The sequence below is a fragment of the Vibrio antiquarius genome (genome assembly GCF_000024825.1).
In the GTDB taxonomy this organism is placed as follows: Bacteria; Pseudomonadota; Gammaproteobacteria; order Enterobacterales; family Vibrionaceae; genus Vibrio; species Vibrio diabolicus.
The window spans coordinates 229,026-286,696 of record NC_013456.1 but is presented as its reverse complement, the minus strand read 5'-3'; the positions used below and the strand labels follow the sequence as shown (position 1 = coordinate 286,696).

Genomic DNA, 57,671 nt, shown 5'->3' with positions numbered 1-57,671 from the left:
TTCTGTTTTCGAACCATCATCAAAGTCGATAGAACCATCGCTACGTACCGTTACGTTTTCTAGCAGTGCATCACGGCGAATTGCGTTGTAGATGTCTGGCTCCGCTTCTTTCGATAGCTTGATGGTTTTCGCGTAACAACCACCTTCGAAGTTGAAGACGCCGTCATCATCCCAACCGTGCTCATCATCACCAATTAACGCACGTTTAGGATCAGTCGATAGTGTGGTTTTACCCGTACCAGAGAGACCAAAGAATACCGCTACGTCGCCGTCTTTGCCCATGTTAGCGCTACAGTGCATTGATGCGATGTCTTTTAGAGGAAGGAAGTAGTTCATCATTGCGAACATGCCTTTCTTCATCTCACCGCCGTACCAAGTACCACCGATAAGTTGCATGCGCTCGGTTAGGTTAAATACGGTGAAGTTTTCTGAGTTCAGACCTTGCTCTTCCCATTTTGGGTTAGTGCATTTTGCGCCATTCATTACCACGAAGTCTGGTTCAAATGTTGCCAATTCTTCTTCCGTTGGGCGGATAAACATGTTTTTAACGAAGTGCGCTTGCCATGCGACCTCCGTGATAACACGAATGCTCAAACGCGTATCTGGGTTTGCACCACAGTAACCGTCAACAACAAACAAGCGTTTGTTAGAAAGCTGGTTTGTGACCAGTTCTTTCAGCTCGTCCCACACTTCTGGAGTGATTGGTTTGTTGTCATTTTTTACTTGATCAGACGTCCACCACATATGCTCTTCTGTCGTAGCGTCTTTGACGATGTATTTATCTTTTGGTGAGCGACCAGTAAAGATGCCAGTGTCAACGGCAACCGCACCTAGTTCAGTAACCACGCCACGCTCATAACCTGTTAGGTCTTCACGCGTTTCTTCCTCAAACAACATTTCGTAGCTAGGGTTACGAATAACCTCTTTAACGTTATGCAGTCCGTGCTTGGTTAGATCAAGTGTTGCAGCCTTAGTATGTTCCATAACGGTCATAGGTGCTCCTTATAAGGATTTTTGTAGGGATTTTGTAAGAATGTTTTAATTTTAATCTGCTCACCATGCTAGCAACGGGGCGGGGAGAAAACAGGGAGATAGCTCAAAATTTATCCATGATTTCAATAAGGTTTTAGGTAACCCGTCACATATTGGTGGGAATAGTTTATCGTGCACGCAATCCTTTGCGCTAGGGCAAAATCATTATTAATTGTTTAAAATTAAGCAGTTGTTTTATTACGCTTGAAGCGAGGTATTACGAGGGATTGATCACAAAAATGCCAGCATTAAGCTGGCATTTTGTAGGGTAAATTACGTGCTTGATAAGCTATGTAAATTAATGCAGGGTTTTCTTGTCCGCAGAAGCTTGTGCATACAGCTCGGTGACTTCTGCTTCGTCGAACGTATAGGTCGTGCCACAGTAATCACAATGTAAAGAAACGGATCCTACTTCAGCCAAAATGTCATAAATTTCAGCTTTCTCAACGGTGATGATAGCGGCACCACTACGATCACGAGAACAGCCACAATGGAATTCGACAGGTTGCGGTTCGTAAAGGCGCACTTTGTCTTGGTTATATAGGCGGTATAGTAGTTCGTTAGCTTCTAGACCAAATAGCTCTTCATCTTTTACCGTGTCAGTCAGTTGCTCTAGATGCTCGAAATCATCTGGTGAACCAGTGCCATCAGGGATTACTTGAATCAACATACCTGCTGCGTGGGCTTTACCTTCATGCTCGCCCGTGCGGATCCATAGGCGCGTTTTTAGCTGCTCTGAGTTTGCGAAGTAGCCTTCTAGTACGTCGGCTAGAGTATCACCTTCTAATCCAACGACACCTTGGTAACGCTCACCGTTTTTCGGTTCGATAGTGATAACGAGGTAACCTTTGCCCATGAGATCGTGGAGGTTTGCATCATCGGCAATATCGCCTTCCCAGCGAGCCACGCCACGAACGCGTTGCTTGTGGTCACCGTTGATAACGGCAAGAGATACAGGGCCGTCGCCTTGTAGCTGAATGGTGATTGATCCTTCGAACTTAAGAGTGGCAGTTAAAAGAGTGGTTGAAACGAGTAGCTCACCCAGCAGTTTCTCTATTGCTGCCGGATATTCCTTGCTGGAGATAACACGTTGGTACGCTTCATCCAATTGTACCAACTCGCCACGTACTGAAAGATCTTCGAATAGGTAGCGGTTTAAAACATTATTTGCCATGGAGTGCTTTCCTCGTTGGTAATTCCGGCTTTTATTGGTGTTTGAACTTAATGATGTCTCTGCGCTGCTTTTTATCTGGGCGGCGTTCTGGACTTGGGTTGTGGGCATTAAGCTTACGTTGAGTCGCGTGTTCCTCACGTTTCGCTATACTTTCATTAGTTTCGCGATACAAGGTCTGTGCGATGGGAGCGCCTCGGCGTTGATCAGAAATTTTTTCGATGATCACCGTTTTTTCTTCGTTGCCTTGACGAAGTCTTACTTCGGCGCCCACTTCAACGATTTTACTCGGTTTGCTTCGTTGGCCATTATAGTGGACTTTACCACCATCGACCATGTTACGAGCGATAGAGCGGGTTTTATAAAATCTTGCGGCCCATAGCCATTTATCTAGCCTAACGGCTTCATTTAGGGAACTCATAGAACACTACGCTATCTAATCACTGCCCGAATATGGCAATGAGTGATGGATTATTCACCTACAGATGGAGTCAAGGCGTATTTTTTTCAAGGGAGTTGGCAAAAACTGCATAAGAAAAAGGTATGAAAGACAACTTGTGATATAGTTCACTGCTCTTTGTTGAGTAATAATTTTATTGCAAATTTAGCAATTTAAAGTCGATAGCTATTGTTATAGCTTAAATGACGAACGTTAGAATAAAGGAATCCATTCAGTGAAACGTTTAGAGCTAAGTGCAGGATTATCAAGCAGACCGCTACTGGCTCAGATCAAGTCCAATAATTATACAATTCAAGCCAAACTTAGCTTGTTGCTCACCTGTCTGTTTATTGCGATAACCGGATGGATACTTGGCAAAATTGTATGGTTAGCCATACCTCAATCGTCGGAAGTGCCGCAATGGCGTCCATCGACGAGCAGCGTTGTTGCGAGCAATAAAGGCGACGCGATAGATTTTAATGCCCTTCAGAATGCCAACCTATTCGGTAAATTCACTGAACAAAAGCCTGCAGTTGTAGAACAACCTGTTGTTAAAGACGCTCCGAAGACGCGCCTTAACCTTACACTGGTTGGCGCGGTTGCAAGCAGTGATGCGAATACCAGCCTTGCTGTCATTGCCAACCGTGGCAAGCAAGCAACGTATGGTTTAGGTGAAGAAATTGAAGGTACGCGTGCGACACTAAAAGCCGTATTAGTGGATCGCGTCATCATTGATAACCAAGGTCGAGACGAGACCTTAATGATGCAGGGTATAGAATATAAGAAGCTATCTGAATCGCCGCAGATAGCCAGAGCCCAATCTCAACGAGCAGAAGCAGCGTCTGACGTTGGAGAAAAATTAGAGCAAATCCGAGAGGAAATTGCGAAAGATCCACAAAGCGTTTTCAAATACATCACCATTTCACCCGTCAAAAGAGACGGAGGCATTGTTGGTTACCGAGTGTCACCTGGTCGTGATGCCGCGCTGTTTAATGATGTGGGTCTAGAACCTGGTGATATTGCGGTGCAGCTTAACGGGATCGATTTAAGCGACCCGTCTTCTTCAGTACAACTGATGCAAGTGATGAGCGATCCGCAAGAATTAAATTTAACTGTTGAGCGCGACGGCCAACAGTACGATATCTATATCCAATTGTAAGACTTAGGCAACCGGCGTAAGTTCAGGGAGACATACGTGAAACATTGGTTCAGCAAAAGTGCTTGGCTACTAGCAGGAAGTTTACTCTGCGTCCCAGGTGCAATAGCAAACGAATTTAGTGCCAGCTTTAAAGGCACTGATATTCAAGAATTCATCAACATAGTGGGTCGTAATCTCGAAAAGACCATCATTGTTGACCCTTCAGTGCGCGGTAAAATCGATGTCCGCAGCTATGACGTGCTTAACGAAGAGCAATACTATAGCTTTTTCCTTAACGTACTCGAAGTATACGGCTACGCCGTCGTAGAAATGGACAACGGTGTACTTAAGGTTATCAAAGCGAAAGACTCAAAAACGTCAGCAATCCCTGTATTAGGTGATGGCAGCGCGCAAGGCGACAGCGTTATCACTCGAGTTGTTGCGGTGCGTAATGTTTCGGTTCGTGAGTTGTCTCCTCTACTTCGTCAACTGATTGATAATGCTGGTGCTGGTAACGTAGTTCACTACGATCCAGCGAACATCATCTTAATCACAGGTCGTGCGGCGGTCGTAAATCGCTTAGCAGAAATCATTAAGCGTGTTGACCAAGCGGGTGATAAAGAAATTGAGCTGGTGGAACTGCGCAATGCTTCTGCTGCCGAAATGGTGCGTATTGTTGAAGCACTGAATAAAAGCACCAATCAGAAGAGCACGCCTGAGTTCCTTGAGCCTAAAATTGTTGCCGATGAACGCACCAACGCGATTTTGATTTCTGGCGATCCTAAAGTACGTGCGCGTCTGAAGCGATTGATTCGTCAACTTGACGTTGAAATGGCGACCAAAGGTAACAACCGTGTGGTTTACCTGAAGAACGCGAAAGCTGAAGATTTGGTGGATGTACTAAAAGGTGTCTCCGATAACCTACAAGCTGAAAAGCAAGTCGGCCAGAAAGCGTCAGGTGCCCAGCGTGGTGAAGTGGTGATTGCTGCGCACGCAGCGACCAATGCCTTAGTATTAACGGCTCCACCAGATATCATGAATGCGCTACAAGATGTTATTGCTCAGCTTGATATTCGTCGTGCTCAAGTCTTGATTGAGGCGCTGATCGTTGAAATGTCAGAAGGTGACGGCATTAACTTAGGTGTTCAGTGGGGCTCACTGGAAACCGGTGCGGTGATTCAGTACGGTAACTCTGGTGCACCGATTGGTCAGGTAATGGTTGGTCTAGAAGAAGCAAAAGATCAAACTCGAACTGAATACTACACAAATGCGAATGGCGAACGAACGCCATATGATGTTACTGAATCTGGTGACTATTCTACTCTTGCATCGGCACTGAGCGGTGTTAACGGTGCTGCGATGAGCATCGTGATGGGTGACTGGACTGCTTTGGTCAGCGCGGTAGCGACCGACTCCAACTCAAACATTCTATCTTCTCCAAGTATCACGGTAATGGATAATGGTGAAGCATCATTTATTGTTGGTGAAGAAGTGCCTGTTATCACAGGCTCTACGGCTGGCTCAAACAACGACAATCCATTCCAAACGGTTGATCGTAAAGAAGTTGGTATCAAGCTTAAGGTTGTGCCACAAATTAACGAAGGTGACTCTGTTCAGTTAAATATCGAGCAAGAAGTGTCCAATGTGTTGGGGGCTAACGGTGCGGTTGACGTTCGCTTTGCTAAGCGTCAGCTAAACACCTCAGTCATGATCCAAGATGGTCAGATGCTGGTTCTTGGTGGCTTGGTTGATGAACGTGCACTCGAAAGTGAGTCAAAAGTACCGCTACTGGGTGACATCCCAGTGCTTGGTCATTTGTTCAAATCAACCAGCACGCAAACAGAAAAGCGTAACTTGATGGTGTTCATCAAGCCGACGATTATTCGTGATGGTATGACCGCAGACGGCATTACACAGCGCAAATACAACTTTATTCGCGCAGAGCAGCTCTACAAAGCGGATCAAGGATTGAAGTTGATGGCTGACGAGAAGATCCCAGTCATGCCGGCCTTTGGTCAGGAGCGTCAGCACCCAACCGAGATCCAAGCGTTTATTGATCAGATGGAAAATAACTAATGGTTGATATGTTAGACACAGCGCCAAGTATGCGTCGTCTGCCATTCAGTTTTGCCAATCGCTTTAAACTGGTGCTGGAGACAGAGCATCCTGAGCGTCCGCCCATTCTTTACTATGTCGAGCCGCTCAACCCAGCGGCTCTGGTCGAAGTCCGTCGTGTGCTGAAGAAAAGCTTCGTACCGCAGCCTATCGATAAAGAAGCCTTTGATAAAAAGCTGACCGAAGCATATCAACGTGACTCGTCTGAAGCGCGTCAATTGATGGAAGACATCGGTGCCGATAGCGACGACTTTTTCTCATTGGCTGAAGAGCTGCCGCATGATGAAGACTTGCTAGAGTCAGAAGACGATGCACCAATCATTAAGTTGATCAATGCGATGTTGGGTGAAGCAATTAAAGAAGGGGCGTCGGATATTCATATCGAAACTTTCGAGAAAACCCTTTCGATTCGTTTCCGTGTCGATGGCGTATTGCGTGAAGTGCTCACTCCAAGTCGTAAGCTTGCACCACTGTTAGTGTCGCGAGTGAAGGTCATGGCGAAGCTGGATATTGCAGAAAAGCGTGTACCTCAAGATGGTCGTATCTCGTTGCGTATTGGTGGTCGTGCGGTTGATGTGCGTGTTTCTACAATGCCGTCGTCACATGGTGAGCGAGTAGTTATGCGTCTGTTGGATAAAAACGCGACGCGTCTCGATTTGCATAGCTTAGGTATGACGCCGTCCGTACACGACAATTTCCGTCATCTTATTCAGCGTCCTCACGGTATCATCTTGGTCACCGGCCCGACGGGTTCTGGTAAGTCGACGACTTTGTACGCTGGCTTGCAAGAGATCAACAGTAACGAACGCAATATCTTAACGGTTGAAGACCCGATCGAATTTGATATTGATGGCATCGGTCAGACTCAGGTGAACCCGAAGGTCGACATGACTTTTGCGCGTGGCTTGCGTGCTATTCTGCGTCAGGACCCTGACGTGGTGATGGTCGGTGAGATCCGTGACTTAGAAACCGCACAAATTGCAGTGCAAGCGTCCTTAACGGGTCACTTAGTAATGTCGACCCTTCACACCAACACCGCTGTTGGTGCGATCACGCGTCTACGCGATATGGGCATTGAACCATTCCTTATTTCTTCATCGTTATTGGGTGTGTTAGCACAGCGCTTGGTTCGTACGCTTTGCCCAAGTTGTAAAGAACCGTATGAAGCCGATGCTGAACAGAAGAAACTGTTTGGTATGGAAGCACATGAACCACTAGAGCTACACCGTGCTAAAGGCTGTGAAGCGTGTAACCAAAAAGGCTACCGAGGTCGAACAGGTATCCACGAGCTCATTATGGTCGATGAGCAAGTGCAAGAATTGATTCACCGAGAGTCTGGTGAGCAAGAAATTGAGAGAGCTGTTCGCGCTCATACGCCAAGTATTCGCAGTGATGGTCTAAGCAAAGTACGTCGTGGTATTACGTCACTTGAAGAAGTGATGCGAGTGACGAAGGAAACCTAATGGCGGCATTTGAGTACAAAGCGCTAGATGCAAAAGGCAAGCATAAAAAAGGCACGATAGAAGGGGACAACGCCCGACAAGTGCGCCAGCGACTCAAAGAGCAAGGGATGATCCCGATTGAAGTGGTCGAGACGAAAGCTAAATCGGCTAAGTCTTCAGGTTCAGTCAGCTTTAAGCGCGGCATCTCAACATCTGAGCTGGCACTAATCACACGTCAATTGTCCACGTTAGTCCAATCAGGTATGCCTTTGGAAGAATGTTTGCGTGCTGTCTCTGAGCAGGCTGAAAAGCCGAGAATTCGTTCTATGCTGGCTGCGGTTCGCTCGAAAGTAACCGAGGGTTATCCGCTCGCCGACAGTTTTGCTGATTACCCACACGTGTTTGATGAACTCTATCGCTCCATGGTTGCGGCGGGTGAAAAGTCAGGCCATCTTGATACGGTATTAGAGCGTTTGGCGGACTACGTCGAAAACCGTCAGAAGATGCGTTCCAAACTGCTTCAAGCCATGATCTACCCGGTGGTTTTGGTGGTGTTTGCGGTTGTTATTGTTTCTTTCTTATTAGCGACAGTGGTACCCAAAATTATTGAGCCAATCATTCAGATGGGACAAGAGTTACCTCAGTCAACGCAGTTCTTACTGGCAGCCAGTGAGTTTGTGCAAGATTGGGGGCTTATCATCTTCGTCGTGCTGGTGGTGTTTTTCTATGTGCTCAAACTGGCGTTGCAAAAACCAGACTTTCGCTTAGCTTGGGATAGAAAAATCTTGAGCCTACCGCTATTAGGCAAAATCTCTCGAGGTTTGAATACCGCACGATTCGCACGAACACTTTCGATTTGTACTTCCAGTGCGATTCCAATTCTAGAAGGCATGCGCGTTGCGGTGGATGTTATGTCTAATCGCTATGTGAAGCAGCAAGTATTGCTTGCTGCGGATAACGTTCGAGAAGGTGCCAGCCTGCGTAAGGCGTTGGATCAAACTCGTCTGTTTCCACCAATGATGCTACACATGATCGCCAGTGGTGAGCAAAGTGGTGAATTGGAGAGCATGTTGACGCGTGCTGCCGATAACCAAGATCAAAACTTTGAATCTACAGTCAATATTGCGCTAGGTGTATTCACTCCGGCATTAATTGCCTTAATGGCTGGATTAGTGTTGTTTATTGTGATGGCGACCTTGATGCCAATGCTAGAAATGAATAACTTGATGAGCGGATAAATTCGAATTAAGACGTGTCTACTTACGGCATGGCTTGAATCTAACTTTCGGAGAAAAAAATGAAATTTAAGCGTAGTAAACAACACGGTTTCACACTTTTAGAAGTGATGGTTGTTGTCGTTATCCTTGGTATTTTGGCAAGTTTCGTTGTTCCAAACCTATTGGGTAACAAAGAGAAGGCTGACCAACAAAAAGCGATTACGGACATCGTAGCGCTGGAAAATGCCCTAGATATGTACAAGTTGGATAACAGCGTTTACCCAACGACAGACCAAGGCCTGGAAGCATTAGTTAGCAAGCCTTCTAACCCAGAGCCTCGCAACTACCGTGATGGCGGTTACATCAAACGTCTTCCTAATGACCCTTGGGGTAACCAGTACCAGTACCTAAGCCCAGGCGATAACGGTACGATTGATATCTTCACTCTAGGCGCAGATGGCCAAGAGGGTGGAGAAGGTCCAGCTGCAGATATTGGCAACTGGAATATGCAAGATTTCCAATAAATAGAGTCTAAGCCAGCACTAATGAAGCAAATGCGAAAACACAATGGTTTTACATTGATAGAAATTCTATTGGTGCTGGTTTTGCTATCCCTCACGGCAGTGGCCGTGATCTCGACATTACCGACCAGCCAAAAAGATCTTTCCAAACAGTATGCTCAAAGCTTTTTTCAGCGTTTACAGCTGCTTAACGAAGAGGCAGTACTAAGCGGTAAAGACTTTGGCGTTCGAGTGGATGACGCTAAATCAACGTACGCTCTACTGAGTTTGACCGCGGAAGGTTGGCAGCCTCTGGAGTTAAAGCAGATTCCGAGCAAAACCAAGTTGGAAGATGACATTACGCTACTGCTCGAGCTAGGTGGCGGTGCTTGGGATAATGATGATCGCTTATTCAAACCGGGCTCTCTTTTTGATGAAGACATGTTTGCTGAAGAAGACGACGACGAAAAGAAAGTTAAGCCACCGCAAGTGTTTATCTTTTCCAGTGCAGAGGTTACGCCATTTACTCTGTCTTTTTTTCCGCAAAATGGTGACGCCTTTAATGACGGGTGGCGAGTCATCGGAAAAGAAAGTGGACAAATCTTGTTACTAGCGCCGGGCGAAGAAGTGAAAGAGGATGAGAATGCGCAATTCTAAGCAAGCTCGCCCACATTGGAGTCATCGCCGGACGAGAGGCATGACACTGCTGGAAGTATTGGTCGCACTGGCTATTTTCGCCACCGCTGCCATCAGCGTCATTCGCTCGGTGAGCCAGCATATTAATACGATCAGTTATTTAGAAGAAAAAATGTTTGCAGCCATGGTTGTGGATAATCAGATGGCCAACGTGATGTTGAGTACCAGTGAACTTAAAGTAAAGAACGGCACAGAAGAGCTGGCTGGGCGCACTTGGTACTGGAAAATCACGCCTGTTGCCACCACGCAGCCATTGCTGAAAGCATTTGATGTGAGTGTCGCGGTAGAGAAAAACGCGAGCCCAGTCGTGACGGTGCGAAGTTATGTGGCGCAATAAGAATCCACGCGCAAGTAAGCGCCAACTGGCAAAAGGTTTTACACTTATTGAAGTGTTGGTCTCGATTGCCATCTTTGCCAGTTTAAGTGTCGCCGCGTATCAAGTGGTATCGCAAGTGCAGCGCAGCAATGCGCTATCACAAGAGCGAACTCAGCGCTTAAATGAAATTCAGCGCGCCATGGTGATGATGGATAATGACTTTCGTCAAATGGCGATGCGCCAAACGCGGACAAATGGTGAAGAGCCCGCGAGCCAACTGATTTTTTGGTCAGATTACTTGCTCGACTCCGACACTAAAGGGCTAATGTTTGCTCGTTTAGGATGGCACAACCCTCAACAGCAGTTTCCCCGAGGGGAGGTCACTAAGGTTGGCTATCGTTTAAAAGAAGAAACATTACAACGAGTATGGTGGCGCTACCCTGACACGCCAGTGGGTCAACAAGGCATCGTTACCCCATTGCTGACGCAGGTCGAATCGTTTGATATGCGTTTTTACGATGGTAAACAATGGAAAAAAGAGTGGGATGATGAAAAATCGCTACCGAAAGCGGTTTCTGTGATCCTTACTCTAAAAGATTATGGAGAGATTGCCCGCACCTATCTGACTCCTGATGGCACATTGAGTCAGAAAGAAGGAAGTTCAGGAGGCAGCAATAATGGTTAATCGTCAGCGCGGTGTCGCTTTGATTATTGTGCTGATGTTACTGGCGATTATGGCGACAGTTGCCGCCAGTATGTCGGAGCGTTTGTTTTTGCAGTTTCAGCGGGGCGCCAATCAAGTTAACTACCAGCAAGCGTATTGGTATAGCCTTGGGGTAGAGGCGTTGGCAAAAGTCGGTATCGAGCAAAGCTACAAAGACACCGATACGATCAATATGAGTCAGCCGTGGGCAATAAAAGAGCAAGTCTATCCGCTAGATTATGGTCAAGCGGCAGGACGAATTAGAGACAAACAAGCGTGCTTTAACCTCAATGTATTGAGCCGTGTGCAACCGACAGGACAGCAAATCGCAAGACCGTATTTAGTCAATGTGCTGCAGCGTTTATTGGAAGAATCGGATGTTGAATCGTATCAGGCAGAAATCATTGCAGACTCTACCTGGGAATACATTGATGCTGATGACACCGTTCGCTCCACAACCGGGGTCGAAGACAGCACATATGAAGCGATGAAACCCGCGTATTTAGCGTCAAATGGCTGGATGGCAGATGCCACCGAGTTACGAGCGGTTTATCAGGTGAGTGGTGAGATTTTCCAAAAATTGGAACCGCTAATCTGCGCATTGCCTAGTGATGATTGGCGTTTAAACGTAAATACGATTGAAGTCGAGCAAGCTCCGATTTTGGTGGCAATGTTCTCACCAAACTTAAGCAGTAGTGATGCGATTCAGCTAATTGAAAAACGCCCATTTGATGGGTGGGATAGCATTGATGAATTTTTAGCAGAGTCAGAAATGGCTGGCTTGAGCGAAGATGTAAAGAAAAACGCCAAAGGCTATTTGGGTGTGGATAGCGCCTTTTTTGAATTGGATGCACAAGTGTTGGTGGATGAATCACGTGTACGTATCCGAAGCCTTTTGCAAAGTACAAATAGAGAGACGGTGACCGTAGTTCGCCGTCGTTTTGGAGGGATCAGTGAGCGAGTTTCTGACCGTTCGGCTGAGTAGCGAACAACAAAGTACCATTCCTTGGGTGGTGTGGTCGACAGATCAACAGGAAGTGATTGCCAGCGGTGAAATCGCCGGATGGGAACACTTAGATGAGTTGATCTCTTATGCAGGTCAGCGCCAAGTTGTGGCGCTATTGGCGAGTAATGATGTGGTCTTGACGCAAGTGGATATACCGCCAGGCGCAACACGTCAGTTCGACGCGATGTTACCGTACCTCGTGGAAGATGAAGTCGCGCAGGACGTTGATGGCCTTCACTTTACCGTGTTAGGTAAACAAGCGGATAAAGCGCAAGTGTGCGCTGTTGAACGCGCTTGGATTCAGACCGTATTGCAGCGTTTTTCAAGCCAAGGCATCACCATCAAACGCATCTTGCCAGATGTGCTTGCGTTACCTGTTCAGGGAGAGCATAGCAGTGCCGCGATGCTTGGTGATCAATGGTTGATTCGTCACTCAGCGACAGAGGGTGCGGTTGTCGATGCTTCTTGGTTAGACCTTTACCTCTCTTCTTATCTACAAAATCATGAAGGTTGGAAGCTCGATTGCTATAGCTCAGTCCCTGAATCTGCGTTACCTGAAGTATGGGAGCCGCAGCCAGAAGAAATGACCATGGGGTTACTGGCGAAGGGGGTTACAGAAAGCAAAGTCAATTTGCTGACCGGGATCTTCAAGCCTAAATCTTCTTGGGGTAAATACTGGAAGCTCTGGCAAAAAGCCACCATTGCTGCGGGCGTGCTTATCGTCGTCATGGTTGCGCAGCAGTTGCTCGTGGTCCACAAGTACGAAGCACAAGCTCAAGCGTATCGTGAGGAGAGTGAGCGTATTTTCCGCCAGGTGTTCCCGAATAAACGACGAATTCCTACAGTTAGTTATCTCAAACGACAAATGGATGATGAAGAGCGCCGCTTATCTGGTGGTGGCGGTCAGCAGGCGATGTTGTCTTGGTTGGCGGCACTGCCCGCGACACTTGGTCAGGTCAGCGATTTGGAAATCACCAGCTTTAAATATGATGGTCAACGTGGCGAAGTGCGAATTCAAGCTCGCAGTTCAGACTTCCAACCTTTTGAGCAGGCTCGTGTGAAATTGGCAGAGAAGTTTAATGTTGAGCAAGGACAGCTGAACCGTAGCGATAACGTTGTGGTTGGCAGCTTTGTTTTGAAGCGTTTGTGAGGTGATGATGAAAAACTTAATTTCTCAAGCTCAGGCTTGGTGGAGCAGCATCTCTCAGCGTGAGCAGCGTTTGGTCATGGGGTGTGGCGCTATTGCCGTTATCGGCATTATTTATTGGGGGTTGCTACAGCCAATGAGCCAACGTGCGGAGCTAGCTCAATCACGTATTCAAAGTGAAAAACAGTTGCTGGCTTGGGTACAAGATAAAGCGGATGGCATTACTGCACTGCGCAAAAGCAGCGGTGTGAGCTACTCTAGCCAACCGTTGAATCAACTGGTTTCTTCTTCAGCCCGTCGTTATAAAGTTGAGTTGATTCGAGTACAACCTCGCAATGAGAGTGTTCAGGTGTGGATCAAACCACTCGCGTTTAATCAGCTGGTGGATTGGTTACGTTACTTGAAAGAGCAACAGGGTATTGAAGTCGAATTTTTAGATATCGACCGAACGGATCAAGCGGGCATGATTGATGTGAACCGCCTTCAGTTTAAGCGAGGTTAAGGTGAAGCGAGCAGTACTTTACGTTGTTATCTTTATCGTCTTTTTTTCAGTCAGTCTTTTAATGGGATTACCCGTTTCTTGGGTGTTACAGCAAGCACCAACCGTGAGAGGACTAGACATTCAGGGTGCCAATGGCTCTGTATGGCAAGGTCAAGCTTCTAGTGTTCGTTGGCAGCGCCAGAACCTTGGAGAAGTTAATTGGGATTTCCAATGGTCGAGTCTACTAACTGGTAAAGCTGAGTTTGCCGTACGCTTTGGTCGTGGTAGTGAAATGGACGTTCGTGGTCGCGGTTTTGTTGGCTATAGCTTGAGTGATGGCCCTTATGCCAAAAACTTAGTTGCCTCGATCCCGGCAGTAAAAGTTGTAGAGCAAGCTCGTCTCCCTGTGCCTGTCGGCGTTGATGGGCAACTTGAGTTAAATATTCGTCATGCGACTTATGCCGCGCCTTGGTGTAAGAATGGTGAAGGCACTTTGGTATGGAATGCCAGTGGTATTCAAAGCCCTGTTGGTAGCCTTGAACTCGGCCCTGTGATTGCCGATCTAAACTGTCAGGACAGTGTGTTGACAGCGACTGGTGAGCAAAGCAGTAAACAAGTCTCAGCGGCGTTCTCAGCAGAGCTTATGCCTAATCAGCGATACTCAACCAAAGCCTGGTTTAAACCAGGAGCTGAGTTCCCATCCAGCATGAGTGAGCAACTGAAATGGTTGGGCAAGCCGAATCCCCAAGGTCAATACGAGTTTAATTACCAAGGTCGCTTCTAACCTATCGTGACAAAAACCAAAATTCTCAAAGAGCTGCGATTGTGCAGCTCTTTTTGCTTTTGGATCATAGTAGGCGAAACCCTCTATTCGCTGTACAAAGATCGTGGTGATAATAGGATGTAATTATAAGGTTATGATTCTAAGGGGTTTATTTTCTTGTGTTCAGCGCTTTAAGCGATTGGAACATAGTAGGCCAAATGCTCCTAACGCTGTACAAACAGGTCAAAAAGAAAAGGCCACGAACATATTCGTGGCCTTTCTATTGCTAGAATTTTGTGTTCTAAATTTTACCGATAGGGGCTTAATCTTTGCGTTGTAAAATCTCATTCCAAGGTAAATCCGCATCACCAAGCACAATAAAGTTTGGGTTCTCTAGCGTTTCCCGCTCGTTATATGACAGCGGCTCCAATTGCGTGCTGAGAATGCGACCGCCCGCTTCTTCAACAATGCATTGTGTCGCAGCGGTGTCCCACTCACCTGTTGGGCCTAGTCTGAGATAGCAATCTACCGCGCCTTCTGCAACAAGACACGCTTTTAATGCCGCAGAGCCGAGCGGAATTAAATCGTAATTCCAAGCACTGCTCATGCGGCTAGTGATGCGATTGATATCTTGACGGCGGCTAATAGCAATCGCGATGCTTTGCCCTGGCTGCTCGTGTTTGTGCGTATGGATTTTTACGCTGTCCGACATGTCGGGAATTTTCCAAGCACCTTTGCCACTATAAGCGTAATAAGTCACGCCAGAGACAGGGCCATAAACGACCCCCATGGTTGGTTTGTTGTTGTCGACCAGTGCAATAATAGTCGCAAAGTCGCCGCTGCGAGCGATGAATTCTTGAGTACCGTCAAGAGGGTCGACTAACCAATACCGTTCCCACTGAGCTCGTTGCTCGAGGCTGATGTCTGCGTCTTCTTCTGACAATACGGGAATGTCGGGTGTGAGTTCACTCAAGCGTTCTGTGATGAGCTTGTGAGCCGCGATATCTGCGCTCGTTACCGGAGTCTCGTCACTTTTTGTGTAGGCCTCGTACTGTTTTTTTTCATATATTTCGAGGATCATTTGCCCGGCACTACGGGCAATTTCGATGACTTGAGGAAGCAGGTGAGATAGATCTTTTGTCATTGGCATAAGTGATAGTCCTTACTCACAGTATTATTCGGTTCTCATGACCGTTATTGGTTATGTTTGTGAGTGGTGTTTGGTAAGTGTTTCAGTGCCAACATTAGCGCGGTGATGCTTCGTGCTTCACAGAAATCCATGTGAGTTAATAACTCTTCGGCTTGCGCAAGTGGCCAACGCACAATTTCCAGTGGCTCAGGCTCATCGCCTTCTTGCTTCTCTGGATAAAGCGCCTGTCCTAAAAATAGAGTCATTTTGCTCGAAAAGTAAGACGGCGCGAGGATAACTTGTTTCAACGGAGTCAGCTGATTGCAGCCAAAGCCGATTTCTTCTTTTAACTCTCGATCCGCAGCTTGGTGTGGGGTTTCACCTGGATCAATCAACCCCTTCGGGAAGCCCAACTCGTAGCGTTCAGTCCCAGCGGCGTATTCACGTACCAGTAATAAATCGCCTTGCTCAGTCACAGGAACCACCATCACCGCATCGCGTCCACTTGGCTTCATGCGTTCGTAAGTACGGTGTTCACCATTGGAAAAACGAAGGTCGAGCGCTTCCACGGCAAACAGTTTGGATTTTGCGACCGTTTGGCATGAGAGTATCTCTGGTGGGGTCCGTTTCGACATGGCGCTGGCTCCTTGGTGTCGTTGGCGTTTACGAGATGCGTAAGATTCTTAATATATGAGAACTCCGCCCGAGTTTCTAGCGGATTTTGCGGGCAGAACTAAGCATCTCAAGGTTACCTCAGTATCGATACAAAAATGGGAGACCGAAGCCTCCCATTTTCTGACCGTATTTACTCTTAGTAGTAAGAGTGATCACCACGGTCATGTTCTGTAGCATCACGAACTGCGGTGAGTTCACCAATGAACTGGTTTAGCAGTTCTTTCTCGATGCCTTCTTTTAGTGTTACGTCAACCATAGAACAGCCATTACAGCCGCCACCAAATGCAACAATAGCAATGCCGTCTTCAGTGATCTCAACCAAGTTTACGTGACCACCGTGGCCAGCAAGCTGTGGGTTGACTTGAGTTTGGATAACGTATTCAACGCGCTCAACCAGTGGCGCGTCGTCCGCAACTTTACGCATTTTAGCGTTCGGAGCTTTTAGCGTTAGCTGAGAGCCCATTTTATCGGTAACAAAATCGATTTCAGCGTCTTCAAGGAATGGCAGGCTTAGCTCATCCACGTAAGCTGAAAAACCGCTGTAAGGGATTTCAGTGTCGGTCGCTTCTACTGCTTCTGGTGGGCAGTAAGACACGCCACACTCAGCGTTTTGTGTACCTGGGTTCACAACGAAAATACGAATGTTAGTCCCTTCAGGCTGTTGACCTAAAAGGTTAGCGAAATGCGTTTGCGCAGTTTCTGTAATAGTAATATTTGACACGACGAATACCCGAGTAAATTTGTAGGTTACTGCTGCTATTCTACTCTTGTTGACGTATGGGTCTAGTCTTTTTGATGCTAAGGCATGGCGAAGCGATCTAGAGAGAACGAGGAGCAGGTGTTCTGCAGATGCAGTAAATATCGATGCTTTCTACGCCAACTTCAAGTAGTAAATGACATAATTGTCGGACGGTACTGCCTGTGGTGACTACATCATCGACGATGGCAACATGGGAAGAGTGAGGGCGCTTATTGAGAATAAACGCGCCTTTTAAGTTTTGTTCACGGCTTGCTTTGGTATTACCACGCTGTGATTGAGCGAGCTTTACTCGACGAAAGACCTTCGCATCAAAATTGGTCTGCAATTGCTTGGCGAGGTGTCGGGCTAAAACATCACTTTGATTAAAGCCCCGGCGCAGGTAACGCTGCCAGTGCAATGGCACACTGGTAATGATTGGAGCTGGCGTGGTGATGCGCTGTGCCAGTTGCTCGGTTAATGCTTTTACATGCCAAGACTCTCCGTGATCTTTAAAGCGTTGTACTTCCCGTGAAAGGGGAAAGTCGTAATCGCCTAACGTGTATAGCCTTTGCCATGGCGGTGGCTCTGAAAGACATTCACCACAAATACTATCCGTACTCATTTCTTCTTTCTGTAATGATAAACCGCAGCGTTGACATCGTTTTACCGGAGTTAGGTATTTTAAACAGTGCTCGCACCAGCGCAGAGTATTTGTGTGGCTTGGTGTGTGAATAGGGAACCGACACAGACCGCATTGACTGCTCAACACGCGATGCATGATGTTTTGCCAGTGATGAGATAACATAGCGCTTATTCATGGTGATATTTTACTCAGCCTAACGCTTGGCTGATGGCGTAGGGAATAAAATAAGTGGGAGAGATTGAGAGCATGAGCACGAAATTACATTGGCAGTCGTTTGGTGAAGGACCTGATCTGGTGTTGTTACATGGTTGGGGTATGAATGGCGCGGTTTGGCAGCAAACCGTCGAATCACTTCAAACCGATTTCCGTGTTCATGTTGTTGACCTTCCGGGCTATGGACACAGTGCCGAGCATCATGGTGAAGATTTAGACCATATTGCTAACTTGGTCGCGCAAAGTGCGCCAAAGAAAGCGATTTGGCTTGGCTGGTCCCTCGGAGGCTTAGTGGCGACGCATGTCGCATTAAACATGCCCGAGCGTGTGACTAAGTTGATCACCGTAGCCAGTTCACCAAAATTTGCCGCAGAGAAGCCTTGGCGCGGTATTCAACCGAATGTACTGAGCGCGTTCACCTCTCAGTTGTTAGAAGATTTTTCACTGACCATTGAGCGCTTTATGGCGTTGCAAGCGATGGGCAGTCCATCTGCACGCAAAGATGTGAAACAACTCAAGCAAGCGGTACTGTCGCGCCCTCAGCCAAACCCTGAGTCGCTGTTGGTTGGGCTAAACATCCTTGCTGATGTGGATCTGCGCGATGCATTGACGTCTCTTTCTGTACCAATGCTGCGTCTTTATGGTCGTTTGGATGGATTGGTGCCGATTAAAGTGGCGAATGATTTAAGTGAACAGTTACCTCATACTCAGCAGTTTGTTTTCAATCAGTCCTCTCATGCGCCCTTTATGACCGAACATGACGAGTTTTGTGCCCAAATTCGAGAGTTTGCTCACGATTAGTCAAATACAAGCGGAAAAAGCTCAAGCTGTTTAAAAAGTGGTCGATATAAAGGTTGGTGAGGTTTTATTAGCCAATAAAGCTAAGCCATATTGACGAGTTGGGCGACTCTGAGGAGGGTTCGCAATGATTGTGTCACCGACCAACGTAAGTGTGCCACTGATCGCCCCATCCGTGAATGTGCAGACGGAACAAGCAGCTCGCGACAATAAAGTCCGAGAGCCTGTGACGCCAACGGTCGCATTGGCCAAAACCAATGCAGAGCGAAAAGTAAAAGGCGATGACAAGCGCCGACGTCAGTCTTCTTGGGATCCTTCAGAGCATCCTGATTATGACATGGAAACAGAAGTCGACACGCGTTATCAAGAAGAGCCGGAAGATACACTAGAACGGCTTTTTAGTTTGCTTGCGCTCAAGTCGTACAGTGAAGACCAAGGTAAGGGCTACGCAATTCGTTTTCGCTTACCAAAGCGCATTTTGGATGCTGCGATCAATGAAGGATTAATGGAAAAGCGCAGGAAGGTGATCAAGTTTCATTATGGTCATGCAGTCGCTCCCCATACCCCGTCAGAAGTGATAGCAGTATTATGACGACTCAATATCCTACTCAAACAAAAACGCTCCAAGCAGATTGAACTGATTGGAGCGTTTTCTTTTTAGCTATGAAAGCTCGTTAGCGGTGAGCCTAGGCGAGATTACTTTTTCGCTTTAGCAAACGCTGCCGCAAAAGCACCGCCCATTGCACTGTTCGATGAAGACTCATCGCGGCGAGGCTGACGACGTTGTGCTTGGTCATTACGACGCGGTGCGGCTGAAGAGCGTTGGCTTCGGTTATCTTGACCCGGTTCGTCTTTCATACGCATCGATAGACCAATACGCTTACGCTGTACGTCCACTTCCATCACTTTTACTTTGACGATGTCACCTGCTTTCACGACTTCACGTGGATCAGAAACATAGCGGTCAGTCAGCGCAGAAATGTGGACCAGACCATCTTGGTGAACACCGATATCGACGAAGGCACCAAAGTTGGCTACGTTCGAGACCACGCCTTCTAGGATCATGCCCGGTTCTAGATCAGAAACTGAGTTTACGCCTTCTGCAAACGTAGCGGTCTTGAATTCAGGACGTGGGTCACGACCCGGTTTATCCAGCTCTTTGATGATATCGGTAACCGTTGGGACACCAAAGTGTTCATCGGTATAGTCCACAGCGTGTAAGCCTTTGAGGAATGCTGAGTCACCAATCAGTGCCTTGATGTCTTTGCTGTTTTTCTCAGCAATTGCTTTGACTACTGGGTATGCTTCCGGGTGGACTGCTGAAGCATCAAGTGGGTTCTTGCCGTCCATAATACGTAGGAAGCCCGCACACTGTTCGAACGCTTTAGGACCCAAGCGAGGTACTTTCTTCAACGTCGTACGTGCTTCGAAGCGGCCATTTTCGTCGCGGAAGTCGACAATGTTCTGCGCGATGGTGCTTGATAAGCCTGCTACGCGCGTTAATAGTGCGGCAGAAGCCGTGTTCACATCAACGCCAACCGCGTTTACACAGTCTTCCACAATCGCATCTAGGCGTTTTGCCAACATAGATTGGCTTACATCGTGCTGGTATTGACCCACACCGATCGATTTCGGATCGATTTTCACGAGCTCAGCCAATGGATCTTGCAAACGACGCGCAATCGACACTGCACCACGCAGTGATACGTCCATATTCGGGAACTCTTTCGCTGCGAGTTCAGAGGCCGAGTACACCGATGCGCCTGCTTCGCTGACGATGATTTTCTGAACTTTTAGGTTGCCGCGTTTGATTACGTCTGCGACAAAGCTATCGGTTTCACGAGAAGCCGTGCCGTTACCAATCGCAATTAAATCCACGTTGTACTTACGCACTAACTGGTCAACGATTTGCGCTGATTTGTCGTATTGTTTTTGCGGAGGGTGAGGGTAGATGGTTTCCGTAGCCAGAACTTTACCCGTTGAATCGACAACCGCGATTTTTGAACCGGTACGCAGGCCAGGATCGAGACCAAGTGTTGCGCGAGGACCTGCCGGCGCCGCCATTAACAAATCTTTTAGGTTAGTCGCAAATACTTCAATCGCTTCAATTTCAGCACGCTCTTTCATTGCGCCCATCAATTCGGTTTCCATGTGCATCGATACCTTGATGCGCCATGCCCAGCTGATCACTTGTTTGCGCCATGCATCTGCTGGTGCGCTACTTAACGTTACACCATAATGGTCGGCAATGATGGTTTCACAGTAAGATTGGCGAGCACCTTCTTCCTGCTCTGGGTCAGCGTTCATGGCTAAAGTCAGGAAGCCTTCATTGCGGCCGCGCAACATCGCAAGTGCACGGTGAGAAGGGACTTTGCTCAGCGGTTCGTTGTGATTGAAGTAATCTTTGAACTTCTCACCTTCTTGCTCTTTTCCTTCAACGACTCGTGAGACAAGTTCCGCATTACGATTTAAGTGGTTACGGATTTTTTCCAGTAAGTTTGCGTCTTCAGCAATGCGTTCCATGATGATCGCACGGGCACCGTCTAAGGCGGCTTTGGTATCTGTGATGCCTTTGTCGGCATCAAGATATTTACTTGCTTCGCTTTCTGGCTCGGTTTGCGGATTATTCCACAGCATGTCAGCTAGCGGTTCTAAGCCGGCTTCAATGGCGATTTGGCCTTTAGTGCGGCGTTTAGGTTTGTAAGGTAAGTAAAGGTCTTCAAGACGAGTCTTGCTATCGGCTTGAATAATTTCTTGCTCAAGCTCAGGCGTCAGTTTGCCTTGCTCTTGGATCGATTTGAGAATGGTTTGACGGCGGTCATCCATTTCACGAAGGTAAGACAGACGGCTGTCCAGAGTACGCAGTTGGGTATCATCAAGGCCACCCGTCACCTCTTTGCGGTAACGTGCAATAAAAGGGACGGTGTTACCGTCATCAATTAGGGTGACAGCGGCGTTGACTTGCTCAGGGCGAACATTCAGTTCTTGAGCAATCATACGACAGATAGCTTGGCTCATCCGTGTTTTCTCTTTCAATTCGGTTTGGGTTGTATAGAACATTGGGGTCGTTCGAAGAATTTGCAATGTTTTAAATTAACGAGACAAAAATTTACCGGGCGCTGGTGGACATCAGTCAGATTTGTGTCAAAACTGTAATTAAATTGAGAACTTATATCCGCAACTATCGACTAACCTATATCCACGGTTATTGATATAACTAAATGTACCTCGGCTTATACGGATAATCATGATGAAAAAAATGTCTTTGGCGTTAGCGCTTACGAGTGCCTTACTTGTCGCCCCGCTTAGTTGGGCGCAATCCATATCAGCAACCACACAAGACCCTGTATATCAGCTTGATGACAAGTTGGTGCTTGGACGAGTGGAGAGCGTTTACTACAGTGATATTCCAGAGCTAAAAGCGGTACCATTTATTGGCAAGATTGATACTGGTGCTGACACCACGTCTATGCATGCAGAGAACATCCATGTCAGTAGCTCTCATCCTGACTACCAGAACTTGAAAGACAACGAGTTGTTGTGGGCGATTGTCGATGATTTAGGTGGGACGAAGGCGAAGTGGGATGCCGATACTTTTAAACCATATCAAGTGAAGGTGAGCTTTACGGTTCCTCATCCTTACACAGGAAAAGAAATACAGATTACCGATGATCTGGAGCGAGTGAGCGCTATTCGTAGTCGAACAAGCAAAAAGCCTATTTTACGCCCGACGATAAAAATGCCGATGACGATTGCAGGCCACACCGTTGATACAGAAGTGAACCTGACCAAGCGCACGCAATTCTCTTCTCCTATCTTGATTGGTAAAACCTATCTCGATAACAATGCGTGGGTATTCGCTGGCTACGACTATCTTCAAGAGCAACCAAGCGCAAAAATGATCGGAAAAAAAGAGACGGTTGAAGTCGAAGGCGTGCCATACAAGATCAGCATCTCAACCACCAGCCGCTACACCAACGTTCACGCACTGGATATCAAGGTTGATAAAAAGAACAATGAAGTTTCTTTCACGCTAGAAGGTGAAAACGGCAAGCGCCACCCAATGACGTTACCTTTGGTACGCATGCTGAAAACCACCAAGAGCGAGCGTCCGTTGGTCTACTTACCAGTGAAAATCGACGAAAACGAAACTCAACGTTGGTTAGTCTATTTGCGTGACCGCAGTAAGTTCAGTTCACAAATTCGCTTGGGTCAGGATGTCGCGAGCCAACACTTTGTGATTGATACCGACAGAGAAAACCTATTGGGCGGTGTTGAAAAAACGTTCAAGAGCGCACTCAAGTCAAAGCCCCTCGTGATTTCACCGGAAGAACAAGTCACCATTGATGGTTATACCGTTCTTGCTTACCCCACGTTTACGGTGAAAACGCCATTATTGCGTGTAAATGGCTTTGAAGTAACAGAAAAAGGTAAGGATGAATCCGTCACGTTTTATTTAATGAACGATGAGGGTAAAGAAGAAAAAATTACCAAGCCTGTGGTGAAAAAACTCAAAGTGGGTAGCACTGTGCGTCCCGTTGTTGATGGCGATTTCCTTTTCGGTAGCAAAGAGACATCAATGGAATTTGCACTCGATGTGCTAGATGAAGACGAGACGCAACCATTTTTCGTTTTTGGTCATGACATCGCCAAAGGCGGTGTGCTGCTGAATACTCGCGCCGACCATTTACTAGAGGCAAGACCGCTTTTCAAAGCCGGTCATATCGAAGTGGCTGAAGTGGAAGGGATGTCTTTCCCTGTTAAATTGGACACTGGTGCTGACGTGAGCTCGATTAATGCCAAGGACATCAAGCGCTTTCAAAAAGACGGTAAAGATATGGTGAGCTTTACTTATGAAAACGATCTAGGCATGACCAAGGCGTTTACCCGTGAGGTGGTGGATGTCATGCGTATAACGGCCAAAAAAGGAGAAAAGGCCAACGAACGGCCGGTAGTAGAAATGCACGTTAAACTTGGCGAGTTAGAGAAGAAGATCCGAGTCAATTTGCAAGACCGAGGTCGCTTCCATTACAGCATGATTTTAGGTAAAAACTTCCTAAAACATGGCGCGGTTGTTTCGAGTGATACGAATTACATCGTGACGCAAAAACCAGATTACGAAAAGTAGCACTCTGGCCGCCTTATTATCTTGATACCCAAAGCCCGAACGAAGCCAGTGCTTTGGGTATATCATCTCCTTAATGCTGCTCAAGAGCGGCATTTTTTAGTTGAGATAGGAGTTAACTTGAAAACTAAGCTGATTACCCGTGAAGGTTATAACAAACTCAAACAAGAGCATGATTACCTTTGGAATGAAAAGCGTCCTGAAATCACCAAAATCGTCACTTGGGCGGCGAGCCTGGGCGATCGCTCAGAAAATGCGGATTACACCTTCAACAAACGTCTGCTTCGTCAGATCGATCGTCGTGTTCGATTTCTTCGCAAGTTTCTGCCTGAAGTCACGATCGTTGACTATTCTCCGCAGCAAGAAGGCAAAGTCTTTTTTGGTGCTTGGGTTGAAATAGAAAATGAGGCTGGAGAGGTGAAGAAGTTCCGCATTGTTGGGCCTGAAGAGATTTATGGAGATGCGAAAGACTACATCTCTATCGATTCACCTATGGCGCGAGCGATGTTGAAAAAACAAGTGGATGAAGAATTCACGGTGCGAACCCCAGAAGGTGAAAAAGAGTGGTTCATTAACTCGATTGAATACAACAAACCAGCCTTGGAAGACTGAGGCTTTATCACCGGTTCAAGTCTCTTGAAGTTCACTGGAAGTGACTTGAGTCTCAACGTCAGCTTATTGAATACAAAGGCATGTTGCCTTTCTCGGAGAAGTAAAATGAACAAAGCAGTCATGTGTAGCGCTGCACTAACAATAGGATTCTCACTCTCAGTGTTTGCTCAAGATGAAGTGAAAGGCTGTGACGCCAAAGAGTTAGCGGTAGAACAGCAGCTTGAGTATGCGAAAGCACAAGGTAATGAACATCGAATTAAAGGCTTAGAACAGGCACTTACCGCTATCCAGAATGAATGTTCGGAAGGTGAACTGCGTCAAGAACTGCAAGCGGAAGTGGACGAAAAGGCGCGAGACGTTGAGGAGCGTGAGCAAGAACTAGCGGAAGCGCAGCGCTCAGGGAAAGCAGACAAAATCGAGAAAAAACGTCACAAATTGGCAGAAGCACAACAAGAGTTACTTGAGGCCAAACGTGAACTGGAATGGAATTATGGCCAATAGTAGGTGCTGAAAATACCTGCTAGAGAGAAAATAAAGCGCTTAAGATAAAAAGAGTAACAATTTGCTTGAGCACGTTAGGAAAAACAGTGATACATTTTCGACAATAGATGCTTCTGAAAGGATGTTTCAATGCAAGAAAATCATAAAATTTTAGTGGTTGATGACGATGCTCGTTTACGTGCTCTATTGGAGCGTTACCTTTCTGAGCAAGGTTTTCAGGTCCGAAGTGTCGCCAATGGCGAACAGATGGATCGCCTACTAACGCGCGAAAACTTTCACTTAATGGTGCTGGACCTAATGTTACCAGGTGAAGACGGTTTGTCGATTTGTCGTCGTCTACGCCACGCGAACAACATGCTGCCAATCTTAATGCTCACCGCGAAAGGTGATGAAGTGGACCGCATTGTGGGTCTGGAAGTGGGGGCGGATGATTATTTGCCAAAACCATTTAACCCACGTGAATTACTCGCTCGCATTAAAGCCGTACTACGCCGTCAAACCGTAGAGTTGCCGGGCGCGCCAAGTACCGAAGAAAAAGTAGTGGAGTTTGGTGAGTTCCGACTCAATCTAGGCACTCGCGAGATGTTCCGCGGTGACGAGGCAATGCCACTGACCTCAGGAGAGTTTGCTGTCCTGAAAGCGCTCGTGACGAATGCGCGAGAGCCGATGTCACGAGACAAATTGATGAACATGGCACGTGGCCGTGAATATTCTGCGATGGAACGTTCTATTGACGTGCAAATCTCACGTTTGCGTCGCATGTTAGAAGACGATCCGAGCAAGCCACGCTACATTCAAACCGTGTGGGGGTTAGGTTACGTTTTCGTCCCAGACGGCAAAGAGGTGTAATCTCCTCACTCCATAGCCAGCACTTGGCTATAGCAACTTCAGCCTTCAAGTCCTTCCCTTAGAAGGCTGAAATTTCGCGATTAGGACCACCAGGAACGTTCCATGCGCATCCGAAGTTCACTGACACAATCTATTCTGCTGTTCATCTCTTTGCTCCTCGCTAGCCAAGTTTTCTCTTACTACGCCGTTTTTAACTACGCGTTGATGCCGAGTTTGCAGCAGTTCAATAAAATTCTCGCCCATGAGCTCAATTTGGTGCTTGATGATGAAGGGCCATTAAAATCTGATGCACCGCTGAGACGTCAATTATTAGAAAGGTTGGGGGTGACGGTTCACAGCCTCGACAGCGATAAAGCGGTTGAATTTCATCATGCGATGTCGATTGATTTGATGTCTGAAGAAATGAGCCAAGAGCTAGGTTCGCCCACCGAAGTGCGCTTATTGCTTGGCGATGAAAGTTACATCTTGTGGATGCACATCGAAAAGTTGCCAAACTCCATCATTCGTATTCCTTTATCTGAGCTGCAAGAAGAAGATTTTGCACCGCTGTTTCGTAACAGCTTGATTATGGCGCTGCTGATCATTGCTGGTGGTTGGTTGTTTATTCGTTTACAAAACCGCCCTCTTTTGGCTTTAGAGAGAGCCGCGAAAGATGTCGGTCGAGGTGAAATCCCGCCACCGTTGGCAGAAAAAGGCGCATCGGAGATTCGCTCTGTAACCCGAGCGTTTAATCAAATGTCCAAAGGCATTCAGGAGCTCGAAGAAGATCGCGCCCTATTAATGGCGGGGATTAGCCATGACTTGCGAACACCGCTGACGCGCATTCGCTTAGCGACAGAAATGATGTCTCCCGAGGACAGCTACCTTGCTGAAGGGATCATTAGCGATACAGAAGAGTGTAATGAGATCATTAGTCAGTTTATGGACTACCTCAAACCGGTGAACAAAGAATCGTTTGAACCTGTGGATATCAGTACGATTGCCAGTGATGTCGCCAGTTCGGAAGGTGGTTATGAGGCTGAAATTGAAACGGATCTTAATCCTAACCTGCCACCAGCCAAAGGAAGCGCCATTGCGATTAAACGGGCGATCAGTAATTTAGTTGTGAATGCGCTACGTTATGGCAATGGCTGGGTCAAAATCAGCACTGGTGTGACAGCAGATAAGCAGCTAGTGTGGATTTCAGTAGAGGACAACGGGCCGGGTATCGAGCATTCTCAAATCGCGAGGTTATTTGAACCCTTTACGCGTGGTGATACAGCTCGCGGCAGTGAAGGTACAGGGCTTGGGCTGGCGATAGTGAAGCGTATAATCAGCCAGCACTCAGGCTCTGTGGTGATGCGTAATCGCAGTGAAGGCGGTTTAATCGCTCAAATCAGCTTTCCTACCAAGTAAGTCGGTGACTGTACCATTTAGAACAAAAAGCCCAACCTAAACAGGTTGGGCTTTGCTTTTCTCTACAATCTTATTAAGACTCTTTCACTTCTTGAGGAAGTTCATCTTCGTCTTCCAGTTTCTCTGGCAGAAGTAGGTTTAAAATGATCGCTGTGATACCACCTGCAGCAACGCCAGTGGAGAAAATACTCTTAATAAATTCTGGCATGAATTGCAGAATCTCTGGTTTTTGCGCGATACCAAGCCCCATTGAGAAGGATAAGGCCATGATCAGAATTGCGCGGCGATCGAGCTCAACACGAGAGATAATACGCACACCAGCGGCAGCAATCGTACCAAACATGACAATCGTTGCGCCACCAAGTACTGGCTCAGGAATCAGCTGAACAAAGCTAGCGACACCAGGAAACAAGCCAAGAATCACTAACATGCCAGAAATAAAGTAACCCACGTAACGGCTCGCAACCCCTGTTAGCATGATGATGCCGTTATTCTGGCTAAAGGTGGAGTTCGGGAAACTGTTAAACACGGCTGCGATTGCAGAGTTTAAGCCGTCTGCTAGTACACCCCCCTTAATGCGTTTCATGTACACTGGGCCTTTGACTGGCTCGCCAGACACTTCGGATGTGGCGGTAATATCGCCGATGGCTTCTAGTGCGGTAATAAAGAAAATCAGCACCAGCGGAATGAACAGAGACCAGTCAAACGATAAGCCATATTGCATTGGTACCGGTAGTGCTACAAGCTCGGTTGTGCCTAGCTGAGAAGTATCTACCATCCCCATAAAATACGCCATGATGTAGCCTACTAGCATCGCAATCACAATCGAAGCCACACGGATGTATGGGTTTTTAGAGCGGTTTAATATCACAATTAAGCCAAGTACCGTTCCTGCGAGCGCAAGTTTGTCTAAGCTGCCGAATGTGCCTTCATTTAATGCTGCGTAGCCACCGCCCATTGATACTAAGCCGACCTGAATCAGTGTGAGACCGATAAGAGTGACGACAATGCCTGAAACGAGCGGAGTGATAATGCGACGAGCATGCTCTAATACGCGAGATAGGAAAATTTCTGCAAATGATGCGACTAAAATCGTACCAAAAATGGCTGCCATCATGGTGCTGATGCCTGCTCCACCTGCTTTCAGCGATAGGCCTGCACCTATAATAGGACCTAAAAAGTTAAAGCTGGTGCCTTGAACAGAGAGTAAACCAGAGCCAATTGGGCCAAAGGTGCGAATTTGAATAAACGAAGACACGCCTGACGCAAATAAAGACATGCTGATGATGGTATTCGTTTGGTCTGCTGGTACACCCAAAGACTGACAGATGATCAGTGACGGAGTGATAACCGCGACGAACATCGCCAATAAGTGCTGAAGTGCGGCAAAAATGGTTTGAGGCAAAGGTGGTCGATCATTGAGTTGATAGACCAGTTCCGAAGATCGGTTTGAAGTTGTCATTGTTTGTCTCGCTAGTCGCAATATATTCCCAGATCTCGCTGAATGGGAGAGCAGGGTGGAGTTGACGTCGTTACCTGTGATTGCTGTTAATCAGAGTCAACTCAGGTTGGTGGAGTGTGATGCAACACACTTAAAAATTTGTGCGCGATTATAGAGAGATTTACCTAAAAAGCAAACGATTGCTTTGGTTTTTAGCGTATTAAAAAACGAGCCATTTGGCTCGCTTTCAATCATTACGCTTTGGAGTAAATATCCCGCTCACCCAACCAGCGATCGATAATCGCTGTTGCATTAGTCGGGTAATTGTCATGAATATGACGCGCAATACGCTGAACTTCGGGAATCAGACGTTGATCTCGAACTAAGTCTGCGATTTTGAAATCAGCAAGACCAGTCTGTTTTGTACCCAATAGTTCGCCTGGACCACGAATCTCTAGGTCTTTCTGTGCAATGACGAAGCCATCGTTACTTTCACGTAGTACTCCGAGACGTTTTTGCGCGGTTTTTGACAGTGGAGAGTGGTACAGCAGCACACAATGGCTAGCAACGGAGCCTCGGCCCACGCGACCTCTTAGCTGGTGTAATTGTGCCAAACCAAGACGTTCGGGGTTCTCGATGATCATCAAGCTAGAGTTTGGCACATCCACGCCAACTTCAATCACTGTTGTTGCGACCAGCAAATGCAGTTTATTGTCTTTGAAATCTTGCATCACCGCTTGTTTCTCTGCCGGCTTCATTCGGCCGTGTACTAGACCAATTTTTACGTCCGGTAGCTTACGTTGAAGCTCTTCAGCGGTATCAGCCGCGGCTTGTGCTTCTAATACTTCCGACTCATCAATCAGAGTACACACCCAATATGCCTGCTTACCTTCGTTTAAACAGGCATTTCGGACACGCTCGACGATGTCGTCACGTTTTGTGTCAGGAATGGCGACGGTTTGAATCGGCGTTCGACCCGGAGGCAGTTCGTCAATCACGGAAGTTTCCAGGTCAGCGTATGCAGTCATCGCTAACGTGCGAGGAATAGGCGTTGCCGTCATGATCAACTGATGTGGGTAGGCGCCTTGTTTTGCGCCTTTTTCACGTAACTCTAATCGCTGATGGACACCGAAGCGGTGCTGTTCATCAATGATGACCAAAGCAAGGTGATGAAATTCAACGTGCTCTTGGAATAGCGCGTGAGTACCCACTACCATTTGTGCTTCACCACTGGCAATGCGAGCCAGCTCGGCTTCCTTTGCCTTACCTTTGAGTTTGCCCGCTAACCAACCGACTTGAATGTCCATTGTTTCAAACCAGTTGGCGAAGTTGATCGCGTGTTGCTCAGCCAATAGTTCGGTTGGTGCCATGAGTGCCACCTGATAGCCGTGCTCAATGGCACGAACGGCGGCCAGAGCGGCAACCAACGTCTTCCCCGATCCCACATCACCTTGCACTAGGCGCATCATTGGGTGGGGTTTTTCTAAATCGGTTTCAATCTCTTGTACTACTCGGGTTTGAGCGTTCGTAGGAGAGAAAGGCAGTTGGGCTAAAAGCTGCATTTTTAGTTTATTGCAAGGACCGAGAGGTAACGCTGAATCCTTCTGGCCTTTGCTACGCACCGCCAGCATCGATAAGTTTTGTGCGAGCAACTCTTCCATGATCAAGCGGATTTGAGCAGGATGTTTGCCTTCGTCAAACTCATCTAAATTAATGGTTGGTGGTGGGCGATGAATGGTGTGCAGCGCTTGCGACATCGTGATTTGATGGTTATACAGCCCGGCTGGAAGTAATTCCTGCACTGCGGTTTTATCAAGCAGCGCTAAAGCTTGTTCGGTAAGGTTGCGCAATGTGATTTGGCGTAAACCATCTGTAGTGGGATAAACAGGGGTTAAGCTCTGTTCTACATCGGGCTTTTGCTCGCTGACGTAAAACTTGTAGTCAGGATGAACAATTTCCAAGCCCACGCCACCGCGCTTAATTTCACCGTAAGCATGTACTAACTTACCTTGCGTGAAATTGTTCTTCATGGCTGCGGTAAAGTTGAAAAAGCGTAGCGTGATAGTGCCATTACCGTCGCTGATTTTTACCGTTAGCATTTTGCGCTTACCGAAGATGGTGTCGACAGCCATGACCTTGCCTTGCACGGCCGCCCAAAGGCCGGCATGCAGTTTAGCAATAGGATAAATACGGGTACGATCTTCGTAGCGCAGTGGAAGATGAAACAGCAAATCTTGAACGCTATGTAAGCCAACTTTGGCGAGTTTTTCTGCGACTTTCGCGCCAACCCCAGAAAGGGAGGTTAATGGGACGGCAGATAACATTTGGGCGGACATAGAGGGCTCAAGAAAATGGTTAACATAGCAGTATGTTAACCATGGAGCTGTGTTTTTGTACAGGAAAAAATAGTCATGCTTTAGTTAGTGTCATGATTTGACTGATAACCTATCATTCCGAGGAGCTTTAGCGACATCAGGATTCTATTTCCAACAAGTATGTCGCTGAAGTTAACACTACCAGCATCTGTATACTCCAGAATTAGATCTTGAATCACGCCCCTTCGCCGCTGTTCAGGATGACGAAAGTCTGTTACTTGCTTTGCATCTCTTGCCACCACGCGTCATCGGCGATGATTTGACCTTCTTCATCGAGTGGTGGGTAAACGAGCCCTTTTCGTTTCGCGACCTTTGCCAGCACTGGGTGACCACGTTCAAAGAGAATACGGTTGATTGTCTCTTTAGGCAGAGCGCTTTCTTCTCGGTCGTACATGCCTGCGGCTTCACGTTGACGTTGCGCTTCATACAAAATTACAGCACTGGCAACCGATACGTTTAGTGACTGCACCATGCCTATCATCGGGATAATTATGTCTTGATCGGCAAGTTGTTTGGCTTGATCTGAAGCGCCAACTTTTTCACTGCCTAAAATGATGGCAGTTGGTTTGGTGTAGTCGATTTCGCGAAAATCGACGGCGGTGTCTGAAAGATTAGTCACCAAAACCTGCATACCTTGCGCTTTGAGCTCGGTAATCGCAGTTTCAATTGAATCGTGAGTATCAACTTCAACCCAGTTACGCGCGCCAGCTGAGGTATGGCTCAGCGTACGCATTTTGTCAGGCCAAATGGCATGAACTTTGTGTAAACCTGTCGCGTCAGCGGTACGGATCACGGCAGAGACGTTGTTTGGCTTATGTACTTCTTCGAGACAAAGTGTCAGATCAGTTTGGCGAGTTTTTAGGACTTGGTGAATGCGGTTGTAACGTTCTAGGTTCATATTTATTGAGGTATAAAAAATCGCCACCTAACAGGGTAGGTGGCGATAGAGGTTAGTTCTTTCTGCGTCTGACTCGGGTTGCTTGAGGCATTGCCTTAATCTTACGCATGATACCAGCAAGGTGGACGCGATCTTTCGTCGTCAACAGCACAGTCACAGTGTACAAACGACCATCACGTTCTTCCGTTGAAAGACCATGAATGTTTGACCCTGTTTTCGAGATCACGTTGGTCAGTTCTGCAAGAGCACCTTGGTTGTTAAGCATGTCGACTTTAAGTTCAGCAATGAACTCTTTATCGTAGTCGTCAGACCAAGCGACAGCCATATAACGGTCTGGCTCTTTCTGATAACCGCGAACATTTGGACATGTTTCTCGGTGAACAACCAAACCACGACCAGGCGATACGTGAGCAATAATGTGATCATCTGGGATAGGATGACAACAATTTGCAAACGTCAGCAATAAGCCTTCTGCGCCACGAATCGGAAGCTTCTTCTTCGAGTCCGTTGGGATTGAGCTTGTTGTCGTGAGTTCTTCGGTGTCACCAAGGAGACGACGTGCGATCACAATGCTCATCAACTCACCCAATCCAATAGCAGCCAATAAATCATCGATGCTTTCTAGGCGAAGATCATTCAAGACTTCTTGGATATTTTCTGGATAGATTGAATCAATCGAGTGGCGGCCAAGTGCGTGATTAAGTAGGCGACGACCTAAAGTAATCGACTCTTCACGACGCATCGTTTTCAGTACTTGACGAATCTTAGTGCGGGCACGAGAAGTCACGACATAGTTTAGCCATGCCGCATTCGGACGCGCACCTGGGGCACTGATAATTTCCACCGTCTGACCGTTTTTCAATGCCTTACTCAATGGGTAAGGGTTACGATCAACACGAGCACCAACACAAGAGTTGCCTACATCGGTATGTACGGCATAGGCAAAGTCGACAGCCGTTGCGCCTAAAGGCAATTCAACGATACGACCTTTTGGTGTGAAGACGTAAATCTCATCTGGGAAAAGATCGGATTTTACGTTTTCAATGAATTCGAATGAGTTACCCGCGCTTTGTTGTAGCTCTAACAGGCTTTGCATCCAACGCTGAGCTTTCACTTGCGCAGTGGTGCCAGACTTGTCGCCTTTGTCTTTGTAAGACCAGTGTGCCGCGACACCTTTGTCCGCCATTTGATCCATATCTTCAGTACGGATCTGAACTTCAACAGGTACGCCATGTGGGCCAACCATGGAAGTGTGTAGCGATTGGTAGCCGTTCGCCTTTGGTACCGCGATGTAATCTTTCATGCGACCAGGACGTGGCTTATACAAGCTGTGTACTTGGCCTAAAACGCGATAACAAGTATCAGCGGTATCAACAACGACTCGGAACGCATAGATATCCATGATGGTGTGAAAGCGCTGTTCTTTGGTTTTCATCTTGTTATAGATAGAGAACAGGTTTTTCTCACGACCAACGACGCGAGCATTCAAGCCGAAATCTTGCAGACGGCCTTCTATTTCGCTGTGGATGCGTTGGATCATCTCTTTACGATTGCCGCGTGCCGCTTTTACCACTTCTTTTAGTACGCGGTAGCGGTTGGGATATAGCGCTTCAAAGCCCAGCTCTTCGAGTTCGGTTTTGATATTGTGAATACCAAGACGATGAGCGAGTGGCGCGTAAATCTCTAACGTTTCACGAGCAATACGACGCTTTTTATCTGGTCGAAGCGCGCCAAGCGTACGCATGTTGTGCGTGCGGTCAGCCAGTTTGATCAGAATGACGCGGATATCTTGCACCATGGCCAGAACCATCTTACGAAAGTTCTCAGCCTGAGCCTCTTTCCTATCGCGGAATTTGAGTTTGTCCAGTTTAGATACACCATCAACCAATTCTGCGACAGTGTTGCCGAATTTCTCTTCGAGATCTTCTTTAGTTACATCACAGTCTTCAATGACGTCATGCAGCAAAGCAGCTTGGAGGGTTTCGATATCAAGGCGCATTTCGGCCAAGATACGAGCCACAGCGACAGGGTGGATGATGTATGGTTCACCGCTAGAGCGGGTTTGCCCTTCATGGGCATCTCTCGCTACCACATAAGATTGACGCAGAGCCTCAATCTGAGGCTCTGTTAGGTATTCTTGGGCAACGTCTTTGAGGCTATCGAATAGATACAAATTATAGGCCCGGGAGGTTGTTGAATTCTAAAGTCAGAATTAACGGTTGTGAGCGATGCTGCTTACTGCCGCTAGCTCTGCCGCTTCTTGCTCTTGCTGTTCTTGACGTTCACGAGCGTCTAGAACTTCTTTAGTAATTAAACCTTCTTCGATTTCGCGTAGAGCGATAACCGTTGGCTTATCGTTCTCTTCTGGCACTAGTGCATCTTTACCGCCAGTTTGCATTTGACGAGCGCGGCGAGCCGCAATCAGTACTAGGTCGAAACGGTTGCCAACTTTTTCAACAGCGTCTTGAACAGTTACGCGTGCCATGAGGACTCCAAATAGTTAACTAAAATTTTAGAATGACGAGAAAGTATACAACCTAACTACTTTATTTACTAGCAATTAGACAAGCCACCGTTTGTGGACTTTCTCAGGTAGTTTATTGTGTTTTTCGCACTGAGCAAAAAACGAGAAATTCTTTATGTTTTACAGCGTGACTTTTTTGAAGTTACTCTGCTAACAACGCGTCAAGCATACCTTTATATTTAGCAGCTTGCTTTTCTTCCTTCAATCTCTCTGCACGCAAGATGGCTTTAAAGTCCATCAAAGCGGTATCAAAATCGTCGTTTACGATCACGTAGTCGTATTCGCTGTAATGAGAGATTTCTGACTTGGCTTCAGCCATACGTTTTGCGATCACTTCATCGCTATCTTGACCACGAGTGTTCAAGCGACGCTCTAGCTCACCGTTTGATGGTGGCAGGATGAAGATGCTTTTGGCTTCAGGCATTTGCTCACGGATTTGACGTGCGCCTTGCCAGTCGATATCTAGAAAAACGTCGATACCTTTATTTAGCGTTTCTTCAATCCACACACGAGAGGTGCCGTAATAATTACCAAACACTTCAGCGTATTCTAGGAAATCACCTTTAGCGATCAGCGCTTCAAACTCATCTTTCGCTACAAAATGGTAGTGGACACCATTTTCTTCACCAGGTCGCATGTTACGCGTGGTATGAGACACAGACACTTTCATTGCGTAGGTTGGATTGCGTTCCAACATCGCTGAGATCAAGCTAGATTTACCTGCGCCGCTAGGTGCAGATACGATATAGAGAGTACCTTTGCCCATTGTACTGTTCCACTTTTGATTGGATTGATTGAGTGCCGAAGGAAAGTCCGACATTCTTATAACGATAGCACTGGCAATGATAGATCAACCACCAAAGGGATGGATATTGGTGATAATCCCGCCAGAAAAATGGAGGCGAAGAGTATCATGATCTCTATTTTGTTACCAGTTGATCTTTTCGTCTTACTTAAATGTTGAAAAAAGCTCGCATGCGCAAAAACAAACGAAAAAAGGGGAAGCTTTCACTTCCCCAGGCGTGCGACTGACTCACACTTAATCTTCAAATTATCCTTGGGATTCTAGGAAATTTATCCAAGGGCTAACGGTAGACCTAAATTTTGGCGATTGAGCCGCGCCTTTCATTGCCTGTAAGGCCTTTTGTGGCTGCTTAAGCTCGAAATAGGCCATTCCGCGAATGTATTCAAGTTCTGCCTTTTGCTCTTTAGAGGCATTCGATGCTGCGTTTTCTACAAAGCGAGTCGCTTCAGAATACTGCTTGTCTTGTACCATTAAGCGAGCAATCTGAATTTGCGTTTTAGCAGAAGGAGCGATGTTATATGACTTTTTATAAGCGAGAATCGATTTATCTAGCTCTTTAGCTTGCTGCCAGAAGCTGGCCAAGCGATCATAGTTTTCCTTCGTCTTTTCAATGTTTCCAGATGCCATCTCCTTCTCAAGAGTTTTGGCCGCTTTATATGGAATACCTTGGTAAGCTAAGAAGTTTACAAAACGTAAGTACTCTTTCTCTCCTTCCAGTTTCCCCATTTTGTAAACCATTTCTAAGGTTGCTAAAGAGTTTTGCTCTTGACCCAACTCCATATAAACGCCAGAAAGTTGCATCCAGTAACGCTTTTTCTGAGGGTACTTTGAAGTAAGGGTTTTAAGCACACTGGCAACGCTTTTCAGCTGGCCTAACTCGTAGTGAGAGGCAACGAGAATTAAGTACCAAGACTCACTTGGGCTCTTGCTCATCGCAATTGCTTTTTTGGTTGGTGGGATTGCATTTCTGTAATCTTCCAACTGGACATAAGCGCTTGCTAACGTGATATAAGCATGAGCTTGAGGTTTTTCTTTGGTTGTTTCTGCTACCTTGAACCATTCCTTCATCGTTTTTACAGACAACGTGTACTTCTCTTCAGCTAGGTAAAGCTGAGCTAAGCTGTAGCGAACTTGTTGAGCGACTGGAACGGGAAGCGCATCGAGCTTTAATGCTTCTGCAAAGTATTTCGCGGCTTGCACATAATTATCTTGTAGCGAATACAAAAAGCCCGTTTGCTGAAGTAAAACTGCCCGGTCGTATTTTTTCGAACTTGTGCTTTCTAAAGCGCTTGTTAGTTTTTCTTTCGCTGCTGAATATTTTTCAGTTGCGATCAACTCTTGCACTTTGTTGACGGTTCGAAATGTCCGATCTGATAACTGAGGAGCTTCTTTTGCCATCGTAGGAGCGGCAAATGCCACTCCTGCGAAGAGAATTAAAGAAGCCACTTTGCTTTTCCATAAACTTTTCATCGTGACTCCTTAATTGGTTGAGAACTCTATTTCTTGCGATAGGCGCGAGCTAACAGGTTTTCCGTCAACCAATTTTGGTTTAAATGTCCATTTAGAGACTGTTTTTCTTGCCGCTCGACCGAGGCCTAAGCGTCGTGGTTGCTCTTTAAGAACTTTGATGTCCTCTACGGCACCACGTGCGTTTACAGTAAACTCTAGTAAGACAACCCCTTTTTCAATTCCTGCTTTCGCAGCCTTTCTAGGCATTTGAGGCTGGAATGTTGCAAGAGGGGTCGGACCTCCGCTACCCGCTAATTGTGCACCTCCACCCTGGCTATAATGTCCAAGCACCGAGCCACCTGTAACATTTACGGGTAGGTCAAGTTTTGGCATGTCCATTGGGGTCTGCTCCATCACCGGTTTTACTGTCGCTGTCACTTTCATTTCTGGTGGCGGCGGCGGACGCTTAGGTGGTGGTGGTTTTGGAAGTTCGCGTTTTTTCTCCTGTATTTTTTCTTCTGGTTTAATGCGAATAAACTCGACCATACGTAGGTCATCATTCGACACTAACTCGTGGCGCTCTTTGTTTACTAGCTTGTCCATCCCCCAGAACAACCCGAGGGAGACAATGAGCGCCAGTGCAATTGAGGCCAGATACCGCATAAGCTTAATCCTTATTGGTTGCGGCAATGGAGATGCTTTCTACACCTGCCATTTTGATCTGGTCCATAACCTTCACGACTACGCCAGCATTTGCTTCAGTGTCGGCTTGGATAACAACTGCGCCATCAGGACTTTCTGCACGAAGACGTTCAATATTCGCGCGAACCGCGTCCACTTCGATGCGGCGTTTATCAACCCAAACATCACCCGCCGCACCAACTGCGACCATGATGTTACCTTTCTTAACGGTTTGCGCTGAGCTTGCCGTCGGACGGTTTACTTCCAGACCTGCTTCTTTTACGAACGATGTTGTTACGATAAAGAAGATCAACATGATAAATACGATGTCGAGCATCGGTGTCATATCGATAGCGGTTTCATCACTGCTATCACTGCTATAGCGTCTTTTCATGACCTATACCTCTAATTCCATTTACTCAGGCAATATGCTTTAGCTTATCTTCCAGCTTTTGCGTTGTGACTTTGGCTAAATGATCAAGACGTGAACTAAAGAACAGTCCTGATAGAGAAGCCACCATCCCGGCTAAAGTTGGGATTGTTGCCTTTGAGATCCCCGAGGCCATTGCTCGAGGGCTTCCTGTTCCTGTTACCGCTAAGATGTCGAATACTTGGATCATGCCGACAACGGTGCCGAGTAGACCCAGTAGGGGACAAAGTGCAATCAATACTTTCACGATTGGTAGTCCCTTTTTATTCTCAATGTCCTGACGAGAAACGATTTCTTGTCGGATCATCTTAGCGTTCCAACTTTGATGCTCTGAGCGCCCTTGCCATGAGCCAACGGCTTTTTTCATGGCTTTTGGAGCGACGGCAGCAAAATAGAACCAACGTTCTAACAATACTGCCCACAGCATAAAGCTGAGGATGAAGATGGCGACGAGTACATCGCCACCCATTCCCAAGAAGCGCCTAATTGATTCAAGTTCTCCAACTAACCACCACATAACGCCTCCTTAGCTTTCGGCTTTATGCAGTTTTTCCTGATAGCGAGCGATGAAGCCTGCACTCTGTTCTTCAAGAGTTTGAACCAAACGACGACCTTTGCTGTGTACGATGGTGTAAAGGAACAGCAATGGAATTGCGACAACCAGACCTAGCATAGTGGTAACAAGAGCTTCAGAAATACCGCCAGCCATCAGTTTAGGATCGCCGGTACCGAACAGAGTAATGGCTTGGAATGTGCCGATCATACCCATTACCGTACCCAGTAGGCCAAGTAGAGGAGCTACAGAAGCAAAAAGCTTGATTGAGCTGATGAAGCGCTCAATGCTTGGAGCATTACGTAGAATGATTTCGTCCAGCTTCGCTTCCAGATCTTCAAGGTTGTCACCTTTGTGCTCTTGGTAAGCTTGGATAACTTCACCCAATGGGTTGCCAGGAATCACGGTTTCTGATTTCGCTTGCTTACGCATTTTACCGCCAATCACTTGAAGGCGTAGGAAGCAAACAAGAGCAATGATAGCGCCAACTGCACCCATACCAAGGATGACGTAACCTACAATGCCACCTTGATCAATACGTTCTTGAACGGTAGGGCTTTGTACAAGTAGAGACAGAATTACACCACGGGATGGGTCAATAAACAGTGGCTCATAGCTGTTTGACGCTGACTCAAATCCTGCAACATGACGTGTAATATTGGTGCGAGGCTGTCGAGAGAGTTCTTCGAACTTACCTGTTTGAGGTACATAAGTAACGTACTTACCATCGGCAATCGCGTTAAATTCACCGACAAGAGTGACATCGCGAACCGCTTCTTTACCTTCGCCATAAACAACCGTTGCTTGGGTTGTTGCAGTTTCGCCAGAAGCAACCACTTGTTGGAGAATGGTATGCCAGAAAGCTTCTAGCTCTTGTGTTGACGGCAGTTCTTTACTTTCAGCCAGTTTCGTTAGTAGAGCGTCACGCTCTGGGAACTGAACAGCGTTTTGAGAGGCTGCAAATAAGCCCTTAAACTCTCCCGCATACTGGCGGACCACACCAAACATTTCGCCCAAAGTACCAGAGCGAACACGTAGGGTTTCTGTTAGTTCAGTTAGCTGCTTATCGTTTTCATCAAATGTTGTTTTAAGTTGATCGCCCAGTGCTTGCTGCGCAGCTAACTCTTCGCGAGCTTGTTGCAATAATGCCGCTTGCTTATCGCGATTGTTCTTGAACTCAGCTTCACGGGCTTTGTTCTCTTTCGACTCAACGATGCTTTCTGATTTTACGTTTTTAAGTAGTTCAGATAAGTTTTTAGGCGCTTCTGCTTGTACGCCAGAAACCATAAATAAGCTCGCTAGTAGGCCAGCGGCTAGAGTTTTGAATCCTTTCATCTCTTATTCCTCCCCAGCAAATACAGGCAGTTTGATTAGCGCTGGTGGCGCTTGCTTCTTCGCGATACGAAGGCCTTGCTGTACCGCGATGCGGTAGCTTTCTGGTAATGTTTCCCATTGACGTGTTTGTTGGTTCCACATACCTGTCTCACCACCGTCTGGAGATTGGAATAGAAGTGCTGTGCGACCAATACGTAGGAAATCGTAAGTCACGATTTCACCATTTCGGTCTAGGCTAGCTTTGTAAGATTCGATTGAGCGAGAGAAGCCTTCTTCAATTTGGTACGCTTCCATTACTTTACGGAATTTTTCTGAAGTTGTTACGTCGGCGCGATCCATGAGACGACGCAGTTCTTGAACTCGCTTATTACGCTCTTTTTTCTGGAAAGGCAGATCGAGAGTCACAAATTCGTCGAGTGCATCGATCATTTTTAATGTAAGTGGCACCACTTCTGTTGCCGTTTGATCGATTTGAGCAATTTGGTTATTTAATGAGTCCAACTCGCCTTGCTGCGATTGAACCATACGGTTAATTTGCTCGTTGTAGACTTTCATACTGTCGATTTGACGAAGTAAGCCTTTGTATTCTGCCAACATGCCTTCAGTGCTTTCGGCATAGTTGTCGATTTTTTGTTGCGAAGCTTCTGAAGATTGATTTGCTTTTGCTTGTGTGGAAACGACAGCACCAGAGTTGGCCGCTACAGAGCTACTACTGATAGTAAGCAATGCTGCAGCTATGGCACTGAGACCAAATTCCTTGAATTTCATGGTTGCATCCTTGTCAGTGTTTTAGTCAGTCGAAAAGGGCGCGGAAAACCCGCGCCAAATATTTTTTAGAAGTCGTATGATGCCTCGATGTAAAGCTGACGGCCGATTGGATCGTCATATCCAGTTGCATAGAATGGAGAGGTATCATTTAGAGGATCGGCAGGCGGTACCTTGTCAAACATGTTGATAGCACCAAGAGTTACACGGCCACTCTCGTTGAATTGGTAAGAAGCCGTTAGGTTCCATGTTGTCATGCTAGCGATTTCTGCTTTGTAACCAGCTTTCTTAGCAGAGTCACAGTCATCAAAGTAGTAACGGTTCGCATAGCTTGAACACATACGGTCACGGTATTTACCAAATAGGTTGATAGCGACATCTTCGTATGCCCAGCCAAGGTTTAACGTTGCGGTATATTCAGGCATGAAATCTCTTTCATCCGTTACTGGCTCACTGTCGTTTTCTTGATATTCAGCAATCAAGATCTTAGTTACAGCTACGCGCGTATTGAATGAACCGAACTCATTAGTGTCGTAAGCATATTTCACAGCAAGGTCAACACCAGAACGCTCTTCATATGACTGGTTGACTGGGCCGTAAGATACGGACTTGATTGTACCGTCTGTATTACGAACTACTTCTGTGCCTGGGTATTTACCTGGATCGTTAATTACGTCTTGGTAAGTTGGTGCTGTTACGACGTCTTCCATCTTGATGTGGTACCAGTCAACGGTTACGCCAAGGTCATCCACAGGTTCCCACGCTAGACCCAAGTTAATGTTTGTACTTGTTTCTTCTTTCAGCTCAGAGTTAGGGCCGTTAAGCGTATCGAAGTATTGAGTATCACACTCTGGGTACTTATCTTTATCTTGTGGGCCGCTACCACCAGCGTTGGCACAAAGCACAGGGTCAAAACCAGAACCAAAGCCTCGAGTTTGATCGCCAAATAGTCGTTTCAAGTCAGGAGCTCGGAAACCTAGACCGTAGCTACCACGAAGCAATAGAGTGTCAGTAGGACGGTATGCTAGTGCTACTTTAGGAGTGAAGGCTCCGCCTGTTGCCGAGTCGTCGAAGTAGTGGTCATAACGACCAGCGACTCTCATTTCCAAATCTTCAATGATAGGAATTAGGGCTTCGACACCAAGACCAATCTGATCACGGTCACCGCCACCTGATGTTCCGCCTAGACCAGAGAAACCACCAGCTGCTGTTGTCGCATCAATCGTTTCATTGTAGTCAGTACGGTTCCATTCACCATAAACAGCAACGCCAGACATACCAGCAGGCAGTTCAACCAAATCACCGGCCAGTGAGCCGTTAACAGAGTAAAGCTTTGAGTAGGCTTCTTTGCTTGATGTGCCGCTGTATTTGTTTACAACGTCTTGAGAGATAGGCCCTAGAAGATCGACATCGCCATTTTGTACGGCTTGATCAAGAGTTAGGTAGATTGCTGGGTTGCTTGTTTCAACGCTTTGCTCTGAGTAACCAGCTGATAGGTCCCAATCATACGTATCAGCAAGCAGGCCGTTCAAGCCTAAGGTTAAGCCAAAAGAATCGGCTTCAGTGTTACTTTCGCGTGGGCCAAATTCGACCATACGGCGAGTGTATTCACCTTCGCCGCGGAAGTGAGTGGCATCAACTTCGACACTGTATGGGTTAGGTTCGAATTCAGATTCTGTAGACTTATAGCCAAAGCGCGCTTCTGCCATGGCAGTAACATTATCGTTAATGTCCATTTCACCGCGTAAAAGCAGGTCTACTTGTTTGTTCTCTGGTTTCAACGTTCGGTATGCAGAGCGGTTAACACCACACTTGCCATCCGCTCGTTCAATAGCGGCATCACCAACGACTTCTTTACATGAAGAACCAGCATCAGCGGGTGTTAGAAGTGTTCCGTTTGCGCCTTCAAAGTTTGCACCGTAGCTAGAGTAACCACTTAGCTGAGAACGGCTTGAACCGTCATCGCCAGCCCAATCATCTCGGTCAGATTGTTTAAGCATTTCGTTGCCCGCAAATTGGCCAACGAAGAGAATACGTTTATCGTCAAAATCTTTACCTGCAACAACGTCTAAACGGCCATTTTGGTAGCCACCATCTGTTGCGTCACCCGCACGTACTTTTACAGAAACGCCATCAAAGTCTTTCTTTAAAATGAAGTTTACGACACCGCCGATCGCGTCGGAGCCGTAGATAGCGGAACCTGAATCAGTCATTACTTCAACACGCTCGATAGCGGCAACAGGGATTTGACCAATGTCTTGGAAGTTAGATGTGCCATCTTGAGCCAGTGGGTATTGAGGAAGGCGACGACCATCGATAAGAATCAATGTGCGTGAAGCGCCAAGACCACGTAAGTTGACTGACTGTGCTGCAGGTGTGAATGAGAAAGAGTTCGTTTGAGCCATTACACCACCGGTGTTTTGAGTCAAACTGTTCAACACGTCTTGCGCGCTGTTAAAACCTTTAGATTCAATATCTTTACTATTAATAACAGTAACTGGTGAAGGACCTTCCATATCCGTCGTGGAGATACGCGAACCAGTAACTTTCATCTTTTGAAGTTTTTCAACTTGTTGCTCTTCTGCCAGTGCTGTTGCTGGGGCTACGACTGCTGCTGTCCCCAACGCAAGGCTTATCGCAACAGATAAAGCGGTTGTGTTTTTATACATCCTTGTTGCTCCGATTATTATTATTTCCTATGTCTGGCCGCATAGCGGCCAATTGTGACGTTAATATTTCGTTAACGTTCGGCCAATGTATAACCGAGATGAAAAAAGGAAGTCAAACCAGTGGTAAACGGGGATGCTTAAATGTAAAAAAGATGTAAATAACCAGGGTTGGTTTAAAAAGCGGAATAAAAAACTAAATAGCCTTACCAAGGCGACATCAAATTTCAATAAAACACCGTATTTTGTGTTTCTTATAAACTTTAATGACTTATCTTGCCTATGGTTTTTTAGTGGGTAATTGAATCTGAAAAAAGATATTTTTCCAGTGAATTGTTCTGAGATGAGTTTTATATCGAATCCATACTTTGGTGACTCGAACTTATAAGGTGGTATCAAAATATGATACCCATTGCTGTAAAAGGGCTCACTCGTATTTTTAGGTCAAATATACATGTGGTGGATGTGTCTATTTATTCCATATATTTGCATTTTTATGTAGGGCTTTGGCTCTAAACAGCCTAGATTGATATTCTGTGTGAATTATTTTTGTGGTTTTTTATAATTTTTTACAAAAACATTTCTGTTTTTCGACTTCGGAGGAAGTTTGTCATGTTTTGGTTTCAAACACTTGAAGCTGATGTGGATTCAAGATAAATATGACGCTGAAATTATTGCAGTAGTAGAAAAGTCTGGTTCTTGAAACGCAGGGAGTGTGTTTCAACAGTTTTAGTTACTACGAGATAAATATGCACCACTTTAGGCGGGGAACTTCCTCTTTCACTCCGCCTGAATTGGACAGTAGACAAGGAGCAAGTTGTATATGCTGTCGTACTTTTTACGCCGTTTGGCGTTGGTGATACCAACGTTTCTCGGGATAACTATTCTTATCTTTGCTATCACTCGTTTCGTGCCGGGCGGACCTGTTGAACGCATGTTGTCACAAATGCAGTCTCAAGGGGATGGTGCCGCATCAATGACGTCTGCTGGTGGCAATACCGCCCTTTCTGATGATCAAATCGCTGAGCTAAATGCGTTTTACGGTCTGGATAAGCCAGTGACAGAAGCGTATGTGGAGTGGCTAAGTCGCTTGGTCGTGCTAGACCTTGGTGAGTCAACACGTTACTACGAGCCTGTCTCTGACATGATTGCAGAGCGTTTACCTGTGTCGTTATTTTATGGCGGCATGACCTTTTTTATCAGTTATTTTATCTCGATCCCTCTTGGTTATTACAAGGCGCTCAAGCACGGCTCTGTGTTTGATTCCGCTTCTTCAATACTCATCTTTGTGGGCTATGCCTTGCCTGGCTATGTGGTGGGTGTATTGCTCATCACGCTATTTAGTTATCACTTGGAATGGTTTCCGATGGGAGGCTTTGTCGGCGATGACTTCGACGATTACGAAACTTTCTTTGAACGCGCCAAGGACATCATGTGGCACGCGGTGTTGCCTTTAGTCTGTTACCTCATTGGCGACTTTGCAACACTGACAATGACGATGAAAAACAACCTGATGGAAAACCTTTCTTCAGACTATATCCGTACAGCTATCGCGAAGGGCTTACCTTTCAAAAAGGCGGTTCGTAAGCACGCGTTGCGTAACAGCTTAATCCCAATCGCGAGTCACTTTGGTAACTCTTTGTTGTTCTTCATGACTGGTGCCTTCCTGATTGAAGTTATCTTCAATATTGATGGCATTGGCTTATTGGGTTACGAATCAATCATGGAGCGTGATTACCCCGTTGTTATGGGTATTGTCGCCATTAATGCGCTGTTGCTGCTCATTGGTAACATTATTTCAGATATTTGTGTTGCTTTAGTCGACCCACGTGTGAAGTTTGGAGCGTAACATGATTAAAGTTAGTCCATTAACTCAAAAGAAAATTCGCCACTTTAAAGAGATCAAACGAGGTTATTGGTCGTTTGTCATTCTCTCAATCATGTTGATCTTGTCGCTCTTTGCTGAACTTCTGATTAATAGTAAAGCGCTAGTCGTCAAGTACGATGGTAGCTACTATTTTCCTGTTGTCAGTGATGTCCGTTTAGGCAGTGAATTTGGCCAAGAGTCATCCAGCGAAGCGGATTATCGCGTACTGCAAAAAGCGTTTGAGGCTGAAGGGGGCGACAACTTTGTTATTTTGCCGCTTGTGCCATGGAACCCATATGAACAGGATTTTAGTGGTGATTTCCCGCCAACAGCGCCTAGTGCCGAAAACAAGCATTATTTAGGTACAGATGTGATAGGTCGCGATATTTTGGCACGACTTGTCTACGGATTCAGAACGGCAATGGGATTTGCGTTGCTCACCATGGCAATTTCCTACGCGATTGGTACCGCAGTTGGTTGTGCTATGGGCTTTTGGGGCGGTAAATTTGACTTGTTTGTACAGCGACTTATCGAAATCTGGTCAATGGTGCCGTTTTTGTACGTCATTATGATTCTTGTCTCAATCGTTCAACCGACGTTCGCTCTCTTTGTCGCTATTAACGTGCTTTTCACCTGGATGGGGATGACATGGTACATGCGGACCATGACTTATAAAGAAGCGGCACGAGAATACGTAATGGCGGCACGTGCTTTAGGGGCATCGACGGGACGTATTTTGTTTAATCACATCCTACCGAATACGATGGTGATGATCGTGACATTGGCGCCGTTCACTATTGCAGCAAACATCACTGCGCTGACCGCTTTGGATTATCTAGGTTTAGGTCTGATGCCACCAACGCCAAGTTGGGGGGAACTGCTACAACAAGGTAAATCTAACCTAGACTCGCCATGGATTGTTGCCTCAGTGGTGACGTCAATTGTACTCGTGTTGGTAATGGTGACCTTTATTGGTGAAGCCATTCGAGCGGCCTTCGACCCGAAAAAATTCACACGCTATGTTTAAGCGAGCATTGTGAGCAAAACATAAAAAAGGGAAGTTTTATGAAGAAATTATTTTTAGCGTCCACGCTGAGCGCCCTGAGTTTTGGTGCAATGTCAGCAACGCTTCCGACTGACTTAAACTGGCAAACAAACTGGGATGAGCCTCAATATGGTTCGCCTGAAGCGAAACGTGGAGGGACCTATCGCACCTTCATGTCAAGTTTTCCACAGACGTTACGTAGTGTTGGCCCAGACGCTAATGCGGGGTTGCGTTCCTTTATCTTGGATGAGACCCCTGGATTGGTGGTTCGTCACCCAGATACTTTAGAGTTCATCCCTGAACTTGCTAACGAGTGGGCGTTAGCTGGCGACAATAAAACCGTCTATTTCAAACTCAATCCAGAAGCCAAATGGTCGGACGGCAAGCCTGTGACTGCCGACGATTTTGTATTCATGCTTAAGTTTTATCGTTCTAAGGATATCCTAGAACCTTGGTACAACGATTATTACAACAAAACCATTGCGGATGTTATTAAGTACGACGTTCATACGTTTGCTGTTAAGGCCGCGAAAGAGTTCAATCCGGAAGAATTGTTGCTAAGAATGGGGGCTTTACGCCCTCGTCCCGCACACTTTTATGCCAATCCTTCAAAGGATGAAAATGGTGATGGTATTCACGACAACTTTGTCCGTTACTACAACTTTAAGAGTGAGCCAACGACCAGTGCATACTACCTAGATGATATCAAAAAAGGTAGAAGTGTGACTTTCAAACATGTTGGTGAAGATTGGTGGGGTTACAGCAATAAGTACTACCAAAATCGCTACAATGTCGACAAGATTCGCATCACGGTGATCCGCGATAGCGATATTGCGATGAAGCATTTTGAAAAGGGTAAGTTGGATGCATTTGGTCTGGTTCTGCCAAGCCTATGGCACGATAAATCGAACACAGAACCGTACCAAAAAGGCTACATTCAAAAGTTCTGGGGTTACAACCAATTTCCAGTCGGTGCGGGCGGCGTATGGATAAACACCGCGATGCCTTTGCTGGATGATTTAAACGTTCGCAAGGGCATTACCTACGCAATTGATTTTGATGGCATGATTGAGAACATCATGCGTGGTGACTACTCCCGTAAGCCAAACCCGACGGGTTATGGCCATGGTAAATACACCCTACCAGACGCGAAAGCACCGAAATTTGACCCCGCAAAAGCGGCCGAGGCATTCGAAGCCGCAGGCTTTAACAAAATTGGTTCCGATGGTATTCGTGTCAATGATAAAGGTGAGCGTTTAAGCTTCGAGCTGACCTACGGAACACCTGTTCATACTCCTCGTATTGCTTTTTTGCGTGAGCAAGCCAAGCTAGCAGGGGTGGATATTGAGCTCAAGTTGGTTGATGGCTCATCCATGTTCAAATACGTCCGTGAGAAAAAGCACGATTTGGCTTTCTTAGATATGGGTACGTCCGAGATCCCAACGTATTGGGAGTACTTCCATTCAGTCAATGCGAACAAGCCGCAAACTAACTCTTTCACAAACTACAGCACGCCAGAGCTGGATGAAAAGATCATCGAGTATCGTTTTAGCATGGATATGGATAAAAAGATCCAGCTAGGTCATGAGATTCAGCGTGACATCATTGATGCGCACGTTATCGTAACAGGCTACATGATTCCTTATGTCCGCTACGGTCACTGGCGCTGGCTAAAGTTTCCTGATAAGCCAATGAATCGCATGACAGAGGCGTTGTTCAGTGGTGGCATCATAGGGGATGGCACTTACTGGATTGATAGCGATATCAAGAAAGAAACGAAACAAGCGATGAAGTCAGGTAAAGCTTTTAAACCTGTCGTCGTCGTAGATGACACTTATAAGCTGTAAGGATTGGTTATGGAAAACGATGTAATCCTAAGTGTTAAAGATCTCGAAGTTGAATTCACCACCGATGATGGACCAGTGAAGGTGCTGCATGGTGTGAACTTTGATGTGAGAGCTGGACGTACACTCGGTCTGGTGGGAGAGTCAGGCAGTGGTAAGAGCGTAACCTCAATGTCGATCATGGGGCTTTTACCTAAGCCATATGGCAACATCATCAAAGGTGAAGTGAATTATCGCGGCACCAACCTAGTTGATTTGCCTGCGGAAGAGATGTACGCCATGCGTGGCGATCGCATTTCGATCATCTTCCAAGATCCGATGACGGCGCTCAATCCAGTACACACTATTGGTCGCCAAATATGTGAAGTGCTTGAACTTCATCGACCTGAGCTCGACAAAAAGGAGCGGGAGGCTTTCTCGATTGAGATGCTGGCAAAAGTCAAAATCCCAATGCCAGAGAAACGATTGAATGAGTATCCCCATAACCTATCTGGCGGTATGCGCCAGCGTGTCATGATCGCGATGGCGTTGGCCTGTAAGCCGGATATTCTTATTTGTGATGAACCGACTACGGCGTTGGATGTTACGGTTCAGGCGTCTATCCTTGAACTGATGAATGAGCTTCAGGAAGAAACAGGCATGGCGATGATCTTCATTACTCACGACCTCGGGGTTGTGGCAGAAGTGTGTGATGATGTTGCCGTGATGTATGGTGGGCGTATTGTCGAAAAAGCAGAAATTTTTGAGTTGTTTGATAACCCGCAGCACCCATACACAGAGCGTTTAATGGGATTGATGCCGAGCTTAGATAATGAGCCGAAGCAGATGATCGATATCAAGCCTATTGATGCCAGTATGTTTGCCAGTTAACTAGGCAAAGTGAACGAGTCATAAAAGAGGATGTTATGGCAAAAGAAGTATTAAGAATTGAAAATCTTAAGCAGCACTTTGTTTCTGGTAAAGGGCTGTTCAAGAAAGGCTACACCATCAAAGCGGTAGACGGGGTTTCACTGTCTGTTTCTGAAGGTGAAACACTGGGGCTAGTTGGTGAGTCAGGTTGCGGTAAAAGCACCCTTGGTCGCACGATCTTAAAGTTATACGAGCCAACGGAAGGTAAGATTTTCTTTGAAGGTAAAGACATCACTAAACTGTCCGTCAAAGAGATGCGATCGCTGCGTAAAGACATGCAAATCGTCTTTCAAGACCCAATGGAATCACTCAATCAGCGTCATACCATCGGTATGATTCTAGAAGAACCGTTTGTTATTCATAAAATCGGTACGCCAGCCGAGCGCAAACAGTGGGTAAAAGAGCTTTTAATCAAAGTGGGCTTGCCAGAAACGGCAGTCAACCGCTATCCACATGAGTTTTCAGGCGGCCAACGTCAGCGTATCGGTATTGCTCGTGCGATTGCATTGAAGCCTAAGTTACTGATTTGTGACGAATCGGTATCTGCGCTAGATGTGTCGGTACAGGCACAAATCTTGAACCTATTACTACAACTGCAACAAGAGATGAACTTGGCGATCATCTTTATCTCTCACGATCTCTCTGTGGTGAAACACGTCTCTGACAAAGTTGCAGTGATGTATTTTGGTAAAGTGGTAGAAGCAGGCAGCGCGAAAGAAATTTATGCAAACCCGCAAAATGAGTACACCAAGAAACTCCTATCTGCGATTCCGATCACCCACCCTAAATATCGGAAGAAAAAGCGCCTGGCTGAAAAAAAGCAGCAAGTGGCGTAAGTGATGCCACAGGTCCTATAACACAAAAACGCTCCGCCAAATAAGCGGAGCGTTTTTATAGGTCTATGTTAGGTCTTGGTGTTGATTGGCGCCTGAGTATTATGATTGATTGAAGATCGTTGCATGCTAAACTCAAGGCCTATCTTCTTTGTCTGGATAATGGACCATGCCGTCGAATTTACCGAAATCCTTTAGTCGACCGTTCCTGAAAATCTTCCATATTTTGGAGGCGGTATTATTAGTCTCTATTACCTTGGCGACGCTGTACGCCATGATGCAAGAGTTTGTGCACGTATTTGTAGAGAAGCGTGTCTTACTCACGGATATTCTTTTGATGTTTATCTATCTGGAAGTGCTCGCCATGGTGCAGCAGTTCGTGATGAACGGAAAAATTCCGGTACGCTATCCTATCTATATCGCGATGATGGCGATCGCCCGCTATATCACACTCGGAATGAAAGAGCTGGATGCGGTTTTGGTTGTGTGGTTATCTCTGGCAGCGTTTATCTTAGCTGCGGCAACGTTGCTCATCAGAGTCGGGCATCATTATTGGCCCTACGTTGATAACAGAACCTTGGAAAAAGATGAATAAAAGAAAGCCCCGCACTAGCGGGGCTTTTTTGTTTCAATACTCGATGACTTTTAGATCATTCAATATTTTGGATCTGAATGTCGATTTATTTGTGAAAATTCACTTATATCAATATTTTATTGAACTTAATTCGTTATTTTATATTTTTTAACCACCATATTACCCACCGCTTGGTACTTTATAGACATAACTTTTTGAGTGAGTCGTTTTTGCTTTGTTTGTTTTTATACATATCTTTGTCTGCTCTCTCTATTAGTTGCTTTGCATCTAAATGTTCAGGCTCTCTTGCCTTATGGTGCACGTAGGATCCAACTGAAACAGAAAGGTAGAAATGCTGTCCATTAATACGTATCGGCTCCTGAAGCTTAGTTCTTTTTTGTAAGCAGTTACACCAACTCGTGGTCTTTTGGTGGTCGTAGTTTGGGAGGATGGCAATGAATTCATCTCCTCCAAACCTAGCTATCGTCTGCTTTGGTAGTTGCATTTTTTTCAAGATACTACCTAGTCTTTCAATCATTCTATCTCCGACAACATGACCAGCAGAGTCGTTAATTTTCTTCAACTGATCTAAGTCGATAAATACCAGTGAGAAAGTTCCAATATCATTATCTTGAATTAGAGACTCTATGTGTGTAATGCCTTGAGCACGAGAAGATAAGCCAGTCAAAAAATCAACACTTAAACGCTTCTCTAAGAGTAAAACTCTGTTTGTAAGTTGTTGATTTTCATTCTCTAAGTCTGAAATTTTTTTTAGTATGTTTTTCAGTCCAACATTATTGGGAAGGGGCATGCTTTGTTCATCAATAAGTGAAATGCTACGGGCATGAATATGGCCTTTACTTTTTGACATATCGTTACCTTCAATATCTTGATTGATATTAGGTTACTTTGTTATGCGGCAAGTTATGTCGTAGTAGGTCACTCCTCCGATGTTTCGATCTCATTCTCCTCTAACGTGCTGACTTTGTGCTGACAGTCGCTAACTTACCTCTGAGATCAGTATACCGAAGTAAAATTCGTTATTTTTTGAACTTTTTCTGGTTGATATTTGTGCGACATAACTTGTCGCTGGAATCAAATATAATTTGTGTGCATTAAGTCACATGATGGATTAGTTTCACATGTATAGTATCGATGTTCTCATTTATGGAACGAATGTCACGATAGATTTAAACAACGGAATAACTTGGCTTTGTCGAAAAGAAAAAGTACACAAGACTCATTAGTTCTTGTGCTTGAAATACTTAAACGAATCCCTAAGCACAGAAAGATAACGGCTCTAGAAATACGAGAGCAATTAGAAGTAATAGGCATTTCGAGAGATATAAGAACAATACAACGCAATCTAGAGATGTTGAGTGAACACTTTCCCATAGATAGGGATACTCGCTCTAAGCCTTATGGGTACAGTTTTGATAGAAATAGTCACGCACTAGGAGTGAGCTCACTTAATGCTCATGAATCTTTACTCTTGGCTTTAGCAGAGAAGCACCTAAAGTTACTGCTACCAAAAGATGTAATGCAGTCACTAAGACCTCACTTTACAGAGGCTAGGTATAACCTCGAGTTTGACCCTAAAAACCATAAAGATCGTGTGTGGAAAGATAAAATCAAAGTAGTGCGAGAGTCTCAACCTCTTCTAGCGCCAAAAATTGATAACAAAGTTTTGGAAAATATAAGTAAGGCATTGTATGAAGATCGTTTATTGACCGTAACCTATCACAATGCCAATAAGCAAGTTAGAACATCTACAGTTATGCCGCTCGGCCTTGCACAGCAAGGAGTTCGACTTTATCTAGTGTGCCGGTTTGACGGGTTCAACAATGAAAGAAGCTTAGCCGTTCATCGTATAAATGATGCGATAGTTTCGTCATTTAATTTCAAGAGACCGGAGAGCTTTTCGTTGGCTAAATACGATTCTGACGGAAGATTTGGTTTTGGCGAGGGAGAGTTGTGTCGAGTTCAGTTTGATATAGATAAACAGGCTGGATACCACCTTGTTGAGACACCGCTGTCGGAAGACCAGGTCATAGAAGAGTTGGGAAGTACCTATAGAGTGTCAGCCACAGTCATTGATTCATTCTTACTTGATAAGTGGCTCAAGAGCTTTGGAACAGACGTCTGTAACATCCATAAAAAGAAAGGAAATAGCAATGTTTATTCAGCACCTTAATGATGAACAACAAGCCGCATTATATTACTTCTCTAAGGAGTTAATTGCAGCTGATGGATACGTTGATGAACGAGAAACTCTACTTTTGGAGGGAATCACTGCTCAATGTAACAACAGTGCAAATTTAGATAAAACGTTTGATATTAAAAAGCTTTCTGAGATCTTTTCAGAAAAGGCGCAGAAAATGGCGTTTCTAATTGAATTAGTTGGTGTTGCTTACGCGGATCAGGTAATTGCAGAAAGTGAAGACAATTTCATAAAAAGTGTAGCGGAAAGCCTAAATGTGGACTTGTCAATCATTGAAGAGTTAAAGGATTGGGTTCAGCGCCAGATGGCTCTTGTGCTCGAAGCAGAAAAATTTTTGGAGAAATAAACATGCCATTACCATTTATTTTAGCAGGTGCTGCTGTTGCAGCAGCAAGTTATGGAGCTAAAAAAGGCTACGACGGGTATCAAGATAAGTCTGAAGCAAACGATATTATTGAGTCTGCAAAGAGAAAGTACGATGAAGAGAGAACTGTCTTTGACAAACAGAATGAACAGACAAATAAAAGTTTAACCAGCCTCGGTGAGTTTCAACTACAAGTTGGTAACGATTTTAAAGAGTTCAGAACAATTGCAGAAAAGCTTTTAGTTAAATTGAACCAATCCAACTCTAAGGACCTAGAAATTGACTTCCCTCAGCATAAGCTTGATGAGATAGATGGTCTCGCGTTATCTACAACAGCTTACATGAGTAAGGTCGCTGGAGCTGGTGCTGCTGGTGCTGCCGCTGCATATGCTGTATACGGTGGCGTTATGGCTATGGCTGCCGCTTCAACAGGAACACCGATTGCCGCTCTATCTGGCGCTGCTGCATATAACGCAACTATGGCCGCTATTGGCGGAGGTTCCCTTGCTGCTGGTGGCTTTGGTATGGCTGGAGGTGCGATGGTTCTTGGTGGTGTTGTTGCAGCTCCTATTATGGCGATTGCTGGGTGGGCTTTTGCCTCTCATGCGGAGGAAGCATTAAGCGATGCAAGAAAAACTCGAGCAGAAGTTAACGAAGCTGTAGGTAAGATGGAGAAGGGGCGCAAACAACTAGCCAAAACTAAGTTATATGCCGATAGAATTTACAAAGAGATAGAACGCCTGTATTCAGTATTTAAAGAATACTTTGATAGCCTAAAAGCTTTTGAACAATTGCTATCGAACAAAGCTGACATTTCCAAGTTCGAAGATGACGTTATTCGTCTAATTCAAAATGGCTACCAAATTGCCGCTATTCTCACTGATATCATTACAACACCGCTGTTTAAACCTAAAAAAGACGCACAGGGTAATGTGGTATTAAATGATGAAAACATTGTTCAAATTGAAACTGATAGCGATGGAATGCAAGTGATCAATGAGTCTGGAATAAAAGCTACGCTTGCAAAGTCGAGTAATACTCACAAGTAAGTATTGTTCTCGAAGAGATATAAAGGGAGGTTTTTCTCCCTTTTCAATGGAGCTGTATGGTATGTCAGAAACCAATTCACAACATTTTGCGCTAGTCGATGAGCTAAATAAGACGGTTACTAAAAGTCTAGTAACGACGTTCGGTTTGGATTTTTTACTTTTTGAAGACAAAAAAGGTGGCGATGTTGCAACCGTTCACAATGTTCGCCAGCACCAAAAAGGTGATGCTGAAATCTATGTCTCAAAGAGTGTTCAAGCAGAGTATGCGAATAAAGGGGATTACAAACCAGTTAAACATCATGCTGACGGAAGTATCGTAACTGATAGAAAGAACAAACCCAAAAGAGAAGATCGTTACCACTCTCATCAGAATTATAAGGCGAAGGGAAAGGAAGACAAAAAGCTGCAACATGATGGTAATTTGCCAGACGAATATCGTAACCAGCTTATGTCTCAGGATGAAAAACGCCAACTAGACCACATCATTTCATCGCATGAAGTCCATAATGATGCGGGAAGAGTGCTTGCAGGGCTAGACGGCGTAGAACTTGCCAATCAGAACTCAAATTTTCAATCGACACATTATTACATCAACAACCTCAAGTCAGATCATTCTATGGATGATTTCTTAGGAACCGTTGTACCAAGGACAATTGAGAACAAGCGTAACAATATTGAAAGAGATAAACTGCGTTTAGCTTCTATGCCCTCGGAAACTAAACAGCAAAAGCATGAAAAACGTAAACTAGCAGATAAAATCACCAAGCAAAGTGAACAGGTTGCTGTTCTTGAGAGTCTTGATGAAGACAAAATGCGTGAGGCGGATAAGAGAGCAAGACAGCAGTACGATAAGCAGATCAATTTCACTTACTATACCAGCAGTAAGTTTTTTAAGAGTACTGCTATGGCGTCTAGTAAAGCTGGTTTCGCTATGGGGGTTAGACAGGCATTAGGGCTTGTTCTTGCTGAAGTTTGGTTTGAAATAAAAGATGCAATTCCTCAGATCTTTAAAGATAAAGAAGAAAATTTCACACTTGATAAGTTCCTAAATAAGCTAAAGGTTACCGCACTAAAAATTTGGGATAGGGTCAAAACTCGATTCAAAGATATTCTGGAAGAGTTTAAAAACGGGGCTTTAGCGGGTGCCCTGTCTAGCTTAAGTTCGACCATAATGAACATCTTTTTCACCACTCAAAAGTTGATTGGAAAACTCCTCCGTGAAACTTGGTCAAGTTTAGTTTCGGCTGCTAAAGTCTTGTTCTTTAATCCGCAGAGACTTAGCCCTGGAGCTTTGGTGCGAGAAGTTACACGTATTTTATCTACTGGTGTTGCGGTTGCAATGGGAGTGATGCTTAACCAACAGTTAGCCTCGCTGATGACATTTCCTCTCGGTATTGAACTAGCCTCGTTTGTTAGCGCGGTGGCTACGGGCATAATGACTATTGGTATCACATACTTTTTAGATCACAGTAAATTAATGCGAAAAGTATGGGATTACCTAGATCAGTTTAAGTCAGTAGAAAAGAGAACCTTGGAATACTTCCAGACGGTAAATGCTGAACTTGATCGATACTTGATTGAGCTTTCCAAAGTTGAGTTTAATCTTTCACCTGATGAACTAGCTGGACTTGTCGACAACTTAGAATCTGTTAGTTGTGAATACGAAAGAAGTATGATGTTGTCGAAAGAAGTAAGTCGAAGAGAGATAGAGTTACCTTTTGAAGACAACAACCTAGATAGTACTAGAGCTTGGTTGATGAGTTTATGAACCAAGTTACCCTAAATCTTTTCCCTTGCTATTCATGCGGTAAATGTTGTGCGAATGTTGATTTATCCGCAGAGACCAAGAACTTGGACCGAGGTGACGGCATTTGCCGTCATCTCAATGTGGAAAATAAACAATGTAGTATCTATGATACGAGACCGGATATTTGTCGAGTAGAACTACAGTATAGAAGGCATTATGCTTCTACTTATACTTGGCAAGCGTTTGTTGATATAAATCTATCAATATGTGAGAGCTTGCCCGATAAGTTGACCTGAAGTGCTCTAAAAGATACATCGACGCTTGTATACATATAATATAATTCAGCGTAATTGTCAGTGTCACATATAATCAGGAATAGCTTGCGTTTTTGATGGCTTTTCTGTCTATGCTGCTCGTGTTTATCAATCTCCTGATGCCTCTAGGGCTATTCCTTAAGGATGAAGCATGAATTCTAGTTTTAGGAGCTTATTAACTAGGAAGATAGTGAGTCGGTTAACTGTTCGAGCGCTTTCGTCAACATTAAGTTTCTCTCTTCAAGTGAGTCTACTTTATTACGCATTTCTTCTAATTGGCCCTCCTTCTGACGGCTTTTCGCCTTTAGCAAATCGTAACTTTCGAGCTTTTTATTCAGTAAGTCATTATCTCTTTCTAGCCTTCGAATCTCTCTTTTAAGTGCCGTTCCATCGATAATTGATTCTACAGCTTGACCTAAATTATCTAATCGATATTTCTTTTTAACCTTCTTGAGAAAAGTGTGAGTTTTGTCATCAACATAGACAGTATGCACTTTTCTTGCTCTTTTTTTTCTTCGGCAGTATTGCGCCCAAGATTTCTTCATGTTCGATAGTTTCTCTTTCCTTAAAGCTGGCTCTGGAACTCTAGAAAAGTAGTGCTCAGCTTGCTCTAAGATGTTCTGTTGCCGAGAGGTTGTAAGTATGTCGTCCACGGAAGGAAGACTTTTAGGTATCCCTTTTTTAGTAAAATACTCAGTTACCCATTGGGTCATTTTCTTGTTCTTAAAATTAACCCACTTCTTAAAATCATCGATTTCCTTACTCACTATCTTTCCTTTAACTTGTTTTGCTACATGTAGCTTTACATGTCAATAATATACTGTCAAAAATTATGATATTATAAACTTAATAGGTATTATAAATAAAATGTAACGATCATGATTAGTGTAATTCTCCAGCCCTGGAAAGGGCTGAAGCCTCAGGACAAAGTCGTATACTTACATTGGATTTGGTGTACTAGAGAGCAAAGAAACGTGTTCCTATCAATTGCATCTCTGGCGGAAAAGTTAAAGATAAAAGAGTCGACAGTTCGTGGTTCGGTAGCACGCTTATATATGTGTGATAAGGTAATTTTTAACGATGAACAGTCATCGTATGCAGTCGCTTATCCAGCAGGTTTTGATAGTGCTCAGGCGCAATCTGAAGAGAAGCTAGCTTCAATACTAGCAATGTTAGGTATTGGAACTGGCCTAATCGGTGAGCGTGCTGAAGTGTTGGCAAAGCGTCTTCTTAGAGCCGTGTTGGTTTCTTTGACTGATGATTTAGGCATCATTGAACGTGTTAGTTTTTCTCATCTTTCCTCTATCACCGGAATGACGGTACAGAGGTTACGTCGTTACAAAGATGAGCTTATAGATGATGGGTACATAATCAAATTTGTGCCTGGTGGGAATGCTCCTTCTTTGTATAAAAAAGTTGCATCTATCTGCATCATGAATCCCGAAAAATTTACAGGAAAGAACATAGCTCTTTGGAGGTTTGAAGCGGAGTCATTAGTGAGTAACAGAGAACTTAACTCCTGCATACACAACATCCAAACAAAGTATCAATCTACCCCGGTTCTAAATATTGAAGAGATAAATCGTCACAGATTAGCGGGGAGAGTCCACCATCTTTTTGATGAATTCGTTTCCCAGGCAATACGAAGCAAGTTGTTAGAAAAATACTTAATTTGTTCTAGAGACATTATTGCCAAAACAGATCAGATTACAGTAAACAAACGGTTCCAGATATTATGGAGAAGGCACATAGAATCCGTTTCTGGTGTGGTGCTAGATATTTTACTTGAGCATATAGGGGAAAGTGGGCCTGAATATCCTATTGATGTGTACTTTTTTAGACACAAAGATACCTGTTATGTGCTTTCGAATGTCGGTCTGAATCAGTCTGGGAGCACGAACTAACTTGAGAGTGAATTTTATGCTTTGGCAATAGGTGGAGTGTTGTCAGAGCTGGTCTGTGACTGAGTAATAAGCCAGTTTTAAGTGCAGGTATGGTTAATATATGTAGGTAAATGAGCCATCTAGAAGAGCCATACCTACCTCAAGTAGGTTAGGGATATACGCTAAAAAATTATATGAGAAGAGATTCCTGTAGATGAACAACACAGGAATCAATCTCATGAAGAAATCTACCT

55 protein-coding genes (2 of these 55 cut by a window edge) are annotated in these 57,671 nt (G+C 45.5%); 32 read left to right on the top strand and 23 right to left on the bottom strand.

The genetic code is table 11. The features are described 5' to 3' along the window. The 3 genes from pckA to hslR form a co-directional block, all read right to left on the bottom strand. Positions 1 to 993 carry the 5' portion of a phosphoenolpyruvate carboxykinase (ATP) gene (gene pckA / locus VEA_RS01405; RefSeq protein ID WP_005395000.1) on the bottom strand. 636 nt of this gene lie to the left of the window's left edge, so the window shows 993 of its 1,629 coding nt (coding positions 1–993); its start codon is at positions 991 to 993; the stop codon falls past the left edge of the window. A 337-nt stretch (positions 994 to 1,330) separates the two neighbouring features. Beyond that, a complete protein-coding gene (gene hslO, locus VEA_RS01400) occupies positions 1,331 to 2,206 on the bottom strand; it encodes an Hsp33 family molecular chaperone HslO (RefSeq protein ID WP_012841222.1) in 876 nt (291 codons plus the stop codon). 31 nt (positions 2,207 to 2,237) lie between these two features. Beyond that, the gene (hslR, locus tag VEA_RS01395; protein ID WP_031780440.1) at positions 2,238 to 2,624 is read right to left on the bottom strand and encodes a ribosome-associated heat shock protein Hsp15; all 387 of its coding nucleotides are present in this window, start codon (positions 2,622 to 2,624) and stop codon (positions 2,238 to 2,240) included. Between the two features lie 253 nt (positions 2,625 to 2,877). On the opposite strand from hslR, the gene gspC reads away from it, so the two are divergent. The 12 genes from gspC to VEA_RS01335 are packed head-to-tail and all read left to right on the top strand — an operon-like array spanning position 2,878 to position 14,187. Further along, positions 2,878 to 3,801 (top strand): type II secretion system protein GspC, encoded by a 924-nt coding sequence (gene gspC / locus VEA_RS01390; protein ID WP_006741787.1) that lies wholly within the window; start codon positions 2,878 to 2,880, stop codon positions 3,799 to 3,801. A gap of 36 nt (positions 3,802 to 3,837) precedes the next feature. Next, positions 3,838 to 5,856, top strand: a complete 2,019-nt coding sequence (gspD, locus tag VEA_RS01385; RefSeq protein WP_005394995.1) for a type II secretion system secretin GspD — start codon at positions 3,838 to 3,840, stop codon at positions 5,854 to 5,856. Then, complete coding sequence (gspE, locus tag VEA_RS01380) at positions 5,856 to 7,358, top strand: type II secretion system ATPase GspE (protein WP_005394994.1); 1,503 nt, start codon at positions 5,856 to 5,858, stop codon at positions 7,356 to 7,358. Before gspD ends, gspE begins: the two co-directional genes overlap by 1 nt. Beyond that, the gene (gene gspF, locus VEA_RS01375) at positions 7,358 to 8,575 is read left to right on the top strand and encodes a type II secretion system inner membrane protein GspF (protein ID WP_006741788.1); all 1,218 of its coding nucleotides are present in this window, start codon (positions 7,358 to 7,360) and stop codon (positions 8,573 to 8,575) included. Before gspE ends, gspF begins: the two co-directional genes overlap by 1 nt. A gap of 59 nt (positions 8,576 to 8,634) precedes the next feature. Beyond that, complete coding sequence (gene gspG, locus VEA_RS01370) at positions 8,635 to 9,078, top strand: type II secretion system major pseudopilin GspG (protein WP_005394985.1); 444 nt, start codon at positions 8,635 to 8,637, stop codon at positions 9,076 to 9,078. A 21-nt stretch (positions 9,079 to 9,099) separates the two neighbouring features. Continuing rightward, positions 9,100 to 9,711 (top strand): GspH/FimT family pseudopilin, encoded by a 612-nt coding sequence (locus VEA_RS01365; protein ID WP_041852874.1) that lies wholly within the window; start codon positions 9,100 to 9,102, stop codon positions 9,709 to 9,711. Continuing rightward, positions 9,698 to 10,087 carry a type II secretion system minor pseudopilin GspI gene (gspI, locus tag VEA_RS01360; protein WP_167310321.1) on the top strand — a complete coding sequence of 130 codons (390 nt, stop codon included), beginning with the start codon at positions 9,698 to 9,700 and terminating at the stop codon, positions 10,085 to 10,087. Before VEA_RS01365 ends, gspI begins: the two co-directional genes overlap by 14 nt. Beyond that, the gene (gene gspJ, locus VEA_RS01355; protein ID WP_006741790.1) at positions 10,074 to 10,751 is read left to right on the top strand and encodes a type II secretion system minor pseudopilin GspJ; all 678 of its coding nucleotides are present in this window, start codon (positions 10,074 to 10,076) and stop codon (positions 10,749 to 10,751) included. The genes gspI and gspJ overlap by 14 nt, the downstream gene beginning before the upstream one ends. Next, positions 10,744 to 11,754 carry a type II secretion system minor pseudopilin GspK gene (gene gspK, locus VEA_RS01350; protein ID WP_006741791.1) on the top strand — a complete coding sequence of 337 codons (1,011 nt, stop codon included), beginning with the start codon at positions 10,744 to 10,746 and terminating at the stop codon, positions 11,752 to 11,754. Before gspJ ends, gspK begins: the two co-directional genes overlap by 8 nt. After that, complete coding sequence (gene gspL, locus VEA_RS01345) at positions 11,723 to 12,925, top strand: type II secretion system protein GspL (RefSeq protein WP_005394975.1); 1,203 nt, start codon at positions 11,723 to 11,725, stop codon at positions 12,923 to 12,925. The genes gspK and gspL overlap by 32 nt, the downstream gene beginning before the upstream one ends. A gap of 7 nt (positions 12,926 to 12,932) precedes the next feature. Further along, positions 12,933 to 13,424: a type II secretion system protein M gene (locus VEA_RS01340; RefSeq protein WP_012841219.1), complete on the top strand. Its 492-nt coding sequence runs from the start codon at positions 12,933 to 12,935 to the stop codon at positions 13,422 to 13,424. 1 nt (position 13,425) lies between these two features. Continuing rightward, positions 13,426 to 14,187 (top strand): type II secretion system protein N, encoded by a 762-nt coding sequence (locus VEA_RS01335; RefSeq protein ID WP_006741793.1) that lies wholly within the window; start codon positions 13,426 to 13,428, stop codon positions 14,185 to 14,187. Between the two features lie 301 nt (positions 14,188 to 14,488). On the opposite strand, the gene cysQ is transcribed toward VEA_RS01335, so the two are convergent. The 4 genes from cysQ to VEA_RS01315 form a co-directional block, all read right to left on the bottom strand. After that, positions 14,489 to 15,316 (bottom strand): 3'(2'),5'-bisphosphate nucleotidase CysQ, encoded by an 828-nt coding sequence (cysQ, locus tag VEA_RS01330; RefSeq protein ID WP_005394972.1) that lies wholly within the window; start codon positions 15,314 to 15,316, stop codon positions 14,489 to 14,491. Between the two features lie 44 nt (positions 15,317 to 15,360). Beyond that, complete coding sequence (gene nudE, locus VEA_RS01325; protein ID WP_005394971.1) at positions 15,361 to 15,930, bottom strand: ADP compounds hydrolase NudE; 570 nt, start codon at positions 15,928 to 15,930, stop codon at positions 15,361 to 15,363. A gap of 176 nt (positions 15,931 to 16,106) precedes the next feature. Then, positions 16,107 to 16,691 (bottom strand): Fe-S biogenesis protein NfuA, encoded by a 585-nt coding sequence (nfuA, locus tag VEA_RS01320; protein ID WP_006741794.1) that lies wholly within the window; start codon positions 16,689 to 16,691, stop codon positions 16,107 to 16,109. Between the two features lie 97 nt (positions 16,692 to 16,788). After that, positions 16,789 to 17,514, bottom strand: coding sequence for an amidophosphoribosyltransferase (locus tag VEA_RS01315; RefSeq protein ID WP_006741795.1), 726 nt, complete (start codon positions 17,512 to 17,514; stop codon positions 16,789 to 16,791). Positions 17,515 to 17,598: 84 nt separating this feature from the next. Here VEA_RS01315 and bioH point away from each other — a divergent pair, with 84 nt between their 5' ends. Both bioH and VEA_RS01305 read left to right on the top strand, forming a co-directional pair. Beyond that, on the top strand, positions 17,599 to 18,366 hold the full coding sequence (gene bioH, locus VEA_RS01310; protein WP_006741796.1) for a pimeloyl-ACP methyl ester esterase BioH: 768 nt from the start codon (positions 17,599 to 17,601) through the stop codon (positions 18,364 to 18,366). Between the two features lie 124 nt (positions 18,367 to 18,490). After that, positions 18,491 to 18,955 (top strand): hypothetical protein, encoded by a 465-nt coding sequence (locus VEA_RS01305; protein ID WP_005379316.1) that lies wholly within the window; start codon positions 18,491 to 18,493, stop codon positions 18,953 to 18,955. Between the two features lie 104 nt (positions 18,956 to 19,059). On the opposite strand, the gene VEA_RS01300 is transcribed toward VEA_RS01305, so the two are convergent. Continuing rightward, the gene (locus VEA_RS01300) at positions 19,060 to 21,381 is read right to left on the bottom strand and encodes a Tex family protein (protein WP_012841215.1); all 2,322 of its coding nucleotides are present in this window, start codon (positions 21,379 to 21,381) and stop codon (positions 19,060 to 19,062) included. Between the two features lie 229 nt (positions 21,382 to 21,610). Between VEA_RS01300 and VEA_RS01295 the strand changes: the two genes are divergently transcribed. From VEA_RS01295 to envZ, 5 genes are all read left to right on the top strand, one after another. Then, complete coding sequence (locus VEA_RS01295; RefSeq protein ID WP_006741799.1) at positions 21,611 to 23,491, top strand: ATP-dependent zinc protease family protein; 1,881 nt, start codon at positions 21,611 to 21,613, stop codon at positions 23,489 to 23,491. A gap of 117 nt (positions 23,492 to 23,608) precedes the next feature. Next, a complete protein-coding gene (gene greB, locus VEA_RS01290; RefSeq protein ID WP_005394962.1) occupies positions 23,609 to 24,100 on the top strand; it encodes a transcription elongation factor GreB in 492 nt (163 codons plus the stop codon). 105 nt (positions 24,101 to 24,205) lie between these two features. Further along, entirely contained in the window at positions 24,206 to 24,601 is a 396-nt protein-coding gene (locus VEA_RS01285) for a DUF1090 domain-containing protein (RefSeq protein ID WP_005394961.1), read from the top strand. A gap of 129 nt (positions 24,602 to 24,730) precedes the next feature. After that, on the top strand, positions 24,731 to 25,450 hold the full coding sequence (gene ompR, locus VEA_RS01280) for an osmolarity response regulator transcription factor OmpR (RefSeq protein WP_005394960.1): 720 nt from the start codon (positions 24,731 to 24,733) through the stop codon (positions 25,448 to 25,450). A 102-nt stretch (positions 25,451 to 25,552) separates the two neighbouring features. Next, the gene (envZ, locus tag VEA_RS01275) at positions 25,553 to 26,845 is read left to right on the top strand and encodes a two-component system sensor histidine kinase EnvZ (protein WP_012841214.1); all 1,293 of its coding nucleotides are present in this window, start codon (positions 25,553 to 25,555) and stop codon (positions 26,843 to 26,845) included. 73 nt (positions 26,846 to 26,918) lie between these two features. Here envZ and VEA_RS01270 read toward each other — a convergent pair whose 3' ends face one another. The 13 genes from VEA_RS01270 to VEA_RS01210 all read right to left on the bottom strand — a co-directional run bounded on the left by VEA_RS01270 (position 26,919) and on the right by VEA_RS01210 (position 42,770). Beyond that, positions 26,919 to 28,307, bottom strand: a complete 1,389-nt coding sequence (locus tag VEA_RS01270) for a uracil-xanthine permease family protein (protein WP_006741803.1) — start codon at positions 28,305 to 28,307, stop codon at positions 26,919 to 26,921. Positions 28,308 to 28,540: 233 nt separating this feature from the next. After that, on the bottom strand, positions 28,541 to 30,622 hold the full coding sequence (gene recG, locus VEA_RS01265; protein ID WP_006741804.1) for an ATP-dependent DNA helicase RecG: 2,082 nt from the start codon (positions 30,620 to 30,622) through the stop codon (positions 28,541 to 28,543). Positions 30,623 to 30,875: 253 nt separating this feature from the next. Further along, on the bottom strand, positions 30,876 to 31,559 hold the full coding sequence (trmH, locus tag VEA_RS01260; RefSeq protein WP_012841211.1) for a tRNA (guanosine(18)-2'-O)-methyltransferase TrmH: 684 nt from the start codon (positions 31,557 to 31,559) through the stop codon (positions 30,876 to 30,878). 52 nt (positions 31,560 to 31,611) lie between these two features. Next, positions 31,612 to 33,732: a bifunctional GTP diphosphokinase/guanosine-3',5'-bis pyrophosphate 3'-pyrophosphohydrolase gene (spoT, locus tag VEA_RS01255; protein ID WP_005394948.1), complete on the bottom strand. Its 2,121-nt coding sequence runs from the start codon at positions 33,730 to 33,732 to the stop codon at positions 31,612 to 31,614. 39 nt (positions 33,733 to 33,771) lie between these two features. Continuing rightward, positions 33,772 to 34,044 (bottom strand): DNA-directed RNA polymerase subunit omega, encoded by a 273-nt coding sequence (gene rpoZ / locus VEA_RS01250; RefSeq protein ID WP_005379346.1) that lies wholly within the window; start codon positions 34,042 to 34,044, stop codon positions 33,772 to 33,774. 181 nt (positions 34,045 to 34,225) lie between these two features. Next, positions 34,226 to 34,849 (bottom strand): guanylate kinase, encoded by a 624-nt coding sequence (gene gmk / locus VEA_RS01245; RefSeq protein ID WP_005394946.1) that lies wholly within the window; start codon positions 34,847 to 34,849, stop codon positions 34,226 to 34,228. A gap of 285 nt (positions 34,850 to 35,134) precedes the next feature. Then, a complete protein-coding gene (locus VEA_RS01240) occupies positions 35,135 to 36,358 on the bottom strand; it encodes a tetratricopeptide repeat protein (RefSeq protein ID WP_006741808.1) in 1,224 nt (407 codons plus the stop codon). 9 nt (positions 36,359 to 36,367) lie between these two features. Beyond that, positions 36,368 to 37,000 carry an energy transducer TonB gene (locus VEA_RS01235; RefSeq protein WP_006741809.1) on the bottom strand — a complete coding sequence of 211 codons (633 nt, stop codon included), beginning with the start codon at positions 36,998 to 37,000 and terminating at the stop codon, positions 36,368 to 36,370. 4 nt (positions 37,001 to 37,004) lie between these two features. Next, positions 37,005 to 37,412, bottom strand: coding sequence for an ExbD/TolR family protein (locus tag VEA_RS01230; RefSeq protein WP_005379359.1), 408 nt, complete (start codon positions 37,410 to 37,412; stop codon positions 37,005 to 37,007). A 25-nt stretch (positions 37,413 to 37,437) separates the two neighbouring features. Further along, the gene (locus tag VEA_RS01225; protein ID WP_005379363.1) at positions 37,438 to 37,965 is read right to left on the bottom strand and encodes a MotA/TolQ/ExbB proton channel family protein; all 528 of its coding nucleotides are present in this window, start codon (positions 37,963 to 37,965) and stop codon (positions 37,438 to 37,440) included. A 9-nt stretch (positions 37,966 to 37,974) separates the two neighbouring features. Continuing rightward, positions 37,975 to 39,336, bottom strand: a complete 1,362-nt coding sequence (locus VEA_RS01220) for a MotA/TolQ/ExbB proton channel family protein (RefSeq protein WP_006741811.1) — start codon at positions 39,334 to 39,336, stop codon at positions 37,975 to 37,977. Positions 39,337 to 39,339: 3 nt separating this feature from the next. Continuing rightward, positions 39,340 to 40,104, bottom strand: a complete 765-nt coding sequence (locus VEA_RS01215) for a DUF3450 domain-containing protein (protein ID WP_006741812.1) — start codon at positions 40,102 to 40,104, stop codon at positions 39,340 to 39,342. Positions 40,105 to 40,169: 65 nt separating this feature from the next. Then, a complete protein-coding gene (locus tag VEA_RS01210; protein WP_006741813.1) occupies positions 40,170 to 42,770 on the bottom strand; it encodes a TonB-dependent receptor plug domain-containing protein in 2,601 nt (866 codons plus the stop codon). 820 nt (positions 42,771 to 43,590) lie between these two features. Between VEA_RS01210 and VEA_RS01205 the strand changes: the two genes are divergently transcribed. The 6 genes from VEA_RS01205 to VEA_RS01180 all read left to right on the top strand — a co-directional run bounded on the left by VEA_RS01205 (position 43,591) and on the right by VEA_RS01180 (position 49,860). Then, complete coding sequence (locus VEA_RS01205) at positions 43,591 to 44,616, top strand: ABC transporter permease subunit (protein ID WP_006741814.1); 1,026 nt, start codon at positions 43,591 to 43,593, stop codon at positions 44,614 to 44,616. Between the two features lies 1 nt (position 44,617). Continuing rightward, positions 44,618 to 45,661, top strand: a complete 1,044-nt coding sequence (locus tag VEA_RS01200; RefSeq protein WP_006741815.1) for an ABC transporter permease — start codon at positions 44,618 to 44,620, stop codon at positions 45,659 to 45,661. A gap of 38 nt (positions 45,662 to 45,699) precedes the next feature. Continuing rightward, a complete protein-coding gene (locus tag VEA_RS01195; protein WP_006741816.1) occupies positions 45,700 to 47,526 on the top strand; it encodes an extracellular solute-binding protein in 1,827 nt (608 codons plus the stop codon). 9 nt (positions 47,527 to 47,535) lie between these two features. After that, on the top strand, positions 47,536 to 48,393 hold the full coding sequence (locus tag VEA_RS01190) for an ABC transporter ATP-binding protein (RefSeq protein ID WP_005394932.1): 858 nt from the start codon (positions 47,536 to 47,538) through the stop codon (positions 48,391 to 48,393). A gap of 35 nt (positions 48,394 to 48,428) precedes the next feature. Next, entirely contained in the window at positions 48,429 to 49,268 is an 840-nt protein-coding gene (locus VEA_RS01185; protein WP_005394930.1) for an ABC transporter ATP-binding protein, read from the top strand. A gap of 166 nt (positions 49,269 to 49,434) precedes the next feature. Further along, on the top strand, positions 49,435 to 49,860 hold the full coding sequence (locus VEA_RS01180; protein ID WP_012841209.1) for a phosphate-starvation-inducible protein PsiE: 426 nt from the start codon (positions 49,435 to 49,437) through the stop codon (positions 49,858 to 49,860). A 178-nt stretch (positions 49,861 to 50,038) separates the two neighbouring features. Here VEA_RS01180 and VEA_RS01175 read toward each other — a convergent pair whose 3' ends face one another. After that, positions 50,039 to 50,710: a GGDEF domain-containing protein gene (locus VEA_RS01175; protein WP_006741817.1), complete on the bottom strand. Its 672-nt coding sequence runs from the start codon at positions 50,708 to 50,710 to the stop codon at positions 50,039 to 50,041. Between the two features lie 336 nt (positions 50,711 to 51,046). On the opposite strand from VEA_RS01175, the gene VEA_RS01170 reads away from it, so the two are divergent. The 5 genes from VEA_RS01170 to VEA_RS24665 all read left to right on the top strand — a co-directional run bounded on the left by VEA_RS01170 (position 51,047) and on the right by VEA_RS24665 (position 55,516). Continuing rightward, entirely contained in the window at positions 51,047 to 52,033 is a 987-nt protein-coding gene (locus VEA_RS01170; RefSeq protein ID WP_006741818.1) for a helix-turn-helix transcriptional regulator, read from the top strand. Continuing rightward, complete coding sequence (locus VEA_RS01165; protein WP_012841208.1) at positions 52,014 to 52,406, top strand: tellurite resistance TerB family protein; 393 nt, start codon at positions 52,014 to 52,016, stop codon at positions 52,404 to 52,406. The genes VEA_RS01170 and VEA_RS01165 overlap by 20 nt, the downstream gene beginning before the upstream one ends. 2 nt (positions 52,407 to 52,408) lie before the next feature. Next, positions 52,409 to 53,473 (top strand): hypothetical protein, encoded by a 1,065-nt coding sequence (locus VEA_RS01160; RefSeq protein ID WP_012841207.1) that lies wholly within the window; start codon positions 52,409 to 52,411, stop codon positions 53,471 to 53,473. Positions 53,474 to 53,534: 61 nt separating this feature from the next. Beyond that, positions 53,535 to 55,241: a hypothetical protein gene (locus VEA_RS01155; RefSeq protein WP_012841206.1), complete on the top strand. Its 1,707-nt coding sequence runs from the start codon at positions 53,535 to 53,537 to the stop codon at positions 55,239 to 55,241. Beyond that, the gene (locus VEA_RS24665) at positions 55,238 to 55,516 is read left to right on the top strand and encodes a YkgJ family cysteine cluster protein (RefSeq protein WP_081441199.1); all 279 of its coding nucleotides are present in this window, start codon (positions 55,238 to 55,240) and stop codon (positions 55,514 to 55,516) included. The genes VEA_RS01155 and VEA_RS24665 overlap by 4 nt, the downstream gene beginning before the upstream one ends. A gap of 197 nt (positions 55,517 to 55,713) precedes the next feature. On the opposite strand, the gene VEA_RS01150 is transcribed toward VEA_RS24665, so the two are convergent. Continuing rightward, complete coding sequence (locus VEA_RS01150) at positions 55,714 to 56,301, bottom strand: hypothetical protein (RefSeq protein WP_041852871.1); 588 nt, start codon at positions 56,299 to 56,301, stop codon at positions 55,714 to 55,716. A gap of 111 nt (positions 56,302 to 56,412) precedes the next feature. Here VEA_RS01150 and VEA_RS01145 point away from each other — a divergent pair, with 111 nt between their 5' ends. Then, positions 56,413 to 57,438 carry a hypothetical protein gene (locus VEA_RS01145; protein ID WP_006741821.1) on the top strand — a complete coding sequence of 342 codons (1,026 nt, stop codon included), beginning with the start codon at positions 56,413 to 56,415 and terminating at the stop codon, positions 57,436 to 57,438. 217 nt (positions 57,439 to 57,655) lie between these two features. After that, positions 57,656 to 57,671: the 5' portion of an inovirus Gp2 family protein gene (locus tag VEA_RS01140; RefSeq protein WP_012841204.1), read on the top strand. It continues 647 nt past the right edge of the window; the window shows 16 of its 663 coding nt (coding positions 1–16); its start codon is at positions 57,656 to 57,658; its stop codon lies off the right edge, out of view.

Coding starts and splice junctions, on each gene's coding strand:
- hslO (WP_012841222.1), bottom strand. CDS start 2,206: ATGGCAAATAATGTTTTAAACCGCTACCTATTCGAAGATCTTTCAGTA.
- hslR (WP_031780440.1), bottom strand. CDS start 2,624: ATGAGTTCCCTAAATGAAGCCGTTAGGCTAGATAAATGGCTATGGGCC.
- gspE (WP_005394994.1), top strand. CDS start 5,856: ATGGTTGATATGTTAGACACAGCGCCAAGTATGCGTCGTCTGCCATTC.
- gspF (WP_006741788.1), top strand. CDS start 7,358: ATGGCGGCATTTGAGTACAAAGCGCTAGATGCAAAAGGCAAGCATAAA.
- gspG (WP_005394985.1), top strand. CDS start 8,635: ATGAAATTTAAGCGTAGTAAACAACACGGTTTCACACTTTTAGAAGTG.
- VEA_RS01365 (WP_041852874.1), top strand. CDS start 9,100: ATGAAGCAAATGCGAAAACACAATGGTTTTACATTGATAGAAATTCTA.
- gspI (WP_167310321.1), top strand. CDS start 9,698: ATGCGCAATTCTAAGCAAGCTCGCCCACATTGGAGTCATCGCCGGACG.
- gspJ (WP_006741790.1), top strand. CDS start 10,074: ATGTGGCGCAATAAGAATCCACGCGCAAGTAAGCGCCAACTGGCAAAA.
- gspK (WP_006741791.1), top strand. CDS start 10,744: ATGGTTAATCGTCAGCGCGGTGTCGCTTTGATTATTGTGCTGATGTTA.
- VEA_RS01340 (WP_012841219.1), top strand. CDS start 12,933: ATGAAAAACTTAATTTCTCAAGCTCAGGCTTGGTGGAGCAGCATCTCT.
- cysQ (WP_005394972.1), bottom strand. CDS start 15,316: ATGCCAATGACAAAAGATCTATCTCACCTGCTTCCTCAAGTCATCGAA.
- nudE (WP_005394971.1), bottom strand. CDS start 15,930: ATGTCGAAACGGACCCCACCAGAGATACTCTCATGCCAAACGGTCGCA.
- VEA_RS01315 (WP_006741795.1), bottom strand. CDS start 17,514: ATGTTATCTCATCACTGGCAAAACATCATGCATCGCGTGTTGAGCAGT.
- bioH (WP_006741796.1), top strand. CDS start 17,599: ATGAGCACGAAATTACATTGGCAGTCGTTTGGTGAAGGACCTGATCTG.
- VEA_RS01305 (WP_005379316.1), top strand. CDS start 18,491: ATGATTGTGTCACCGACCAACGTAAGTGTGCCACTGATCGCCCCATCC.
- VEA_RS01300 (WP_012841215.1), bottom strand. CDS start 21,381: ATGAGCCAAGCTATCTGTCGTATGATTGCTCAAGAACTGAATGTTCGC.
- VEA_RS01295 (WP_006741799.1), top strand. CDS start 21,611: ATGATGAAAAAAATGTCTTTGGCGTTAGCGCTTACGAGTGCCTTACTT.
- VEA_RS01285 (WP_005394961.1), top strand. CDS start 24,206: ATGAACAAAGCAGTCATGTGTAGCGCTGCACTAACAATAGGATTCTCA.
- ompR (WP_005394960.1), top strand. CDS start 24,731: ATGCAAGAAAATCATAAAATTTTAGTGGTTGATGACGATGCTCGTTTA.
- envZ (WP_012841214.1), top strand. CDS start 25,553: ATGCGCATCCGAAGTTCACTGACACAATCTATTCTGCTGTTCATCTCT.
- VEA_RS01270 (WP_006741803.1), bottom strand. CDS start 28,307: ATGACAACTTCAAACCGATCTTCGGAACTGGTCTATCAACTCAATGAT.
- recG (WP_006741804.1), bottom strand. CDS start 30,622: ATGTCCGCCCAAATGTTATCTGCCGTCCCATTAACCTCCCTTTCTGGG.
- trmH (WP_012841211.1), bottom strand. CDS start 31,559: ATGAACCTAGAACGTTACAACCGCATTCACCAAGTCCTAAAAACTCGC.
- rpoZ (WP_005379346.1), bottom strand. CDS start 34,044: ATGGCACGCGTAACTGTTCAAGACGCTGTTGAAAAAGTTGGCAACCGT.
- gmk (WP_005394946.1), bottom strand. CDS start 34,849: ATGGGCAAAGGTACTCTCTATATCGTATCTGCACCTAGCGGCGCAGGT.
- VEA_RS01240 (WP_006741808.1), bottom strand. CDS start 36,358: ATGAAAAGTTTATGGAAAAGCAAAGTGGCTTCTTTAATTCTCTTCGCA.
- VEA_RS01235 (WP_006741809.1), bottom strand. CDS start 37,000: ATGCGGTATCTGGCCTCAATTGCACTGGCGCTCATTGTCTCCCTCGGG.
- VEA_RS01230 (WP_005379359.1), bottom strand. CDS start 37,412: ATGAAAAGACGCTATAGCAGTGATAGCAGTGATGAAACCGCTATCGAT.
- VEA_RS01225 (WP_005379363.1), bottom strand. CDS start 37,965: ATGTGGTGGTTAGTTGGAGAACTTGAATCAATTAGGCGCTTCTTGGGA.
- VEA_RS01220 (WP_006741811.1), bottom strand. CDS start 39,336: ATGAAAGGATTCAAAACTCTAGCCGCTGGCCTACTAGCGAGCTTATTT.
- VEA_RS01215 (WP_006741812.1), bottom strand. CDS start 40,104: ATGAAATTCAAGGAATTTGGTCTCAGTGCCATAGCTGCAGCATTGCTT.
- VEA_RS01210 (WP_006741813.1), bottom strand. CDS start 42,770: ATGTATAAAAACACAACCGCTTTATCTGTTGCGATAAGCCTTGCGTTG.
- VEA_RS01205 (WP_006741814.1), top strand. CDS start 43,591: ATGCTGTCGTACTTTTTACGCCGTTTGGCGTTGGTGATACCAACGTTT.
- VEA_RS01200 (WP_006741815.1), top strand. CDS start 44,618: ATGATTAAAGTTAGTCCATTAACTCAAAAGAAAATTCGCCACTTTAAA.
- VEA_RS01195 (WP_006741816.1), top strand. CDS start 45,700: ATGAAGAAATTATTTTTAGCGTCCACGCTGAGCGCCCTGAGTTTTGGT.
- VEA_RS01190 (WP_005394932.1), top strand. CDS start 47,536: ATGGAAAACGATGTAATCCTAAGTGTTAAAGATCTCGAAGTTGAATTC.
- VEA_RS01185 (WP_005394930.1), top strand. CDS start 48,429: ATGGCAAAAGAAGTATTAAGAATTGAAAATCTTAAGCAGCACTTTGTT.
- VEA_RS01180 (WP_012841209.1), top strand. CDS start 49,435: ATGCCGTCGAATTTACCGAAATCCTTTAGTCGACCGTTCCTGAAAATC.
- VEA_RS01175 (WP_006741817.1), bottom strand. CDS start 50,710: ATGTCAAAAAGTAAAGGCCATATTCATGCCCGTAGCATTTCACTTATT.
- VEA_RS01165 (WP_012841208.1), top strand. CDS start 52,014: ATGTTTATTCAGCACCTTAATGATGAACAACAAGCCGCATTATATTAC.
- VEA_RS01160 (WP_012841207.1), top strand. CDS start 52,409: ATGCCATTACCATTTATTTTAGCAGGTGCTGCTGTTGCAGCAGCAAGT.
- VEA_RS01155 (WP_012841206.1), top strand. CDS start 53,535: ATGTCAGAAACCAATTCACAACATTTTGCGCTAGTCGATGAGCTAAAT.
- VEA_RS24665 (WP_081441199.1), top strand. CDS start 55,238: ATGAACCAAGTTACCCTAAATCTTTTCCCTTGCTATTCATGCGGTAAA.
- VEA_RS01145 (WP_006741821.1), top strand. CDS start 56,413: ATGATTAGTGTAATTCTCCAGCCCTGGAAAGGGCTGAAGCCTCAGGAC.